A 46,510-nucleotide genomic window follows, 5' to 3' on the forward strand; every position below is an offset into this window, starting at 1 on the left:
TCAACCCCCGGTACGCCCGGCCCGGGGGGGTGCGGGTCTTCCGTGGTGATGCCGTCCTGCGCCGGGGAAGGTCTTCGGCGGGCCGTTCACCGACGCCGTGTCAGTAGGCCTTGCCCAGGTCGGCCTCGGCGTTGTCCTTGGTGTACGCGCTGTCCTGGATGACGACGTCCTGGGAGACCTTCCCGCCCTTGGTGAAGCTGTCGAGGGTCTGGAAGGCGAGCGGCCCGAAGCGCGGGTTGGACTCGATGACGCCGTCGATCCAGCCGTCGACGATGCCCTGGACCGCGTTGCGGGTGCCGTCGATCGTCACGATCTTCACCGCGCCCGGCTTCTTGCCCGCCCCCTTGAGGGCGTTGACCGCGCCGAGGCCCATCTCGTCGTTCTCGGCGTAGATCCCGGTGATGCCGGGCTTGGACTGGATGAGGTTCTCGGTGACCGACTGCCCCTTCTCCCGGGCGAATTCACCGGTCTGCTTGAAGACGATCCTGAGGCCCGGGGCCTTCTCCTTGATGCGGTCCTCGAAGCCCTTGGTGCGCTCGGTCGTCACGTTGTTGCCCGCGGCGCCGAGCAGGATGGCGATCTCGCCCTTGCCGCCGGTCGATTCGATCATCCGGTCCGCGGCCCGCCTGCCCTGCTCCACGAAGTCGGAGCCGATGAAGCTCACGTAGTCCTTGCAGGCGGTGGCGTTGATCTTGCGGTCGATGGTGATGATCGGGATGTGCTTGGCGGACGCCGAGCGCAGGACCGGTTCCCAGCCGTCGGAGTTGAGCGGTGCGATCACGAGGAGGTCGGCGCCCTTGGCGATGAGGTCCTGGACGTCGCTGATCTGCTTGGGGAACTGCGACTGGGCGTTGGCCGTCAGCAGTTTCACGCCCTGCTTGTCCGCCTCGGCCTTGATCGAGGCGGTCTCCGCGATCCGGAAGGGGTTGGCCTCCTTCTCGGACTGGGAGAAACCGACGGTGGCCGACTTCAGGTCGATCTTCTCGGCGCCGTAGGCGTCGATGGCACAGGTCGGTCCCGAGCCCGTCGACGGGGAGGCGACGACCTGGCCCCGGTCGCTCGCTCCGGCGGAGCCCGGGTCCTTGCCCGCGTTGTCGTCCTCGGACTTCGCGCATCCGGAGACGAGCGCGAGGCTCGCGACGAGGCCGGTGGCGAGGAGGGTTCTGGCAGGGGTGCGATGACGTGCTGCGAGCGGCTTCATGGAGTCCCCAAACGGCGCGGCCCCGGCGCTGAGAGCGCTCCCGGGGAAGATCGGCTCTTGCGGTCAACTCGGTGTACTCGTCGTCCCGGGAGGTTTTTACATCGTTGAAAGACGCCTGTAAAGCCCTCCGTCCGAAATCCCGTCAGCGCCGTCCCAGCGTGCTCTCGCGCTCGACCAGCCGGAAATCCGCGGTCAGTTCACGTCCGCCGGGCTCGGTCCGGCCCGACAGGCTGCGCAGCAGGGAGGCCACCGCCATGCGCGCGATGGCCTGCTTGTCCGGCGAGACCGTCGTCAGGGTGACCGCGCCGAACCGCCCCTCCTCGATGTCGTCGAAGCCCACCACCGCCACGTCCCACGGCACCCGCAGACCGCGCTCGTGCAGCACCCGCATGGCGCCGATCGCGACCAGGTCGTTGTACGCGAAGACGGCGTCCGGGCGCACCCCGGAGTCCAGCAGCCGGGCCATCGCCCGCGCGCCCTCGTCGCGGTCCCAGCCGCCGACCGGCACCACGAGCTCGTCGGGAGCCGGCACCCCGGCCTCCACCAACTCCGCGCGCCAGCCCGCCAGTCGAAGATGCGCGGGCCTGTTGGCCGAATCCGTTCGGGCCCCCAGGTAGGCGATCCGCGAGCGTCCGCGGCTCAGCAGGTGGCGGACCGCGCCACGCGCGGCCGACACGTTGTCGATCGCGATGTGGTCGTAGGGCGGTTCGTAACGCCGTTCGCCGAGCAGCACGAGGGGCACGTCGTCCGCGCGGGAGCGCAGGTCCTCGTCCTCCAGCTCCAGCGGACTGAGGATCAGACCGTCGATCACATTGGCCCGGAAACCCTGGCTCACCAGCACTTCCTGTTGCCGGTCGCCGCGCGTGTGGTCCAGCAGGACGGTGAACTCGTGCTCGGCGGCCGCGTCGATCACGGCTCCCGCCAGCTCCGCGAAGTACGGGTTGCCCAGCTCGGGGACGGCGAGGGCGATGATGCCCGTGCGTCCTTTGCGCAGGTGGCGCGCCGTGAGGTTCGGCCGGTAGCCCAGCTCGTCGATGGCTTCCTGGACCCGGGCCCGCATGGCCGGAGTGACGTGCGGATAGTTGTTCACGACGTTCGAAACCGTCTTGATCGAGACGCCGGCGCGCTCCGCGACGTCCTTCAGGCTGACCCGCAAGGGATCTCCTCTTCATCGATGTGCGCCTCTGTCACCAGGGTGTTCGTCATGGCCCTGGACAGAGGGCGGGACCCGTGCTGTGATGCCAACTCCCGTTGCTTCCAACGTTGTACAGACTGAAGCAACGAGCCGCCACCCTTCCTCGGCCAAGGAGGATCCGTGCGCAAGACCAGACTCCGAACCCCTGTGGCACTCCTGCTCGTCGCAGTTCTCGGCCTCGCGGGACTCGCCGCCGCCCCGGCCGTCGCGGCAGCCGACGACCCCGTGGAAGTCCACGGTCTGAAGGGCGAGTACTACACCCAGACCGCCCCCGGCGCCTTCGACTTCCACCAGCTCGAGGCCACCGGACTGGACGCCAACCTCGACTTCGACAACCTGGAGCCCCGGCTCTCCTTCGCCACCGGACGGTCGGACGACGTCAGTGTCCGCTGGACCGGCCGGATCGTCCCCGAGGAGACCGGCCCGCACACGTTCTCGATCATCGGGGACAACGGCTTCAGGCTGTGGATCGACGGACACCTCGCCATCGACCACTGGGTCGACGACTGGGACCGCGAACAGACCGCCCGGCCCATCGACCTGACCGCCGGACAGGCGTACGACATCAAGGTCGAGTACTTCGAGCACTTCGGCGGCTCCAACCTCCACCTGCGCTGGACCCCGCCCGGCGGCACCAAGGCGGCCGTCCCGCGGTCGGCACTCCGGCTGCCCGACGGATACGCCTACGACGGCGCCGTCGCCACCACGGTCCAGGCCGACGGCCGCAGCCTCCGCCTCGACTTCGCCCAGCCGCTCACCGCGCCCCCGGCCGGCCTCACCGACCACGTCGAAGCGGTCATCGGCGGTGCCAAGTGGCCCCTGACCACGGCGCGACTGGACCCGGCCGACCCCAAGTCCCTGATCCTGGGCCTGAAGGAACCCGTCGTCGGCAACAAGGCCGGCACGGCGAAGGGCACCGCCGACCTGCGCTACGACGGCCTGGGCGGCCTCTCCGCGAAGGATGGCAACGTTGTCAACCCCTTCTGGAGCAGCGGCCCCAACCGCTCCACCCATGAGCTGCGGACCAGGTGGGCCGACGACGTCGAGGCGGGCAAGGCCCGCACCGAGTACCCCCGGCCCCAGCTCGCCCGGGCCGACTGGCGCGATCTCAACGGCTCCTGGCAGTTCGCCCCGGCCGAGGCCGGCGAACAGCCCCCGGTCGGCAGGAAGCTCGCCGAGAAGATCCGCGTGCCCTACCCGGTGGAGTCCCAGCTCTCCGGCATCGAACGGCACGAGGACCGCATGTGGTACCGCCGCACCTTCACCGTTCCCGCCGACTGGAAGGTCGGCTCCGGCAGGCGCCTCCAGCTCAACTTCGGCGCCGTCGACTGGCGGGCCGAGGTCTACGTCAACGGCACCAAGGTCACCGAACACCAGGGCGGCTACGACAAGTTCGGCGTCGACATCACCGCCGCGCTCAAGCCCGGCCGCACCCAGGAACTGATCGTCGGCGTCTACGACCCGACCGACGCCCAGGGCGGCGAGAACCAGCCCGTCGGCAAGCAGCGGCTGGACCCCAGCGGCATCTGGTACACCCCGTCCTCCGGCATCTGGCAGACGGTGTGGATGGAGCCCGTGGCCTCCGACCACGTCGACTCGCTCAAGCTGACCCCCGACGTCGAGAACGGCCGGCTGACCGTCGAACCGAAGGGCGTCCGGGACGGAGTGCCGGTCACCGCGACCGCGTACGCCGGACACCGCAGGGTCGCCACGGTGAAGGGCCGCACCGGACAGCCCCTCGTCCTGAAGATCACCGACCCGCACCTCTGGTCACCGGACGACCCCTTCCTCTACGACCTGAAGGTGAGCGTCGGCGCCGACCGCGTCGGCAGCTACTTCGGCATGCGGTCGATCGCCGTGAAGCAGGTGAACGGAACCCCGCGCACCGTCCTCAACGGCAGCCCCGTCTTCATGATGGCCACGCTCGACCAGGGCTTCTGGCCCGACGGCCTGCACACCGCGCCCACCGACGAAGCCCTCGCCCACCGACGAAGCCCTCGCCCACGACCTGGAGCTGCACAAGCGGATGGGCTTCAACGCGGTCCGCAAACACATCAAGGTCGAACCCGACCGCTGGTTCTACTGGGCCGACCGGCTCGGCCTGATGGTCTGGCAGGACATGCCCGCCATGACCGCCGGGGTCAACCCCGATGCCGCGTCCCGCACCGAGTACGAGCGCGAGATGAAGCAGATGATCGACGAGCACATCAGCAGCCCGTCGGTGGTCATGTGGGTGACCTTCAACGAGGGCTGGGGCCAGTACGACGAGGCCCGCGTCGCCGACCAGGCCAAGGCGTGGGACCCGACACGCCTCGTCAACTCCATGTCCGGCATCAACCTCGGCACGGACGGCGGCACCGGCGACATCATCGACGAGCACGGCTACCCGAGCCCCGCGCTGCCGCCGCACCCGGACGGGAGACGGGCCCTGGTCAGCGGCGAGTACGGCGGCCTTGGACTCGCGGTGCCCGGACACGCCTGGTCCGTGCAGCAGTCGTACGTGGACGTCGACCCCTCCACGTACACCGACGACTACCTGGCCGAGCTCGCGGAGGTCCACAAGCTCGCCTGCAAGGGCGGCAACGGCGCCGTCTGCACCCAGATCTCGGACGTGGAAGGAGAACTGAACGGCCTGGTCACCTACGACCGCGCGGTGGTCAAGCCCGACGTGGCCCGGCTGAAGGCCGCCCACGACGCGCTGATCCACGACGCGTCACGGGCGACACCGGCCGGCTGCCCCTGACGACGAGGCGCCCGGCCCAGGCCTCCCCGCCGCTCCGAGCGCGCCTCGCCCCTGCCCCCTGAGGGGCCGTCGGCACGGTCCGTCCTCCCGCGAAGGGAGGGCGGACCGTGCCCGGTTCGCGGCGCACGGTCCTGTCCGGCGGCACGTCGGCCCGGATCGCGGCGGCCACGCCGTTACTGTCGGCGGCATGGACGGTGATCGCCGAGGGTGGCGCCAGTGCTTGCTCAGCGGAGCGGTGTTCGCCGTCTGCATGGCCGGCACCACGCTCCCGACCCCCCTCTACGGCCTCTACCGGGAGAAGTTCGGGTTCTCCGAGCTGACCGTCACCGTCGTGTACGCCGTGTACGCCTTCGGGGTCATGGGCGTACTGCTGCTCGCGGGCAACGCCTCGGACACGGTGGGGCGGCGTCCGGTGCTCCTGTGGGGCCTCGGCTTCGCGGCGGCGAGCGCCCTCTGCTTCCTGGCCGCCACCGGGCTGGGCTGGCTGTACGCGGGGCGGCTGATGTCGGGTCTGTCCGCCGGCCTGTTCACCGGTGCCGCCACCGCCTACGTGATGGAACTCGCGCCGCCGGGCGGCACCGCCCGGGCCACCTTCGTCGCGACGGCCGCCAACATGGGCGGACTCGGCTGCGGCCCGTTGCTCGCGGGCCTCCTCGCGCAGTACGCCCCCTGGCCGCTGTACCTGCCGTTCGCCGTCCACCTCGCCCTGGTGGCGCTCTCGGCCGCCGTGCTGCCGAGGCTCCCCGAGACCGTACGCGAACGCCGGCCGCTGAGCACCGTACGACCGCAACGGCCCGGCCTGCCCCCACAGGTGCGGCCGGTGTTCACCCCGCCCGCGATCGCCGCGTTCGTGGGGTTCGCCCTGTTCGGGGTGTTCACCTCCGTCAGCCCCGCGTTCCTCGCCGAGTCCCTGGACGTGACCGACCACGCCGTGAGCGGACTGGTCGTCGCGCTCGCCTTCTTCGCCTCGACCGCCGGACAGCTCGCCGTCGGCCGGGTCGGAGCCGGGCGCTCGCTGCCGCTCGGCTGCGCCGCGCTCCTCGCCGGCCTCGCGCTGCTCGCGGGCGCGCTGCGATGGGACCTCATGGTCCTGGTGGTGCTGAGCGCGGTCGTCGGCGGAGGCGGCCAGGGCCTGGCGTTCCGCGGAGCCCTCGCCACCGTGGCCCGGGCGTCCCCCGAGCAGCAGCGCGCGGCGGTGATCTCCACCCTGTTCGTGGTCGCCTACGCGGGCATCTCGGTGCCGGTGATCGGGGTCGGACTGCTGGTGGGCCCGATCGGACTGGAGGGCGCCGGGCTGGTGTTCATCGCCTGCATGGCCGTACTGGTCTCGGTCGCGGGCGTGTACCTGCTCCGGCGGCCGGTTCCGGCCGAGCGGTAGGAAGCCCGTGAGCCGTGGGAAGCCTTCGTCCGCGGGCTGTTCCGTCGGGGCGGCTCAGGACGGACGGCCTGCCGGTCCGCCTCGTCGATCCGCCACCGGACGGATCGGCGGACGGATCAGCGGCCCGGCGCGGACCGGGAGGTCCGACCCGCACGAGGGCTCCTGACGCGCGATCAGGCGTGCGGAGCGCCACCGTCCGCCGCCAGGCGTGTGAGCCACTCGCGCAGCAGGTGCTGCTCGGCGTCGCTCAGGACATCGGCGTCGTCGGGGAGGGCGGCGCGCAGCGCGCGGGCCGCCGCGGCGGGACCGGTCTCCGCGGCGGGCACCACCGGTTCGGCGCGGGTGACGGCGGCGACCATGGCCTCGCGGAGAGCGGTCAGCAGCGCCGGATCGCGGCGTTCCGCCGGGGTGGAGTGCCAGGTGGTGACCGTGCCTCGACCGGTGGCCTGGATGATCTGGGCGGCCAGCTCCTCGTCGACCCGCAGCCACCCCCCGGCCGCCAGTCGGCGCACCCGGCCGTGGAGGATCTCCAGGCCCGCGCGGTGCGCCATGTCCGCCCCCCGGCCGGTGGCCCTGTTCATCACCGCGAACAGCTCGGGGCGGGAGATCCCGAACTCCACCACCATGTCCCAGCCGCGGCGCAGCTCCTCCACCGGGTCCCGCGGGTCGGGGTCGAGCCGTGCGCGCTTGCTCTCCAGGAACTGCGCGTAGCCGTGCTCGGCGACGGCCTCCAGGAGCCCCTCCTTGTCGCCGAAGAGGCGGTAGATCGCCGGCGGCTGCATTCCGGCCGCGGCGGCGACCGCGCGGGTGCTCACCGCTTCCGGGCCGCCGCTCTCCAGCAGCTCGACGGCCGCCTCGACGATGCGGTGACGAGGGCTGTCGGTGGTGTCGCGCGTAACCATGAACCGATGATATCGAAGGTTTGATTCCATCGATATTCCAGTGTTACCGTCGAAATGATTCCACTGGAAACATCCTCGGGAGAACCCAATGATCATCGTGACCGGAGCCACCGGAAAGCTCGGCCGCCGCACCGTCGAACGCCTTCTGGAGCGCGTCCCCGCCGACCGCGTCGGCGTCAGCGTCCGCGACCCCCGCAAGGCGAAGGACCTCGCCGACCGCGGCGTCCGCGTCCGGCAGGGCAGCTTCGACGACCCCGCCTCGCTCGTGCACGCCTTCGAGGGTGCCGGGCAGGTGCTCCTCGTCTCCCTCGACCGCACGGGAGAGGAGTGCGTCGCCAGCCATCGCGCCGCCGTCGACGCCGCCGTGAAGGCCGGCGCCGGCCGCATCCTCTACACCAGCCAGATGGGCGCCGCCCACGACTCCCGCTTCCAGGCGTGCCGCGACCACGCCCGGACCGAGGACCTGCTGCGCGCCACCGGCCTGCCCTGGACCGCGCTGCGCAACGGCTTCTACGCGGCCAGCGCCCTGCAGTTCCTGGAGTCCGCCCGCCGCACCGGCGACATCGCCCTCCCCGCGGACGGTCCCGTCGCCTGGACCGGCCACGACGACCTCGCGGAGGCCACCGCGGCGATCCTCACCGAGGAGGGCCGCTTCGAGGGGCCCACCCCGCCGCTCACCGGCGCGGCGACGCTCGACTTCGGCGCCGTCGCCGAGATCGCCTCCCGGGCCACCGGACGGCCCTTCACCCGCACCGTCGTCCCCGACGACGTCTTCCGCGAGCAGGCACTGGCGCACGGCGCCCCGGCCCCGGTGGCCGACCTGATGCTGAGCATCTTCGCGGCGGCGCGGAACGGCGAGTTTGCCGCCGTCGACCCCACGCTGGCCGGGCTGATCGGGCGGGAGCCCGCCGCCTTCGGCGCCGTGCTGGAGCGCGCCTGGGCCGAATAGACCCTGATCCGGGTTGTCCGGCAGGCCCTAGTAGGGGCCGCCGCGGAAGAGCAGGCTGCCGTGGTGGCGCGGGCGGTCGCCGCGTTCGTGGGCCGCGTCGGAACGGTCCGCGGGGGCCGAGAGCCCCGCCAGGACCCTGAGGTCCGCCAGGCCGGCCAGTACCTCGTCACGACGTCCGGCGGATTTCATCCAGGCCGGCAGTCGCGCGAACATCGCCATCGTCGGGGAGGCGCGCCGTTCGCGCAGCCGTGCGCCCACGTAGGCGGCGAGGGCGTCGACGTGTTCCTCGTCGTAAGCCCACAGGATCCGTCCCGCGCAGCGGGTCTGAAGCCAGAGCGGCCGGCGGAAGAAGGGGTCCTCGGTGCCGCCGGGGACCGCGCCGACCAGGCCTCCACCCCGCTCCTCGGCGGTCCGGTCGGCGACGGCACCGCAGCCGGCGCAGGCGAGGCGGCGGGGCTGGAAGAGCAACTGGCCGAAGTGGTCCGGCGCGGCGATGCCCGGCCGGGGGACGACGAGCGCGCGGCCGCCGCACCCCGGGCAGACCACGAGCACCCGGCGGGTGAACCGGACGAGCCACGTGCCGTGGTCGCGGTGCCGGACCGGGGCGGGGCGCTCGGGCTCGGAGTCCATGACGCACACCCTGTCAGGCCCGGCCCGTTCCCGGCGACCGGATTCCCGGCACGGGACCCGCCGGGCGGATGCGTCGACGGCGGGCCGCCGTGGAGGAACCCCGAACCGGGAACGTCCACGTGACGCGGGCGAGTTGCGGATTTCACGGGCGCCCGGGCCACTGATTATGATCTTGGCCATGTCTGTGCAGAACGTGAACTCCGACAGAGCCCTTTCCCGCAAGCAGCGGCTTCAGGAGAAGCAGCGCCGCCAGTTGGCGGTGGTCGACACCGTGGACAAGGCCGAGGCCAAGGTCCGTAAGGCCGAGGTCGAGGTGGCCACGGCCGTCGCCGAGGCGGTGCAGGTGTTCGGCGGCGTGCAGGAGGCGTCGGAGGGGCTCGACATGCCGATCCAGACGGTTCAGCGTTTCCTCGGCATGGCCCGGGACGAAGCGGCCCGTGCCGCCGACGTCGCCGAGCCCGCCGCCGAGCCCGTCGGCGGGTCCTGAACCTGGTTCTGGTGGCGGGCCCTTGCGGCGGAGAACGCGGGGCCTGCCGCGGTGCGAGGGCGGCCGGTGGAAGACCTCCGTGGTGGGGCCGTGTCCCGACTCGTTGACCGCGTAAGCGCGTCGGCGGGCGCCCGGGTCCGTGCCGCGCCGGACGCGACCGGTCTCCACGGCGATGGGAGAATCGGGTCATGGCGACCGGTGCCGGTGATTTCGAGCTGACCATGGAAGAGCTGCGCGCAGTGGTGCGCTACGTGGTCGAGAGCGCCGAGGACGTCCTTCCGGTGTTCGAGGAGGCCGTCCCCGGTGATCTCCGGCCCCGCGCGGCCGTCGAAGCCGCCCGGGAGTTCGCGAACGGCGCGCGGAGGACCAACGCGCAGCGCGTCACCGCGCTGGACGCGCACCGGGCTGCGAAGGAAGCGCCCACCGAGACCGCACGCCTCGCCGCGCGCGCCGCCGGCGACGCCGCGGCCGCCGCGTATCTGCACCCCCTGGCGAAGGCCACGCAGGTGGGTCACATCCTGCGCGGGGCCGCATGTGCGGCGCGCGTGGCCGAGTTGAGCGCGGGCGACGATCCCGATGTCGGGGACAAGGCGATCGAGCAGGCTCGGCGACGTGCCACGCCGGTCCTGATCGATGTTCTCGGCCGGTATCCGCTCGCGCCGACGGGCAGGAGTCGCGTCGCCCGCCTCATGAGTGCCTTGGATGCTTCCCTGCGCGCATCGCGCTGAGGAATCCCCCGTCGGGACGTCCACTTCCCGTTACCGCACGCGATGGGGCGCTGCCACAGCCTTGAGCAACTCCGCCCGGGGGAACCGGCTCGACCGCGAGGGTGGCGGGCGCTACGCGACACGAGAGCGGTGACCATGGACAGGACACGGAACGACGCCCCGGCGATCCGCGCAAGGTGCCCGACGACCTCCTCTACGACCGGATCCTGCACGAGTTCCCCGGCTGGCTGTCGTCGGCTCGTGCCGCACAGGTCCTGTGACGAGTGCCGGGTCTCCGTGAGTCCGTGATCGCCGTCCGTCCGGAAACCTTCGACTTTGTGTCCCTCGGGATGCCGGCTGCCTGAATAATTCGGCATCCGAGCACAAAAGAAGATCGGTATCCGGCACGGAAGAAGAGGGGATCCGGTGACCCGTCGCACCAACGCGTCCTGCCTGGGCGTGGCCGTCAAGGGCTATCTGCTGCTGAACGTGTGGATGATCGTCGGCTACGTCCTGGCGTTACCGGTGACCCTGCCCGATCTGATGGCGTCGCAGGAACCGCCGCAGCAGGTGGAGGGCCCGGCGCAGTACGCGGTTCTGTATGGCATACCCGTCGCCGCGGCCGTGGGGGTGGCCCTGTTCGCGGGCCGTCGGCGGCCCTGTGCCCGGTGGGTCCTCCTCGCTCGTGCGGCGGCGGTGTTCGTGCTCGGCCAGATAGCCGCGCACTGGGCCGAGGACCGGTTCGACGCACCCACGTGGAGTGCGCGCGCGATGGCACAGTGCGGTGCCGCCGGCCTCACCGCGTACCTGTGTCTGGTTGCGGTGCGCTGGTGGGACAGGGGCGGTCTCAACTCGGGAGGCCGTCGCCCGGGTCCGGGGGAGATCTGGCACGCGGCGGTGCCGTTCCGGGAGACCGAGGGCAGCAAGGAACGCTACTGCGTGGTCATGAGGAGCCGGCTCCACCACGCCGAGGTCCTCAAGATCACCAGCCAGAACAAGGACGGCCGTGACGATCACATCCGTATCCCCAACGACGGCTGGGACTTCACCTCGGGCAAGGACCACTGGGTCGAGATCGGCCTCCAGCCGCTCAGAGTGCCCTACCAGGACTTCACCGACGGCCGTCCCAAGGGTCGTTGCCCCCGGCAGGTCTGGCGCCGGCTGCGTAACGAGCGTCCCGCGCCCACCGTGTCCGGCACCCCGACGGCGTGGTCCCGCGTCACCCAGTTCCTCGGATGACGCGGACCGTGGGGCACCGGCTAGGGGTGGAGGCTCGCCCCGCCCTCGACGCGGATGCCCGTCTCTTCTCCGGGCCGGAGCGGAAGCGGGCCCACCACGCGGATGCCGACGGGGGTGTCGTGGCCTTCGACGGCTACGGTGACCATGGCGTCGTGGCCGAAGTACGAGACGTCGGTGACCGTACCCCTGACCGTGCCCTCGGAGTCCGCATCGGTGAGGCGGAGTTGTTCCGGGCGGAGCAGGGCCGTGCCGGTGCGCAGACCTCCGGAGGGCTCGGCGAGGGGCACGGAGCCCAGAGCGGTCCGGACCGTGCCGTCGTCTTCGACGGTGGCGGGTAGCAGGACGGCGTCGCCGACGAAGCAGGCGATCCAGGGATCCGCGGGGTGCCGGTAGAGGTCCTGCGGGGTGGCGCACTGGGCGACCCGGCCGTCTTGTACGACGGCGACGAGGTCGGCCGTGGACAGGGCCTCCTGCTGGTCGTGGGTGACGAGGAGGGCCGTGGCGCCGGTTGCCCGCAGCGCGGACCGTACGTCCGCCCGCACCCCCGCACGCAGCGCGCTGTCGAGGGCGTTGAACGGCTCGTCGAGCAGCACGAGCCCGGGCCGCGGGGCCAGGGCGCGGGCCAGGGCGACGCGCTGTTGCTGGCCACCGGACAGCTCGTGCGGCATGCGGTCCCCGTATCCCGCGAGACCGACCAGTTCGAGCATCTCCCCGGTGATGTGCCGCCGTTCGGCCCGGTCGACGCCGGTCAGTCCGAAGGCGACGTTGCGGGCCACGCTCAGGTGCGGGAAGAGGGCGCCTTCCTGGGGCACGATGCCGATGCGGCGCCGCTCCGGGGGAAGGTGGACGCCGGGCCCGCTCAGGACCCTCTCGCCGAGGCGGACGGTGCCCGCGTCGGCGCGCAGGAACCCGGCGACGACCCGCAGCATGGTCGTCTTGCCGCAGCCGGACGGTCCGAGGACGGCGGCCAACGCACCTGCGGGGACGGTGAGTTCCAGTCCCCGCAGGACCGGCCCTCCGGCTCCGTAGGACTTGGTGAGCCCCTCGACGCGCAGTACGTTCGTGTCGTTCATGTCACTCGTGTCGTTCATGTCCGGTGCCTGCCCAGGAGGTAGGAGGGGACGGCGGCCAGCAGGATGAGCGCGCTGGCGTAGGGGGCGGCGGCCGCGAAGGATCCGGCGCCGGTCTCGGTCCACAGCCGGGTGGCGAGGGTGTCCATGCCGGTGGGGCGCAGGAGGAGGGTGGCGGGGAGTTCCTTCATGCAGACCACGAAGGTGAGCGCCGCCCCGGCGGCCACGCCGGGGGCGGCCAGCGGCACGGTGATCTCGCGCAGCACCTGCCACGGCCGTCGTCCGAGCGAGCGGGCCACGTCCTCAAGGACGGGCGGCGCCTGGAGCACGGCCGCGCGGGTGGCCGCCACCGCGACCGGCAGGAAGAGGACCGCGTACGCGCAGACCAGCAGCGGGAGTTGTTGGTACAGCGGGTACGCGTAGCGCACGGCGAAGAACACCAGGGCCAGGGCGACCGTGATGCCGGGCAGCGCGTGCCCCGCGTACGCCGCCTGCTCCAGCAGACGGGCGCCACGCCCCCGGTGCCGGGCCGCGATCACCCCGACCGGCAGGGCGAGGACCGTGGTGAGGGCGGCGCCCGCCGCCGCGACGCCGAGCGTCGCCCCGGCCGTTTCCACGAGCCCGCCGAGGTCCCAGGTGGCCGAGCTGCCGACGGCCAGCCAGTAGCCGAGGGTCGCCAGCGGGAAGGCGACGGACACGGCCACCACCGCCCCGCACCACAGCAGCGCGAGTGGCCGCCATCGGCCGAGGGCGACCGGGACCGCGGGGCGGGCGGTGCCCGTACCGGTCCTGGCATGCCCGGCTCGACCCCGTGTGCGGGCCTCGGCGGCCACCAGCGCGATGGTCATCACGACCAGCACGACGCTGAGCGCGGCGGCCGGGGTGCGGTCGAAGGAGGCGCGGTAGGAGGTGTGGATGGCCCGGGTGAAGGTGTCGTAGCGCATCAGTGACACCGCGCCGAAGTCGGAGAGCACGTACAGCGCGACGAGCAGCGCCCCGCCCGCGGCCGCCGGCCGCAGCTGAGGGAGCGTGACGCGGACGAAGGTCCGCAGCGGCCCGTGACCGAGGGAGCGCGCGGCTTCCTCCTGCGCCGGGTCGATGCCGCGCAGCGCGGCGGCGACCGGCAGATGGACGTACGGGAAGCTGACCAGCGTCAGCGCGAGGGCGGCACCGCCGAAGCCGGCGAGGTCCGGCTCGGCCGACAGCCAGGCGAACGCGGCCACGTAACTCGGCACGGCCAGCGGCAGGGTGGCCAGCACCGACCATACGCGGGCCCCGGGCAGGGCGGTGCGCACGGTCAGCCAGGCCAGCGAGACCCCCAGTACCAGGCACGCCGCGACGACCACGGCCGTCAGACCGAGGCTGCGGCCGAGGAGGTCGAGCGTCCGCTCGTCGGCGACGACCTCCCAGGCGAAGGCCGGGCCTCGTTCCAGCGCGCGGACGGCGAGGTAGCCGAGGGGCAGCAGGGCGAAGAGGGCGGCGACGCAGGCGGGGACCAACAGGACCAGGGGCGGTCTGCGATCGGGCGTACGGGCCTCGACCGGCTTACGGAGTGCCCTGACCCGCGTACGGGGAGAGCGAGCCGTCGGGTCCCCGCTCGCCTCGTGCACGCGCTCGCGCCCGGGCGGGGCCGGGGCTCCGGCCGGGCGCGAGGTGGAGGGTGGTGTGCGCACGGCGGTCAGACCAGCCCGACGTCCTGGAGCATGGCCAGCGTCTCCTGGAGGGACTCCAGCTTGCCCAGGTCGATGTCGGGTGACTCGAGCGAGTCGAACGGAGGCAGGCCCTCCACCGTGCTGGTGACGCCCGCGGACAGCGGGTACTCCTTCGTGGTGTCCGCGAAGTAGGTCTGTGCCTCCTTCGACAGCAGGTAGTCCACGGCCTTCTGGGCGGTCGCGTTCTGCCCGCCGTCCTTGAGGATGCCCGCGCCGGCGACGTTGATCAGCGCGCCGGGGTCCTTCCCGGGCAGGAAGTGCAGCTTGGAGTCGACCTTGTCCTCCCCCTTCTCGGCGACCCGCTCGTACCAGTAGTAGTGGTTGACCAGGCCGAGTTCGACCTCACCGGCCTCGACGGCGTCCAGGGTGGCGAGGTTGTGGGCGTACGTCTTGGTGCCGTTCGCCTTCAGGTCCTCCAGCCACTCGCGGGTCACGTCGTCGCCCTTGAGGACCCGCATGCCGGTGACGAACGCCTGGAAGGAGGCGTTGGTGGGCGCGAAGCCGACCTTGCCCTTCCACTCGGGCTTCACCACGTCGAAGACGCTGTCCGGGACCTCGGCCTCGGTGACCTCGTCCGGGTTGTAGGCGATCACGCGGACGCGTCCCGAGAGACCCACCCAGTCACCCTCGGAGCCCCGGTACGCCTTGTCGACCTTGTCGAGGGTGGTCGCGGGCAGCTTCTGCAGCATGCCCTCCCTGGACAGGGCGCCCAGCGCGCCGGCGTCCTGGGAGAAGAACAGCCCGGCCTTGGTGCGGTCGCCCTCCTCCAGGATCTGCGCGGCCAGTTCGGCGCTTTCGCCGTAGCGGACCTCGACCTTGGCGCCGACGGCCTTCTCCAGCTTGTCCAGGAGCGGCTTGACCAGCTTCTCGTTGCGGCCGGAGTAGATGACGAGGGAAGGGTCGCCGCCCTTGCCCGCGCTGTCCTTGCCGTCGGAGCCGCAGGCCGCGAGGGCGGGGAGCAGCAGGCCGGCTGCGACCAGCGCAGTGATCCGGCGAACCGAGGGGCGTCGCATGGTGTGTGCCTTCCTGCGGGGCCCGCGTTCACACCGCCGCCGGTCACGTCGGTGCGGAGCGAGGGGCGAAGCGATCCTGTGGCTTGATTGTGACTACGCTATGAATAAGGTAAACCTTACCTAACCGTCAAGAGTCATGTGCCACCAGCGGACGTTGCCGCAGAAAGGGCGCGCCCCGTGATCGACCTCTCCGGATATCTCCCGACATCTGTCGTCCCCGACTCACCTCTGGCACCGTGGCCGAAAATCGTTTCTTTCGCGCGCGGGCTCGCGGCGTACGGCGACCGCGTCGCGCTCGTCACGCCGGACGAAGAGCTGTCGTACCGCCGGCTGGCCGACCGGGTCGCCGCCGTCGCCGAACGCCTCGGGCCCGTACGGAGGCTGGTGCTGCTGGCAGGCGCCAACCGCACCGACGCGCTCGTCACCTACCTGGCCGCACTGTCCTGCGGCCACCCCGTCCTGCTCGTCCCCGGCGACAACGAGAACACGATCCGCTCGCTGACCGAGGCGTACGCCCCCGACGTCGTGGCTCGCCCGAACGCCGACGGGACGTGGGCCCTCGACGAACGGCACCCCGAGAGCGCCCACACCCTCCACCCGGACCTCGCCCTGCTGCTGAGCACCTCCGGCTCGACCGGCTCGCCCAAGCTGGTGCGGCTCTCCCACGGCAACCTCCAGGCCAACGCCGAGTCCATCGCCACCTACCTCGGCATCGACGAGACCGACCGCGCGGCCACCACGCTGCCCATGCACTACTGCTACGGCCTGTCCGTCATCCACAGCCACCTGCTGCGCGGCGCGGGCCTGATCCTCACCGAGCGGTCGGTGTCCGACGCCGCCTTCTGGGAGGAGTTCCGCGCCGCGCGGGGAACCTCACTCGCCGGGGTTCCGTACACCTTCAACCTGCTCGACCGGATCGGCTTCGAGCGGATGCGGCTGCCGCACCTGCGCCGCGTCACCCAGGCCGGGGGCCGACTGGTTCCCGAACGCGTCGCCCGGTACGCCGAGTTGGGCCGCAACTCGGGCTGGGAACTGTTCGTGATGTACGGCCAGACCGAGGCCACGGCCCGCATGGCCTACCTCCCGCCGCACCTAGCCGCCGAACGCCCCGAGGCCGTCGGCGTGCCGATACCGGGCGGCTCCTTCCGGCTGCGGCCGGTCGACGGCCACGGCCGGGACGTCGGTGAACTGGTCTACTCGGGGCCGAACGTGATGCTCGGATACGCCGAGAGCCCGGCCGACCTCGCCCTGGGCCGCGTCGTGCGGGAACTGCACACCGGGGACCTCGCCCGGCGCGCGTCCGACGGGCTGTACGAGATCGTGGGCCGCCGCAGCCGTTTCGTGAAGATCCTCGGACTGCGGATCGACCCGCAGCAAGTGGAGGTCCTTCTGGAGGGACGCGGGGTCACCGCGTACTGCGCGGGGGACGGGGAGGCGCTGGCGGTGGCCGCGCTCGGCGTCGCCGGCGAAGAGGAACGGATCCGGCGGCTGGTCGCGGAGGGATGCGGACTCCCGGCCCGCGCGGTACGGGTCCGGGTCCTCTCCGAACTCCCCCGCCTGGCCACGGGAAAGCCCGACCACGAGGCCGTGAGGCACCTGACGCGCACGGAGCAGGAGGAGACGACCGGTACCGGTGAGGATCTCCGCCGCCTCTTCGCGGAGATCCTCGACCGCGCCGACGCCACCGAGGACAGCAGCTTCGTCAGCCTGGGCGGCGACTCCCTGTGCTACGTCGAGATGTCGTTGCGCCTGGAGGAGGCGCTGGGTCACCTGCCCACGGACTGGCACACCAGGACCGTCCGCGAACTGAGGGCCCTGGCGGCACCCGTCGCGGAGAGGCCGGAGGGACGGGACGGGCCCGAGCCCGGGCCGGCTCCGGGACTCGTGCGGGCGCTGCGCTCCTGGACGGCCCCGCGGTCCTGGAGGACCCGCCGCACCCTGGAGACCGGCATCGCCCTGCGCGCCGTCGGGATCGTCCTCATCGTCGGCTCACACGTCCAGGTCTTCAGCATCAAGGGCTTCGCCCACATCCTCATCGGTGTCGCGGGCTACAACTTCGCCCGCTTCCAACTGACCGGTGCCGCACGCCGCGAGCGCGTACGGCACCTGTGGCGCAGCATCGCCCGCATCGCGGTACCGAGCATGGTGTGGATCACCGGCGCGGTGGTCCTGACCGACTTCTACGACCCGGCCAACGCCGTGTTGCTGAACACCCTGCTCTCCCAGGGGAACGACCGGTTCGACTGGGCGTACTGGTTCGTGGAGGCCCTGGTCTACTACCTGATCGTCCTCGCCGCGCTCATGGCCGTACCTTTCCTGGACCGGCTGGAACGGCGGTACGCCTTCGGCGTCCCCCTGGTTCTCACGGCCGTCGGCCTGGTCGGCCGCTACGACCTGTTGGGCCTGGCGTCCGCCCGCCCCCAACTGAGCCCTTCGGTGGTCTTCTGGCTGTTCGCGCTCGGGTGGGCGGCCGCGCGGGCGGGCACGGTGCGGCAACGGGCCCTGCTCACGGCCGTCCTGCTGCTGACCGTTCCCGGCCTGTTCCAGGACCAGTTCCTGCGCACCGCCCTCGTGATCGCCGGGCTGGGGCTGCTGATCTGGGTGCCGACCCTGCCCAGCGTCGGCCCGCTCAGCGCACTCGCGGGCGTCCTGGCGAGCAGTTCCCTCTACATCTACCTGACGCACTACCAGGTCTACCCCTACCTCCAGGAGGACTTCCCGCTCACCGCCCTGCTCGCCTCCCTCGTGCTGGGCGTCGCCTACGCGGTGGTCGTGACCCGGGCCGCGCGAACGGTCCGGTGGCTGTGACCGGCTGTCCCCGGCCACGAGCGGCCCGGCCGACTCGCGGGCTCGGCCGCGGCGGGCGGGCTCGGAGGCGGAAACGAGCAGGATCACTGCCAGGACGGGTACGAGTGCTAGCCGACGAGGGTTGTCTTCGGTCGCACCACGCAGAACTCGTTCCCCTCCGGATCGGTCAGTACGGTCCACGACTCCTCGCCGCTCTGCCCCACGTCCGCCCTGCGGGCCCCGAGTGCGAGGAGGCGCTCGATCTCCGCCTCCCGGTCCCCGGCCGCGGAGGTCAGATCGAGGTGCAGGCGGTTCTTGACGACCTTCTGGTCCGTGACCGGCATGAAGCAGATGCCCACCGGCGCCGTCTCGGCAGGCCCGATCACGACCTCCCGCTCCCGTTCGGAGAGGATCCGCCAGCCCAGCACCTCGGCCCAGAACCGGGCCAGTGAGGGGAGGTCGTGCGCGTCGATGACGATGTGGTGCAACGAAAGAGGCATGTCCGTCAATGTGCCTCTCGTTTCGCCCCGGCGGCAGTACCGGGAGGGCGCCGGGCGGCATTCGGTGGACGGACGGAACCCCTACTGTCCGCCGTTCTTGAAGTAGTGCCCCATGTCCAGGTCCTCGATCAGGCCCGGTCCGGTCGGGTTCCAGCCCAGCAGGTCGCGGGTCCGCTCGCTGGAGGCCGGGCTGTCGAGGCCGAAGAACCCCGACAGCCAGGTGAAGTGCTCGGCCGCCTCCTCGGCGGGGACCGAGCGGGTCGGCACGTCGAGGTGGCGGCCGATGACCTCGGCGACCGAACGGAGCGGCACGCCGTCCTCCGCACTCGCGTGCAGGACCGATCCCGCCGGAGCACCCTCCAGGGCGAGGCGGAAGAGACGGGCGGCGTCGGCGCGGTGCGTGGCCGACCAGCGCTGGGTGCCGTCGCCGATGTACCCGGAGACCCCCTTGTCGCGGGCGATGCCGATCAGGGTGGTCATGAACCCGTTGTCACCGTCGCCGTGCACGGTCGGGGGGAGCCGTACGACGGACGAGCGGACGTTCCGGTCGGCGAGGGAGAGGGCCACGTGGGCGGTGCCCATTCGGGTGCGCGGGCCGGCCGGCAGCGCGGCCAGTTCCTCCGGCGTCCTTCCGTCGTCCTCCGTGCTCGGGCGGCCCGTGGTCAGGCCGACCAGCCCCGACGCGATGAGCAGCGGCCGCCCGGAGCCCGCGAGCGACTCGCCGAGTGTCTCGACGGTACGGCGGTCCGCTTCGGCCGCCTCCTGGAAGTTGCCGGAGAACGCGAGCTCGTGCTTGAACGCGAGGTGGATCACGCCGTCCGAGTCCCCGGCCGCCTCGCGCAGGACGTCGAGGTCGTCGAGGGTGCCGGACACCGCGTCCACCCCGGCCTCGGTCAGGGCCGCGGCAGAGGCGTCCGAGCGGGCGAGCCCGACCACCTTGTGCCCCGCGCCGATGAGTTCGGGGACGAGTGCGGAGCCGATCCATCCGGATGCCCCGGTGACGAAAACGCGCATGAGAAAGCCTCCAGTCGGGTGGTCGCCCCCTGTCCGTGCCGTCACGGCACGGACAGGGGGCGACCGAGCCATGTCAGTGACTGTCATCAAACGTAACACCTGATGTCAGTGACTGTCGTCGAATCTCGCCGCCCGATGTCAGTAGCTGTCATCGAGTACGATTCCGGGCATGGGTCGATGGCAGCCGGACGCGCGCGGGCGCCTCGCACGGGCGGCACTGGAGCTCTACGTCGAGCGCGGCTACGACCGCACCTCGGTGGCGGAGATCGCCGAACGGGCGGGGCTGACGGAACGGACGTTCTTCCGGCACTACGCGGACAAGCGCGAGGTGCTGTTCGCGGGTTCGAGCGAGCTGCGGGAAGTGCTCGCGAACGCCGTCGCCGCGGCCCCCGAGTCCGCCACCCCGCTGGACGTCGTCGCGGTCGCCCTCGAAAGCGCCGCGGCCGTGCTGGAGGCACGCCAAGAACACGCCCGGCAGCGGCAGTCCGTCATCGACGCCAACTCCGAACTGCAGGAACGCGAGCTGATCAAACTCGCGTCACTGTCCACGGCGCTCGCTGACGCGCTGCGGCTGCGCGGTGTCGACGAGGCCTCCGCGGGGCTCGCCGCGGAGGTGGGGATCGCCGTCTTCAAGTTCGCCTTCCGGCGTTGGGTCGACCGGACCGAGGAGAAGGAACTCTCCCGGTTCATCCGGGAGTCGTTGGCCGGTCTGAGGGCCGTGACCGCGGACGCGTGACAGCGCGTCCCGGACGACCGGCCCCGAAGGGCCTGAAGCCACCGCCGACAGCGGGTGGTTCACCGTTCCGTCGTGCCGAACCGCGGACGGCTTCCCGGCCCGCGCGCCGAGCTCGCCGGGGGAGAACCGGGACCGCGGGCCGCTCCACCTCCTCCACCCGCAGCACATCGATCCCGCCGTACTCGTGGAACCGCACCGCCTTCATCGCGTGATCACCGTTCTTCCCGGTGCCGCGTCAGCCAAGGTTCGCCCCGTCGCGACGCCCGGCACTTCCCCAAGCTCTTCGAGCAGGGGGCACCCCCACTCGCCGCACCGGCCGAAAGCCCAAGTACGTCCAGTCCGTGTGAGCCCGCCGAAGCGGGCTCACACGCGGCGCGGTGGATCAGGCCTGGAATTCGGTGAGATCGATCGCGTGAACGGTCAGGGGATAGCCGTACACCGGGTGGGTCGTCGTCTTCTCCGGCTCCATGCCCAGCTTGCGAACGACGTTCAACGAGGCCTGGTTGTCCGGGCGATTGACACAGATCACCCGGTCGAGGCCGCGGTCCTGGAGGGCGAACTCCAGGGTGGCGTGGGCGGCTTCGGACGCGTAGCCCTGACCCCAGAACGGTGAGCCGAACCGCCAGCCGATCGCCACGGCGGGCATCACCTCGGGCAGGTGCTCGGGCACCGACAGCCCCGCGAAGCCCGCCAGTTCGCCCGAGGCCAGCAGCTCGACGGCGAAGACGCCGAAGCCCTCCTCGTCCCACTCGTCCTCCCACCGCTCCATCTCCTCGGCGGTGGCGTCCAGGTCGCGGACCGAACCGTCGTCGATCCAGCGCATGACCGCGGGGTCCGCGTTGATGTCCGCCATGGGGGCGAGGTCGTCGTCGTGCCAGCGGCGGAGCAGGAGGCGGGGCGTGCGGATCTCGGTCATGACACCCATCCTGCCTTACGGGCGGGGCACCGGGCGGCGGCCGCGCGCCCGGCGCACCCTTCCGCGGTCCCCGGGCCCGGGCGGGCCCTCGTTTCGGTCCCGCAGACCGGGGCAACCGGCCTTCATGGAAACCGACGACGGCACGGACGAAGTGGTCGAGACCCAGGGCGACGAGCATCACGTCGTCCTCAGCGCCGACACCGACGGAGACGGAAGGACCGACGTCTGGATGACCGACACCACGGGCGACGGCAAGGCCGACCTCTATCAGTTCGACACCACCGGTGACGGACGGATCGACCTGACGATGGTCGAACGGGGCGACGAGCCGGGCGTCGACCGGGTCGTCGTCGAGGGCGACGGCGGGCACCCGGTGGAGAGCTGAGTCCCCGTCACGACGCCCTGTCCCGCCGCGCCTACGGAGTGCCCGTACTCGTCAGAGGCCGTAGCGCGGCGGCGCCGAAGCGCAGGAGCGCGGACACGGGCGGCCCCACCCAGCGCGTCAGCTCGTCCGGCAGCGCGGGATCCAGCTCGATCGTCACCCGGACGTAGCGCGTGTGCAGCCGCGCGACCTTGGCCTGACGGGGCGCGGCGGCGTCCGGCTCCCGCCGCAGGGCGGCCCGGTAGGTGTTCCTGCGCTGGTTCACGTCGTGTCCTGACGCTCGACGAGTTCGTCCGCGAGATCCATGTACGCCGACTCCTTGACCTTCACGGGGCCGCCGAACGACTGGGAGTACAGGTCGAGTCGGGGGATGTGGGTGGACAGCACGTCGAAGCCGCGCTCCGTGAGCGCTTCGCGGGCGTCGGCGTCGGGACCGGTGCGCGTGGCGTCCGGACGGTTCGTACGGTTCAGCAGTACGGCGGAGCGGGCCGGCCGGGGCCGCAGGGACTGGACGTCGCCCATCTCGCGGTCGATCGGCGCCATGCGGTCCAGCTCGATGGGGGACGGGGTCACCGGCACGATCCACTCGTCCGCGTACCGCATGACGCTCCGCGCGATGTGGGCGTGGTCCTCCAGCTGCGGGGCGTCGAACACCACGGCCCGCCGGTCGCCGAGGAAGTCGTTCACGCGCCGGTGCACGTCGCCCACCGGCAGGGAGACCACGGGGAAGGGGAAGCCTCCCGCCAGTTCGCTCCACCGCAGCGCCGAGGACGCGGGGTCGCTGTCCACCAACAGGGGGGAGCGCCCCGACTCGTGCAGCGCGTGGGCCAACCACACCGCGCTCGTCGTCTTGCCCACTCCGGGTTTCAGGTTCACAAAGGCATAGCTCATCGACACAGGGAGCCACGCTAGTGACCGCGGGGGACCGGTGGTCGGCCGAGCGGCGGACACCGTCCCGTCGTTCACCCTGCCGCGCCCGTGAATCACCCCGATGGATCAACGCGGTGTGCCGGTGCACAGACCCGCACCGCGACCGCTGTGCGGCCGCCGCCCGAACACACCGCCGCCTGTACGCGGCCCGGCGTGCCTGATGCCATGCCCGGCATGTCTCCCGCAGCCTCTTCCGCACCTCCGGCGGCCTCCATGCCTTCCGTGACCCCCACGACTCCCGCGTCCCCGCCGGAGGGCCGCCGATGAGCGCCGCGGGCGACGGGGACTCGCTCGCCGTCGTGGTCTTCCTCGGCTTCGTCGCCGTGTCCATGCTGCTGTGCGGCCTGGCGGCCGCCGACCTGGACGACCCCGAGCACTTCTACGCGGGCGGCGGCGCGGCCTTCGGGCCGGTCGGCGGCGGACTGGCCATCGCCGGTGACTACATCTCCGCGGCCACCCTGCTCAGCACCACGGGCGCGGTCGCCCTCGACGGGGCGGACGGCATCCTGTTCGCCTGCGCCACCGTCGTCTCGCTCTGGCTGGTGATGCGGTTCCTGGGCGAACCCCTGCGCCGGAAAGGCGTGTTCACCCTGGGGGACTTCCTCGGCGACCGCCTCGGGGACCCCTCCGTACGCCGGGCCCTCGGCATCGCCTCCCTCGTCGTCCTCGCCCCGCTGCTCCTGGTGCAGCTCTCCACCGCCGGACGCGTCATGGCGGCCATGTTCGGGCTCCCGGAGGGCGCGCTCACCGGGTGCACCGTCGCCGGAGGGGCCCTGATGGTCTGCTACGCCGCGTTCGGCGGGATGCGCGGTGTCGGGTACGTACAGATCCTGAAGGTCGGTGTGGTGCTCAGCGCCGTGCTGCTGCTGGCCGGGTTCGTCCTCGCACGGTACGGCTGGTCGCCGCCCGCCCTCTTCGACGCCGCCCGGGAGCGCTCCGGAGCGGGCGCCGACTACGCGCGCCCCGGACTCCACTTCGGTCACTCCCTCGCCGGGCGCCTCGACCTGATCGGCTTCGAGACCACCCTCCTGGTCGGCGCCGCCTGTCTGCCGCACATCACCATGAGGCTGCACCCCGTGAAGGAGGCCCGCACCGCGCGGTGTGCCGTCGGCTGGGCGGTCGGACCGGTGGCCCTGGTGTGCGCCGGGGTGGTGGTGGCCGGTCTCGGCGCCTGCGCCCTGCTGGGCCGGGGTCCGGTGCGGGCCGCCGACCCCGGCGGCGCGACCGCCCTGCTGATGGTGACGGGCGCGCTCGACCCGGTCGCCGGGGGAGCCCGGCACAGCATGCTGTTCGCGATCGTCGCCTGCGCCGTCTTCGTGACCACCCTCGCGGCCGTCGCGGGCATCACGCTGGCGGCCGCGTCCAGTCTCGCCCGCGACTTCGGCGGGCGGTCCGCGCACGGGAGCCGTTCGCCCGCCGGGGAGATCCGCCGGGCACGGACGGGGATCGTCCTGGTCGGAGCGGTGGCCGTCCTCGTGTCGGCGGCTCTCGGGGACCGCGGCAGACTGACGCTGCTCTCCCTGTCGTTCACCGTCTCGGCATCGGTGCTCGCCCCGGTCCTGCTGTACGCGCTCTTCCTGCCCCGCCATTCCGCCACCGGGGTGCGCTGGACCGTCTACGGGACCCTTCCGCTCGTCGTGCTGCTGCTCGCGGGATCCCCCGCGGTGTCGGGCACGCCGTTCGCGGTCTTCCCGGACCACGACGTCCGCTGGTTCCCGCTCCAGACACCGGGGCTGATCACCGTTCCGGCCGGCTTTCTGCTCGGGCTGGTCGGCCGTACCCGCCCGCGTGCCCAGGCACCCAGGCCCTCCTGGCAGGACGACGGCTCGCCGTACGCGAGACGGGGATGAGCCCGGCGGAACCGCCGGGCTCACCCCCGTCCGCCGTGGGAACGGCCGCTCAGAGCGACGTCATGACGTGCTTGACGCGCGTGTAGTCCTCGAAGCCGTACGCGGACAGGTCCTTGCCGTAGCCGGACCGCTTGAACCCGCCGTGCGGCATCTCGGCGACGAGCGCCATGTGGGAGTTGATCCACACACAGCCGAAGTCGAGCCTCTTCGACATCCGCATCGCCCGCGCGTGGTCCTTCGTCCAGACCGAGGAGGCCAGCGCGTAGTCGACGCCGTTGGCGTACGCGACGGCCTGGTCCTCGTCCGTGAACGACTGCACGGTCATGACCGGGCCGAAGACCTCGTTCTGGACGATCTCGTCGTCCTGCCTCAGGCCCGAGACCACGGTCGGGGCGTAGAAGTAGCCCTTGTCGCCGACCCGGTGGCCGCCGGCCTCGATCCGGGCGTGCTCGGGCAGACGCTCGACGAAGCCGCTGACCTGGGCGAGCTGGTTGGCGTTGTTGAGCGGCCCGTACAGCACGTCCTCGTCGTCCGGCTGCCCGGTCTTCGTCTCGGCGGCGGCCTTGGCGAGCGCGGCGACGAACTCGTCGTGGACGGACTCGTGGACCAGGACGCGGGTGGCGGCCGTGCAGTCCTGGCCGGCGTTGAAGAAGCCGCCGACCACCAGGTCCTCGACCGCCTTCGTCAGGTCGGCGTCCTCGAAGACCACGGCCGGGGCCTTGCCGCCCAGCTCCAGGTGGACCCGCTTGACGTCCTTGGCAGCGCTCTGCGCGACCTGGATGCCCGCGCGCACCGAGCCGGTGATGGAGGCCATCGCCGGGGTCGGGTGCTCCACCATCAGCCGGCCCGTCTCGCGGTCGCCGCAGACGACGTTGAAGATCCCCTCGGGCAGTCCCAGCTCCTCCAGGACACCGCCGATGATCTCCGCGAGCAGCACGGTGGAGGCGGGGGTGGTGTCCGAGGGCTTGAGCACGACCGCGTTGCCCGCGGCGAGGGCCGGGGCGAACTTCCACACCGCCATCAGGAGGGGGTAGTTCCACGGAGCGACCTGGGCGCACACGCCGACGGGCTCGCGGCGGATGATCGAGGTCATCCCCTCCATGTACTCGCCGGCCGAGCGGCCCTCCAGCATCCGGGCCGCGCCCGCGAAGAAGCGGACCTGGTCGATCGCGGGGACGAGTTCCTCGCTGAGCGTGAGGTGCAGCGGCTTGCCGGTGTCGCGGCTCTCGGCGACGACCAGTTCCTCCGCGCGGGCCTCCATCGCGTCGGCGATCCTCAGCAGGGCGCGCTGCCGTACGGAGGGAGTCGTGTCGCGCCAGACGGGGAACGCCGCGGCGGCGGCCGCCATCGCCGCGTCGACGTCGGCCGCTCCCGAGAGCGGGGAGGTGGCGTAGACGTCACCCGTGGTGGGGTCCACCACGTCGAGCGTCCGGCCGTCGGCGGCATCCGCGAACGTGCCGTCGATGTAGTTGCGGAACGTGCTGCTCATGGGAGCGTCTCTCCTGGTCAGGCGGTGGTACGGGGCGACAGGTGCTCGTGGACGGCGAGCCAGGCGCCGTCCTCGGAGCGGGCGAAGACGATGGTCTCCCGCTCGTGCACCGTCTCCTCACCGGCGTTGGTGGCGACCTGGGTCTCCACGTCGTGGCTGAAGACGGCGGTGTCGCCGAAGGGCTGGACGAGCTGTGCGGACGAGGTGCAGCCGAGGATGCGGAAACCGTCCTGCTCCACCCACTGCCGCCACAGGGCGCGGTACTCGGCCGTGGAGTCCAGACGCCGCGGTGTGGTGTGGAAGACGAACGTCGCGTCCGGGGCGAAGGCGCCGAAGTAGTCGTCGAGGCGGCCCTCGGCGAAGGCGGCGACGAGCGCGTCCGCGGCGGCCCGGATCTCCTGCACGGTGGTGGTGCTCATGCACGGCTCCTGGTCAGGGGCGCCCGGTGGTCAGGACCGGGCGCCCGGTTCGTGAGGGTGGCGGGGTGGGTCAGACGGCCGCGGCGGGCTCGGCCGACTTCTCCTCGGTGCCACCGGTGATCGGTGCGATTTCGGCGTCGGACGCCCCGACGAAGCGGGGGCCGGCGGGCCCGTACACGGCACGCGGCTCGGGGAACAGGGCGAGCGCGGCGAGGTAGAGCACGACCGCCAGACCGAGGCCGACCGGCAGCGAGATGTCCGCTCCGTCGGCGAGGTCGCCCAGCGGGCCGACGAACTGGCCCGGCAGGTTGGTGAAGAGGAGGGCCACGACAGCGCTGACGAGCCAGGTGCCCATGCCGCGCCAGTTCCAGCCGTGCGCGAACCAGTAGCGGCCACCGCTCTGACGCCGGTTGAAGACCTGCAGTGCCTCGGCGTCGTACCAGCCGCGCCGGGTGACGTAGCCGAGCGCCATGACGACCATCCACGGCGCGGTGCAGGTGATGATCAGCGTGGCGAAGGTGGAGATGGACTGCGTGAGGTTGAGCGCGAAGCGGCCGAGGAAGATGAATCCGATGGACAGGACGCCGATGAAGAAGGTGGCCTGGACGCGGTTGAAGCGGGGGAAGACGCTGGCGAAGTCCAGCCCCGTTCCGTAGAGGGACGTCGTGCCGGTGGACAGGCCGCCGATCAGGGCGATCAGGCAGAGCGGCAGGAAGTACCAGCCGGGGGAGACCGCCAGCAGTCCGCCGACGTAGTTCGGGGCGGCCGGGTCGACGTACTTCGCGGCCTTCGTCGCGATGATCGACGCCGTGGCCAGGCCGAAGACGAAGGGCAGCAGGGTGGCGATCTGGGCGAGGAAGGCGGCGCCCATCACCCGGCGGCGCGGGGTGTCCGCGGGGATGTAGCGGGACCAGTCACCGAGGAACGCGCCGAAGGAGACCGGGTTGGAGAGCACGATCAGCGCGGCGCCGATGAACGACGGCCAGAACAGCGGGTCGGCACTCGAGGCGAAGGCGCCCGCGTATCCGGGGTCGAAGTCACCGGCGAAGGCGAAGGCGCCGAGCACGAAGAGGGCCGAGGCCGCCAGCACCGCGATCTTGTTGACCAGCAGCATGAAGCGGAAGCCGTAGATGCAGACGACGAGCACGAGGCCGCCGAAGATCGCGTACGCGATGCCGTAGGTGACGTCCGACTCGGGGACGCCGGCCAGCCGGTGCGCGCCGCCGACGAGCGCGTCTCCCGAGGACCACACCGAGATCGAGAAGAACGCGATGGCGGTCAGCAGGGAGAGGAAGGAGCCGACGACCCGGCCGTGCACGCCCAGGTGCGCGGAGGAGGAGACGGCGTTGTTCGTGCCGTTCGCCGGGCCGAACAGCGCCATCGGGGCCAGCAGCAGCGCACCCGCGACCAGGCCGAGGACGGTCGCCGCGAGCCCCTGCCAGAAGGAGAGGCCGAAGAGGATCGGGAAGGCGCCCAGCACACAGGTCGCGAAGGTGTTGGCGCCGCCGAAGGCGAGCCGGAACAAGTCGATCGGCCGGGCCGTGCGGTCCTCGTCCGGGATGCGTTCGACGCCGTATGTCTCGATTTCGGTGACCGAGGTCGTCACGGCCCCTCCCATCTATGTTTATCCACCATTCAAATGTCGGCCCCCACAGTGTGCGGCCCCCGGTGACCTGCGACAATGGTGGTCATCACAGATGCGTACGATGTCATTTGTGGCCAGCGACAAACTCACGATCCAGGACCTGCTCTCCTCCCCGGCGCTCCAGCTCTCGCTGAAGGCCGGCGGCGGTCTGGACCGGTCCGTCTCCTGGGCCCACGCCAGCGAGCTCGTCGATCCGACGCCCTGGCTCCTGGGAGCCGAGCTGATCATGACCGCCGGCCTCGCGATCCCCCGTACCGCCGAGGAACAGCGCGCCTACCTGGAGCGGCTGGACGACGCCGGGGCGTCCGGTCTCGCGCTCTCCGCGCAGCTGCACATGCCGCCGCTGCACGACGCGTTCTTCCGGGCCGCGGAGGAGCGGGGCTTCCCGGTCCTCGAGGTGCCGCTCGCCGTCCCCTTCATCGCCGTGGCCCAGGAGGTCGCGGCCTCGGCCCAGGAGGAGGCACGGCACCGGCTGGGCGCGCAGCTCCAGGTCTTCGGCGCGCTGCGCTGGCTGGTCACGGAGGACCTCGACACGCCGACGCTCCTGCGCAGGCTCGAAGGGCTGTCGGGCTACGACGTCTTCCTCTGCACGCCCCAGGGGCGCCCGCTCCTTCCCGGCGTCCCGGTGCCGGACCCCTCCGTCCTGCCCGTGTCCGTCGACGCCCCGCCGACGATCCCCGGCGGGTTCGTCCTCCCGGTGCCCGCCCCCGGCGGTCCCGCGGGCTTCCTCGTCGCGTACGAGCGCGAGGGCGCCCGGCCCGCGGGACTCGCCGTCGTCCAGCACATCGCCACCGTCGCGGCGCTGCGGCTGGCGATGGTGCGCAACGAGCGCGAGACGCTGCGCCGCGAGGGGGCGGAGACGTTCGCCGAACTGCTGCAGGAGGTGCTCGACCCGGAGGCGGCGCGCCGTCGGCTCGCCCGGCACGCGATCGAGGGCGACACCGTGCTGCTCGTCGTACGCCGCACCACCGACGAGGCGCTGCTGCGCTGTCTGGAGGACCGGCCCCATCTGCTGCTCACCCGGGGCGAGGACCGTTATGTCCTCGGGGCGCCGGACCTGGCGGCGGCGGTCGGTGAGCTGCCCGCCGTGGCGGCCGGGGCCAGCCGCCCCTTCCAGCCGGGGGCCGCGCTGAAGGTCGCGCAGCGCGAGGCCCTGTGGGCGGTGTCCAAGGCCGTCGAGTCGGGCCGCGCCGTCGTCCGCTACGGGGACGACGGGGCGGGCCGGTGGCTGCCCGAAGACCCCGCGGTCCTGGCGGCGCTGGTGGAGCACGTGCTCGGCGGCGTGCTGCGGTACGACGAGAGCCACGACTCGCGGCTGCTGGTCTCCGCCCGCACCTGGATGGAACGCGACCGCCGCACCGAGACGGCGGCCGCCGCCCTGCACATCCACCCCAACACCCTCGCCTACCGGCTGCGCCGCTTCGGTGCGCTCACCGGCCGTGACCTGACGTCGACGGCGGCCCTGGCCGAGGTCTGGCTGGCGGTCCAGGCGGCGGGGGCGCTGGGCCTGACCGACTGAGCGGGGCCGGGAGCACGTCGTCCGGTCCCCGGTCCCCGGTCCGTCTCCGGGGCCGCGGAGGCCGGGCGGCTGCCGGGTGTCGCGGGCCGGGCGGGCCCGCGGGGGTCACTCCTGTCGCCGCGCGGCGGCCTCGACCATGCGCCGGATGTCGGCGAGATCGGCCTCGAACTCGGCGGTGAGGTCGAGGGGCAGGTCCAGCCACGGTCCGAGTGCGCGGTGGCCGGGGAGTTCGCCGTCCGGGAGGAGACCGCGGCGGCCGCGTGGGTCGGGAGCGCCGGGAGCGAAGCGGCCCGCGGCCTCGGAGGCGGCGAATCCGATGACGAAGGTGCTGATCAGCCGTTCCAGCCGGGGCACCTGGGGTTCGGGAACCCCGGCCTCGATGAGCGCGGTGTAGACGATGTCCACCGCCCGCAGACCGTCCGGGGTGACGGCGGGCCGCGAGAAGAGCAGGTGCGCGGCCCAGGGGTGCTGCTGGGTCACCTTCCGGCAGGCGTGCGCGAGGGCGTCGAGCCGTTCCTGCCAGGTGTGGTCCTCCGCCGGCTCCGGCGGCAGCAGCGCGGCGAGCAGCCGTCCGACCATGCCGTCCAGCAGCGCCGCCTTGTCCTTGACGTGCCGGTACAGCGCCATCGGTGTCACACCGACGCGATCCGCCAGCGCGCGCATCGAGACGGCGTCGACGCCGTGCTCGTCGGCGATGGCCAGTGCCGCGTCCAGGATTTCTTCCCGCCTGCCACTCATGGGTGTACAGCGTAGACGTGTACGCCGTAGACGCATGCGCGGCGGACGTATACGGTGTAGACGTGTACGTCGTACACATCGAGAGGTGTCATGGAGGACGCATGCTGATCGCAGAGGGACTGGTGAAGCGCTACGGGCCGCGCGGCGCGCTCGACGGCTTCGACCTGACGGTCCCGGCCGGGGAGATCGTGGGCCTGATCGGTCACAACGGCGCGGGCAAGACGACGTTCGTCGAGGTCGTCTCCGGTCTCGTACGTCCCGACGCGGGCCGGATCACCGTCGCGGGGCTCGACGCCCTGCGCGACGGCCGGGCCGCGCGGCGCTCCCTCGGCGTGGCCCCGCAGGAACTCGCCCTGTACGGCAGCGCCACCGCCCGCGAGAACCTGCGGCTGTTCGCCGGGCTGGCGGGATTCCGAGGCCGGCGCGGGGACGCGGAGATCGACCGGGTCCTGAACGAGCTGCGCCTGTCGGACGTCGCGGAGCGGCCCGTCGCGGCCCTGTCCGGAGGTCAGCGCCGCCGGGTCCAGGCGGCCACCGCCATGGTCGGCTCACCGTCGCTCCTCCTGCTGGACGAGCCGACCGCCGGGGCCGATCCGGAAACCCGCGCGGCCCTGCTGGGCGCGGTCAGGGCCCGGGCCGAAGCGGGCGCGGCCGTCGTCTACACGACCCACTACCTGCCGGAACTCGTCGACCTCGACGCCACGCTGGCACTCGCGCGGGCCGGACGGATCATCGCGCGCGGCACGCAGGAAGAACTCACCCGGCACCTGCCCGGCGAACTCAGGGTCACCTTCGCCGACCCGGCCGAACCCGAACTGCGCCGGCCGACCACGGACCCTGGCGCCGATCTGGCGGCCCTGCTCGCGTCCGGTCGTACGCCCGTGTCCGTCGACGTACGCCGCCCCGGACTGGACGACCTCTACCGTTCCCTGGAGGCCGCGGCTCCCGCGATCGCCGCGACGCGCGCGGAGGTCCGTGATGCCGCGTGAGTCCGCCGCCCGCCTCCGGGTGCTGATACGTCACAACGTGCTGCTGATGGCGCGCGAACCCGGCCCGATCCTGAGCCGGATGACCCTTCCGCTCGTCTTCATCACGCTCCTGCGCCCGCTCTACACGGCCGGGCAGGGCGAGAGCGCCGGCACGGAACAAGCGGTCGTCGGCACGCTGGTCACCTTCTCGCTGCTCGCCCTCGGCATCTGCGGCAGCGCGATCCTGACCGAACGGCTCGGCCGTACCTGGGACCGGCTGCGCGGAACCGTCCTGCGTCCCGCCGAACTCTTCGCGGGCAAGGCCGTCCCGGTCTTCGCGGTCCTGCTCGCCCAGCAGTTCACCGTCGTGGGTTTCGCCGTGTGCGCCTTCGGCCTGTCCGTCCCGCACCCGTTCCTGCTGCTGGGCGTTCTGCTCAGCTGGAGCTGGGCGCTCCTCGGACTCGGCACGCTGCTCGGCGTGCTGGTCCGCAGCCCGGGTGAGCTCTCGGCCGCCTACGACATCGGCGGCATGCTGCTGAGCAGTGTCGGAGGCGCGCTCGTCCCGCTCGCCGCCCTGCCGGCCTGGGTCTCGGACGTGGCCCCGGCCTCGCCCGGCTACTGGGCCGCCCGCGGCATGCGCGCCGCTCTCGCCGGTGACGCGTACGCCGTGGCGGAGTCCTGCGGCACGCTCCTCGGCGTGGCGCTGGTCTGCGGCACCGCGGCCTCGGCCCGCCTGAGGGGCACGGCGGGCGGCTGGTGGCGCTCTAGTGCCACGTCCCTCTTTGGGCCCGGTCGTCGCTGATCCGCACCCGCTTCCCGCCGTGTCGACGGACGGCACCAGGGGCGGGTGCGCGGTGCCGGGACTCCGCGGACGGCGTGCGCGGGGGCTTCGCATATCGCGGACGTATCGAAAATCGCATACGCCACCGCAACCGGCCCCTCCCTTCACTGGGAGCATGAGCCACAACGCATCCCCGTCAGCACCCCGCCGCGTCATCAGGACCGTGCTCCTGAGCCTGGCGGTCCTCGGCATGGCCGGCGTCCTGTTCGGCATCCGGCGCATGCTCATGATGCCCGTCCCGAGATGCATGGCCGGGCACTGGCACGGCTGCTACGACACGTTCAACGGCGTGGTGCTCATGACGCTCGTCGCGGTGCCGCTCGCCGTGCTGGTGACGTGGGCCCTCGCGTACCGGCGGCACGCCGCCGGCGCCGGTTCGGCCTGGGCGTGGCGCAAGTCGCTGGCCGAGGTGGGCATGGTCCACGGGACGGTCCCGTTCCTGTGGCTGACCATGATGCCGGGCCTCTCGCCCGGCGTCGCTCCCCGCCGGGTGAGCCTGGTACCCCTGCGGGACCTGGTCATGATGGGGACGCTCGGGATCATCGGCAACCTGCTGGTCTTCGCCGCGCTGGGGTTCTTCGCACCCGTGCGGTTCGCGGCGCTCGCGTCCGTGCCGCGGATCCTCGCGCTCGGCGTGGGCTGCTCGGTCCTGGTCGAGGTCGCCCAGTACGTCCTGTGGCTGGACCGGGTGTCCAGCGTGGACGACGTACTGGTCAACGCCACCGGTGCCCTGCTGGCCGGGCTGGCCTCGCGCCGCTGGTGGCGCAGGAGGGCGCAGGAACCCTCGGACCGGCCCCGTCCCGCGCCGGTGCCGGTGGGCTGAACCGTGGGTCCGGTGGACGCACGCCGTCGCGATACGCCGGCGATACGGCGGGCTGCTTAGGCTTCGGACATGCGTGTACTGATCGTGGAGGACGAGCCCTACCTGGCCGAGGCCGTCCGTGACGGTCTGCGGCTGGAGGCGATCGCCGCCGACATCGCGGGCGACGGCGACTCCGCCCTGGAACTGCTCGGCGTCAACTCCTACGACCTCGCGGTCCTCGACCGTGACGTCCCCGGCCCCTCCGGTGACGAGGTCGCCCGGCGCATCGTCGCCTCCGGCAGCGGCATCCCGATCCTCATGCTCACCGCCGCCGACCGGATCGAGGACAAGGCGTCCGGCTTCGAGCTCGGCGCCGACGACTACCTCACCAAACCGTTCGAGCTGCGGGAACTCGTGATGCGGCTGCGGGCACTCGACCGCAGGCGCGCCCACGCCCGGCCGCCGGTCCGCGAGATCGCGGGCCTGCGGCTGGACCCGTTCCGCCGGGAGGTCTTCCGCGACGGACGGCACGTCGCGCTCACCCGGAAGCAGTTCGCCGTGCTGGAGGTACTCGTCGCGGCCGAGGGCGGGGTCATCAGCTCCGAAGAGCTGTTGGAGCGGGCCTGGGACGAGAACGCCAACCCCTTCACCAACGCCGTCCGCATCACCGTCTCCGCCCTGCGCAAACGACTCGGCGAACCGTGGGCCATCGCCACGGTGCCCGGCGTCGGCTACCGGATCGACACGGGCCCGGACACCTCCCGGTCCGACGGCACCCATGAATAGACGCCCGGGGCGCAGCGCCCGACTGAAGCTCACCCTCAGCTACGCTGGCTTCCTCTTCGTCGCCGGCACCCTCCTGTTGGCCGTGATGTGGGTGTTCGTGCTGCGCTGGCTGCCGACCGAGGACCCCAGGCTCATCCAGAAGACGTACGGCGCCGTGATCATCATGGGGCCCAACCGCTCCGACCTGCTGCGTGGCTTCGCCCCCGCCGCGGCCGTCGCGCTGGCCTTCCTCCTGGTGTTCGGCCTCCTCGGGGGATGGATCCTCGCCGGCCGCATGCTCTCGCCCCTCACCCGGATCACGGACGCGGTACGGACGGCCGGGAAGGGGTCGCTGTCCCACCGCATCCGGATGAAGGGCCGCCAGGACGAGTTCCGCGAACTCTCCGACGCCATCGACTCGATGCTCGAACAACTGGAGTCCCACGTCGCCGAGCAGCGGCGGTTCGCCGCGAACGCCTCGCACGAACTGCGCACCCCGCTGGCGATCTCGCGGACACTCCTGGACGTCGCCCGCAAGGACCCCACGCGCGACCCCGGCGAACTGATCGAGCGCCTGCACACCGTGAACACACGGGCGATCGACCTGACCGAGGCCCTGCTGCTGCTCAGCCGCAGCGACCGCGGGGACTTCCCCCGCGAGAGCGTCGACCTCTCCCTCGTCGCCGAGGAAGCCGCCGAGACACTGCTCCCCTTCGCCGAACAGCGCCGGATCACGCTCGACGTCACCGGCGGGGCGGCCAGAACCAGCGGTTCCGCGGAACTCCTGCTGCGGATGGTGACGAACCTCGTCCAGAACGCCGTCGTCCACAACCTCCCCGAGGGCGGCACCGTCACCGTCCACACCGAGGAGGACGGCGACACGAGCGTGCTGCGGGTCGAGAACACGGGAAGCCGGCTCTCACCGGAACTGGTGTCGACCCTCACCGAACCGTTCCAGCGGGGAACGGAACGCGTGCACACCGCCGAACACGCCGGCGTCGGCCTCGGCCTGGCCATCGTGGCCGGGGTCGTCCGCGCCCACGGCGGAACGCTCGACCTCTCCGCCCGCCCCGCCGGCGGCCTCCTCGTCACGGTCCGGCTGCCCGGCACGCCGTAGAACAGACTGACAATTCCCGTCCACCCGGCGAGAATGCCGGGGCGCGCGGATCACGCGGATCACGCGGCGTGACCGGCACGGTGCGTGCCGGTGGCGGCCGGGTGCCCTGTCACCGTCCGCGCACGGGATCGCGGACAACGGAACCTCGAGGGGGAACTCTGTCATGAGCGGTACGGAGAGCGGGAAGCACGAGGGATTCACGGCCGAGGAACGGGCCGCGATGAAGGACCACGCCAAGGAGCTGAAGAAGGAGGCCCGCCGCAGCTCGCGCGCGGACAAGGCGGCCGAGGCGGAACGGGACGTGCTCGCGAAGATCGCCGAGATGGGGGACTCCGACCGGATCATGGCCGAGCGCGTCCACGCCGTCGTCACGGCCGCCGCTCCGGTCCTCGCGCCGAAGCTCTGGTACGGCATGCCCGCCTACGCGCTGGACGGCAAGGTCGTCTGCTTCTTCCAGAGCGCGGAGAAGTTCAAGGCGCGTTACGCGACGCTCGGGTTCAGCGATCAGGCACAGCTGGACGAGGGCACGATGTGGGCCACCTCGTTCGCCCTGACCGGGCTGACGGCGGAGGCCGAGGACAGGATCGGCGCGCTCGTCAAGCAGGCGGTGAGCTGAGGCACCTCACGCCGGGCCCGGGGCGTGACGCCCCGGGCCCGTTCGCCTTCCGGTACGACGGTCCGACCGGACAGGCGCCTCGACCGTCTCGTCGGCCTTGGACTCCGACTCGCCTGCAGGGCAAGGGAGTCGATCCAGGCGTCGTCAGCGCCCCTTGCGTACCCGGGCCGCCGCGCGTGCCTCCGCGGCCTTGCGGGCGTCCGCCGCCTTGCGCGACTCCTTGGCGGGCCGCCCGGGACGTGTGCCGATGCCCCGGAAGGGCGCGTTGCCGGTGCTGGTCTTCGGCCCGGTCGGCGGGCGCCTGGCCCCGGTGATGGCGGTGAGCGCCGCCTCGCCCGAGCGCACCTGCGTGACGGTCGGCCGGATGCCGGCCTCGGACATCAGACGGTTCACCTCGCGCCGCTGGCCGGCGGTGACGAGGGTGACCACCTTCCCGGCCTCCCCGGCCCGCGCGGTGCGCCCGCCGCGGTGCAGGTAGTCCTTGGCGTCGGCGGGCGGGTCGACGTTGACGACGAGGTCGAGCGCGTCGACGTGGATGCCCCGGGCGGCGACGTTGGTGGCCACCAGCACGTCGATCTCACCGTTCTTGAACTGGGCGAGCGTGTGCGTGCGCTGCGGCTGCGACTTCCCGCTGTGCAGGGCGGAGGCACGGATGCCGCTGGCCCGCAGATGACGGGTGAACTGGTCCACGCCCGCCTTGGTGTCCAGGAACATCAGCACCCGGCCGTCCCGGGCGGCGATCTCGGTCGCCGTCGCGTACTTGTCGGCGCCGTGGATGTTCAGGACGTGGTGTTCCATCGTGGCGACCGAGCCCGCCACCTGGTCGACCGAGGCGAGGACAGGGTCGTGGAGGTGGTCCCGTACGAGCTGGTCGACGCCCCGGTCGAGCGTCGCCGAGAACAGCAGCCGCTGGCCGTCGGCGCGCACCTGCTCCATGAGATCCACGACCTGCGGCAGGAAGCCCAGGTCGCACATCTGGTCCGCCTCGTCCAGCACGGTGATCCGCACCTGGTCCAGGAAGCAGTCCCGGCGCGACACCAGGTCGGTCAGCCGCCCGGGCGTCGCGACGAGCACCTCGACGCCGGTCCGGAGCAGGGCCTGCTGCCGGTTGATCGACAGCCCTCCCACCACCGTCCCCAGCCGTACGCCCAAGGTCCGCGCGTACGGTTCCAGCGCGTCGTTCACCTGCTGCGCGAGCTCCCGGGTCGGCACCAGGACCAGCGCCAGCGGCCGCTTCGCCTCCGCCCGGCGGCCCGCGGTCCGGACGAGCAGGGCCAGTCCGAAGGCCAGAGTCTTGCCGGAACCGGTCCGCGCCCGGCCGAGGACGTCGTGTCCGGCCAGCGCGTTCGGCAGCGTCGCGGCCTGGATCGGGAAGGGCTCGGTCACCCCGAGCGCCGTCATCCTGGCCACCAGTTCCGCCGGCAGTCCGAGGGCGTCGAACGACGCGGCGGGCGGCAGACCCGTCGAGCGGGACGGCGGTGCCGTGACCTCGCCCTGCGGCACCGGCCGGTCCTCGCCGGCGTCGGGGAGTCCAGGAGCCGGCGGCTTCGCGTTCATGGGGAACCTTCCTCGGTCTGACGCCCGGAACGCCCCGGGGCCCGTGCCACTCGGCACGGGCCCCGGCGACTTCGAAGCGTGCTCCCCATTTTACCAGCGGGCACACGGGCGCCGGGCCGGGCCGTCCGCCCGGCGACCCCGATGTGACCCTCTTCCTTGCCAACGGAGCCCCTGTATGGGAAGCATCACCGGAACGAGTCTCCGAAGAACTGTTATTCGAAGTTCCGCGGGCGGTCTCCCATGCAACGGCAGCATCGTTCGGAGTCGAGGACAGGGAAGTTTTCATGAGGAGACAGCACGAGGTGGATCCGGCGGCACTGGTGACCGCCGCCCGGACGGGCGACTCGGCGGCCCAGGACGCCCTGGTGAGCGCTTATCTCCCCTTGGTCTACAACGTCGTCGGGCGCGCGCTGAACGGCTCGGTCGACGTGGACGACGTCGTGCAGAACACCATGCTCCGCGCCCTCGACGGCCTGGACGGCCTGCGTACGCCGGAGAGCTTCCGTTCCTGGCTCGTGGCGATCGCGATGAACCAGGTCCGGGCGCACTGGCGGGACCGGCAGCTCGCCCCGGACGGTGTGGAGGAGGCGGAGGACCTCGCGGACCCCGGCGCCGACTTCGTGGACCTGACCATGGTGCGGCTCCAGCTCTCCGGCCAGCGCCGGGAGACCGCGCTGGCGACCCGCTGGCTCGAACCCGACGACCGGGGCGTGCTCTCCCTGTGGTGGCTGGAGTGCGCCGGTGAGGTGACCCGGGCCGAGGTGGCCGAGGCACTGGAAGTGTCGCCGCAGCACGCGGCGGTCCAGGTGCAGCGGATGAAGGCGCAGCTGGAGACGGCCCGTGTGGTGGTGCGGGCGCTCGCCGCCCGACCGCCCTGCGAGGAACTGCGGACCGTCCTCGCCTCCTGGGACGGCCGGCCCTCGGCGCTGTGGCGCAAGCGGATAGCCCGGCACGCCCGCGACTGCGTCCGCTGCTCCGGTCTGTGGAGCGGACTGATGCCCGCCGAGGGACTGCTGGCCGGTCTGGCGCTGGTCGCCGTGTCGCCGGGGCTGGCCGCGGCGCTGAGCGAGGCGACCGGTGGGATGGCGGCCACGGGCTCGGCGTCCGCCGGTCACGGCGACGCGGGCCCGTCGGGCGCCGGGCACCGGGCGCCGGGTGGAAGGGCGGCCTCGCGCGGCGAGGTCCGGCGCCGCCGGCGCGTACGGCGCCGGGTGCTGGGCGGTGCCCTGGCCGCGGCCTGCGTGGCGGGCGGCGGCTTCTGGTACCTGGACACGGCTCCCGGGACACGTACCGACGAAGCCGCTCCCTCGCGGACCGCGGACGCCCCCGTCAAGGATCTCGCGGCCTCCGACGCCTCCCGCGTCCCCTCCTCGGCGTCGGCCACCCCCACGGCATCCGCCTCGCCCTCGGCCTCCGCGTCCAAGAAGGCGAAGGCGAAGGCCTCCAAGACTCCCCGTGCCGCCGAGCCGAGCAGGTCGGCCACCCCCTCCTCGGCCGCGCCGACCCGGCGGGCGTCCGGTCTGGCCCAGGCGCAGTCGGCCCCGGCGGGCACCGTGGCGCAGGTGGTCGCGCTGGTGAACAAGGAGCGGGCGGCCGTCGGCTGCGGCCCCCTCACGGAGGACCCGCAGCTGGAGGACGCGGCCCAGGCCCACTCCGAGGACATGGCCGCCCGTGACTTCTTCGAGCACACCAACCCCGACGGCGTCGACCCCGGCCAGCGCATCACCGCCGCCGGTTACCGCTGGTCCACGTACGGCGAGAACATAGCCGAGGGCCAGCAGACCCCGCAGGCGGTGATGGAGTCCTGGATGAACAGCCCGGGGCACCGCGCGAACATACTCAACTGTTCGTTCAAGAACATCGGGGTGGGTGTCCACAAGGGGTCGGGCGGTCCGTGGTGGACGCAGGACTTCGGGGCGAAGCTGTGATGCCGGGCGCTCCTTTCCCGGCGGGAGGAGCGCCGGGCGTGGGTGCCGTTGCGGACGTACCGAAGGGCCGGACGCGCCTCAGCTGACGTGCCAGCCGGGTTCGAGGCGGTCGAGGAGTGCGCGGAAGGCCTCGTCCGCCCGCTCCTGACCGCCCTCGGTGAGGGAGGCGACGACCAGACCGAAGGTCGCGTCGACCAGGAGGGCGGCCTCCGCCCGGGCCCGGGCCCGCGTCATGCCGAGGTTCCCGAAGGCCGAGGCGAGCAGGTCCGTCCACTCGGTCAGCAGGTCACTCAGGACGGGGCCGTACCGGTCGGGGTCGATCAGGCTGGCGATCATGATCTCGAGGTAGAGGGGGAGGGCCGGGCGCAGGTCGGGGGCGCCGAACCGCCGCCAGGTCTCCTCCATGAAACGGCGGAGTCCCGCCGCGTCCCGCGGGGAGTCCGGGGAGGCGAGCGTCTCCCGGGCGAGCAGGAGGGGACGTCTCTCGTCCAGGGCGAGCGCCTCGGCGACCATGGCCTCCTTGGTCCCGAAGTAGTACAGGAGCATGCGGTCGCTGGTGCCCAGGGCCCGGGCGAGAGGGCGCAGGGACAGCCCGGCGAGGCCGTTGCGCACCAGGTACGCACGGACCCGGTCGGTCAGATCACGCCGTTTGGCCTGGTCGGAGGGTCGTGGCATGCGGGCTCCCAGCGGTTCCGGTGCGGCCGGGGTAAGGCCGGGATGTGGTCGTGTGACACCAGACACATTCCATATGTCCCGTTATGTACTCTTGGAAAAGATTTTTACCGTAGCGACCGCTACATACATATTTGTTATCGTGACGGTCGTTACGTGAACGCGTGACCTGACGCATGTCCGGACCGGTCCTCGACGGGTCCGTGCCGCTTCGGCGGTGTGGTCGCCAGCAGTGCGGAAAGGACTGATTCCCATGGCCCCGGGGGCCATCGACCTCGTGGCGGCATCCCGCCGGGGGCGCTTCACCCGGCTCGACCGCCGGCCCGAGGAATCGGGGCGCGAGGGGGCCACGAGACGCGATCAGCAGAACGGGGCATCCGTGGAAGCAGCACCCACGTCGTGGCTCGCCCGGAACCGGGCCCTCTGGGCGCGTGCGCTGCAGCCCGTACGTCCTCTCGACGCGCCCCGTGCCCGGGTCACCCCCTGGGAAGCCTCCTGGCCCCTGTCGCGGGAGCTGACCTCCGCCCGCCGGGCCCGCCGTCTGGTGACGGCGCAACTGGGCGAGTGGAACCTGGAGGAACTGGCCGACACCGCGGAGCTGCTGGTCAGCGAGCTGGTCACCAACGCCCTGCGCCATACGCGCGGCCCGCTGCGGCTCAACCTGTCCCTGCGTGAGGACCGTCTGGTGTGCGAGGTCGAGGACACGGAGCCCCTCGGTCCCGTACGGCGCGAGGCCGACGCCGACTCCGAGGGCGGCCGCGGCACCGAGCTGCTCGACCTGCTCGCCGAGAGCTGGGGCAGCACCTGCACACCCACCGGCAAGACCATGTGGTTCGAGGTCCCGGTCCAGGCGCCGTCGTAGTACCAGCCGCGGTACCAGTGGAACCCCACCCGTGTCAGGGCTCCCGACCGAGCGGCCCTCCCGGGCTCAGGGCCGGCGCTCCGTCGCCGTCACGTGGGCGGACAGGAAGTCGAGGAGGGCGGCGTTGAACAGTTCGGGCCGTTCCGCGCCGGGGAGGTGGCCGGCGCCCTCGACGACGGTCAGGACCGCGTGCGGGACGAGTTCACGGATGGCCTCCGCGTCGGCGACCGGTGTGTAGACGTCGTCGGCGCCCACGACGATCAGCACGGGGGACCGTACGGCGGCGAGCGTGTCCCGGTAGTCGGGGCGCTCGGCCCGTCCGCGCAGGGCCGCCGCGGCACCGCGGGGATCGGTGGCGCGCATCATCCCCATGACGTTCCGGGCGACGTCGGGCAGCGCGGTGACGTTGTACCCGGCGAGCATCTTGCCGATGACCTCGTCCGCGTAGCCGTTCATCCCCTCCGCGAGGAGACGGTCGGCCAGCCGGTTGCGGAAGGCCCTGCCCTCGTCCGTCTCGGCCGGGGCGGAGGTGTCCGACAGGACGAGCGCGCGGACCCGGTGGGCGTGGGAGCGCTGCACCTCCATGGCGATCTGCCCGCCCATCGAGACGCCGCCCACCACCGCCCGGTCGATGTCCAGGTGGTCCAGGAGCGCGACGAGGTCGTCGGCGAAGTCGGAGAGGTACACGGGACCGGCTTCCGCCGGGCTGTCGCCGTAGCCGCGAAGGTCCGGGGTGATGACACGGTGTCCGGCCGCGACGAGCGCCTCGGTCTGGGGAGCCCACAGGGTCCGGTTGAAGGGGTGCCCGTGGACCAGCAGGACGGGCAGCCCGTCCGGGGATCCGGTGTCGTCGTAGTGGAGCGTCGTACCGCGTAAGTCGATGGAGGCCATGCGGGCACCCTAGTCCCAAGATCGTTCCAGGGGGCCGGAAGCGTCGCACGGGTTGTGCGGAGACGCCGACGGCCCGGCGCGAGCGCGAGGTCGGTCGCGTCGGCCGGGCCGTCGGCGGGTGCGGGAGGGGCTACTCCGCCTCGTACCGGGTTCCGTAGGAGTCGCCGGCGCCCGTGTCGCCGTACTGGGCGCGCCCGTCGGCGGGCCACTGCTGCGCCGTCGACGACCAGTGGTCGGCCTGCGGGGCGCTGTGGGCCATCGGAGCAGGGGAGTCCTGGATGCCCGCCACCTGCACCGGCATGGTGTTTCCATGTGCGACGACCTTGGAGCGTCCGTCGGCCGGCTTGCCCCGGCCGCTGTCGCCGAGCATCAGCACCGGGTCGAACATGACGACGGCCGCGGCGAGGATGAGGAAGATGACCGGGCCGAGGAGCATCGGCAGCAGGAGCGAGGAGCCCTCCTGGCCGCTGATGGCCGAGGTCGAGTGGATGCTGTTGTGGAGATGGACGTCCACGGCGGCCATGCCCGTGTAGTGCATGCCGGTGACGGCCAGGCCCATGACGAGGCTGGCACCCAGCGTGCGGAGGAAGCCCTGCACGGAGACGGCGGCCCACAGCGCGGCGGTCGCGGCCACGAGGGCGATGACCACGGACAGGGTCACGGTGAACGCGTTGTAGCCGAGCTCTCCGTTGAGCTGCATGGCGAACATGCCGAGGTAGTGCATGGTCGCGACGCCGAGGCCGGTGATGGAGCCGCCCACGGTGAGGGCCGCGCGGGTGGCACCGCGGTGCCCGACGATGAAGACGCCCGCGGAGACCACCACGATCGCCACGGCGAGGCTGAGCAGGGTCAGCGGGAGGTCGTAGGTGATGGGCGTCTCCGCCACGGAGAAGCCGGTCATGGCGATGAAGTGCATCGTCCAGATCCCGCAGCCCAGGGAGCTGGCCCCCAGGGCGAGCCAGCCCAGCCTCCACCCGGGCTCGTGGTGCACCGTCCGCACCACACAGCGCAGCCCCAACGCCGAGCCCACACAGGCCATGACGTAGGCGGCCACCGGTGTGACCAGCCCGTAGCTGAAGCCGTTGATCGTGCCGTTCATCCGCTCCCTAACGCTTTACCGCTGACATACGAAGGACATTGAGCCCTTTCCCTGGTAGCGATAGCAAATTCTCAAGCCGTTGTCGGTTGAATCTTGCGCGATCGTTATCGATCTCGTACGGGCGCCCGCGCGCGGGTGGTTACGAGGTGTTCGGTGTCCCCGTCGCGTCCCGGATGTCCTGCCGGGAATTTCGACCTGGTCCTTCGGCCTTGTGCAGTGCGGTGCCACGTCGTCGTGAGGACGGGGCGGACGGACCGGAGGCGGCCTGTGAGACGGTGCCTGTACGGGTCCGACGAGGACTAGGGAGAAGGGGTGCGTGCGATGAGCCGGAACGAGGAGAAGGCGCTGCTGGCCGGCGGCTGCTTCTGGGGCGTGCAGGAACTGATCAGGACGTTCCCGGGTGTCCTGGACACGCGGGTGGGGTACAGCGGCGGTGACGTGGCCGATGCGACGTACCGCAACCACGGCACGCATGCCGAGGCGATCGAGATCACGTTCGATCCCACGAAGACCGACTACCGGACGATCCTGGAGTACTTCTTCCAGATCCACGACCCTTCGACGAAGAACCGGCAGGGCAACGACATCGGTCTCAGCTACCGGTCCGCCATCTTCTATGTCGACGACGAGCAGAAGCGGGTCGCCGAGGACACCATCGCGGACGTCGACGCCTCCGGACTGTGGCCCGGGAAGGTCGTGACCGAGGTCGCGCCGGCCGGCCCGTTCTGGGAGGCGGAGCCGGAGCACCAGGACTACCTGCAGCGCTACCCCGACGGTTACACCTGCCACTTCGTCCGGCCGAACTGGCGGCTGCCGAGGCGCGCGGAATCCTGAGCGGGGTCCCGAGCGGAATCCCGAGCGAGGTCTGACGGCCCGCGGCCCGGTCCGGCCGCGGGCCGTCGGGCTGTCGGGCCGCGCCCCGGGGCCGAGTGAGCGGCCTCGGGCACCGGAACCGTCCGCCGTCCGAATCGCCCCGGCGGACGAAGCGGATGAACAACCCCGGCGGATCAGACGTACTTCCTGGGTGAACCGCCCCGGCGGATCAAGGCGTACCCCTTCCGTTCGGGCCCGGCCACCCGTGCTCGGTGTGCACCGTGCCGGTCGGCCCGGTCCGGGAGCGCCGATCCGGACGGTGAACCGTCGAGTCACCTCCATAGCGTCGCCGCGTGCGGGAGGCAAGCTGGGCTCACTCGAAGGTGTGGTGCCGTACGGCAGATAGGATTGCGGTCCTCGAAAGGCGTAGTGTCATATGCCTGTTGCCCAGGGCAGGCGGGCAACTCGCATACGGGGGCCAGGGGAGAGGACGGCATCACGAGATGACGAGCACCGACTGGAGTGATCGAGGACTGTGCCGCAAGGCCGATCCTGACGACCTGTTCGTCGAGGGCGCGGCACAGAACCGGGCCAAAATGCTGTGCGTCGGCTGCCCCGTGCTCACCGAGTGCCTCGCCTACGCGCTGGACCAGCGCATCGAGCACGGTGTCTGGGGAGGCATGACCGAGCGTGAGCGCCGCGCGCTGCTGCGCCGCCGGCCGACGGTCACTTCCTGGCTGAACCTCCTGGAGACGGCCCGGATGGAACACGAACGCTCCCAGGCCACCGTGGCGACCGCCGCCAGGGCGAGCTGACCTCCGCCCGTATCCGTGTCCCTTGTGCGGTGCGACCTCTGGTCTCTGAGGCATGCACGGATTCCGGGGGCATGACCGGCGCCCCGCTCGTCGTGGAGGAGCGGGGTCTGCCGCGTGCCGGGTCGCGCCGGTGGGCGTGACGGGCGCCGATCTGGTGGTGTTCGCCACCCCTCTGACGGGCCGGCAGCGTCAGGCGCCGGCAGTGATGTTCGGCCGCCCCGCGGTCGATCTCTCCGAGATCGACCCCGCCGGCCGAGGCCGCATCGCGTGATCCGTGCGGCAGCCCGATCGCACGGCCGCTTCCGCGTGGACGGCGAGCGAGTTCTCCGCTGCCCGATGAACTCCCGCCGCACCGGCTCACGGTGGAGACTTCCGTACGAAAAGAGGCCGGAGACGCCTCGAAGAGACAGAACGCCGAAATGGGCCAAGTGCGCGGAGGACGCCACGCGTACGTTTTTTCCGGCCGCCCTGATCGATCGAATCAAGCCAGTTGTGCGGTCCGGCATTGTGCGCAAGGGCTTGAACTGTCACCGTCATGGCCGGAATAGCAGCCCGATCATGACTTTCGAAAACCTCAACTCCGTTGCCATGTAGGAATGTTGGCCCACAACCGTGCCGACCTGGCCGAAATGCCGAATTCTCCCATTACCGGACGCGGGCCCGAGGTAAACGTCTGCCGGGCGGGCGACACCTTCCACGAACGACACATCACGGCAGTGTGCGGTTTCGGCTCGGACGATCTCCGACGGTAATCCGCATATCCAGCGAAGGAGACGTTTCGCGGTCATGAAGACGAGTTCATTTCGCGTGCACGACGACAGAACGCCCACCGGGCATCGAGGCGCCACAAGCGCGAGACCGGGTTGGAGAGCCAGGACCGGGGTGTTCGCCGCGACGACGGCGCTCCTCTCGGCCGGCACCCTGATCGGCGCCGGTCCCGCCTCGGCGGCGCCCGCGGCGATCAGGCTGACGTCCTCCTCCTGTCCCGGTGTGATCCAGCAGGGCCAGACGAGCGGCTGTGTCACGGAGTTGCAGAACCTGCTCAACGCCCACGGCGCGGGTCTGGCGGTGGACGGCGTCTTCGGGCCGAACACCCGCTACGCGGTGCGCGAGTACCAGTCCTCCACCGCGATCGCCGTGGACGGGCTGGTCGGCCCCCAGACCAAGGCCAAGCTGTACGCGACCGGCGGCTCGGCCCCGGCGCCGGTCAACCTCACCTCCTCGTCGTGTCCGGCGAACGTCGTCCAGGGCGACAAGGGCGGCTGCGTCACGGAACTGCAGCGACTGCTCCGCCACTTCGGCCACTCGATCGACGTGGACGGCGATTTCGGCCCGGCGACGTACGGCGCGGTCCGCAGCTTCCAGTCCGCGCACGGCCTGTCGGTCGACGGCCAGGTCGGCCCGAACACCAAGCGGGAGCTCTACGACACCGACGAGTCCGTCTCCACCGCGCTGGACCTGCGCTCGGCCTCCTGCCCCGCGAACATCGTGGAGGGCCAGAGCGGCGGCTGTGTCGCGACGCTCCAGGCCCTCCTGAACGGCAAGGGGCAGCACCTGGACGTGGACGGCGAGTTCGGCCCCCTGACCCTGGCCGCCGTGAGGTCGTTCCAGTCCTCGGCGGGACTGAGCGTGGACGGGCAAGTGGGTCCGAACACCAAGGCCGCCCTGTACGCGAACATCAGCTCGGGCGGCGGCAGCGGCGCACCGGCCCCGATCAACCTGAACTCCGGCTCGTGCCCCGCGAACATCGTGAAGGGCCAGCGCAGCGGCTGTGTCACCGAGTTGCAGAGCCTGCTCAACCACCACGGCGCGGATCTCGCCGTCGACGGCGAGTTCGGGCCGCTGACCGACAGCGCGGTGCGGGACTTCCAGGCCGAGAAGGGGCTGTCGGTCGACGGGCAGGTGGGCCCGAACACCAAGGCCGCCCTGTACGGCGCCGTCACCCCGCCCCCCTCGACCCCGCCCGGCGGCGGGTACGGCAAGCTCCTCGACGTGGCCGCGGCCGAGGTCGGCACGGTCGAGGGCAGCGCCCGGGCGAACAGCTACGGATCGTCCGTGGGCCTGTCGCTGTCCACCCGCAACTACGCCTGGTGCGCGGCCTTCGTGAGCTGGGTGGCCAAGCAGACCGGGGCCAGTTCCTACCGCAACTCGTACGTCGTGGGCTGGGTCAAGCAGGCGCGGGCCGGCAACTACCACCTCTCCGTGACGACGAACCCGCAGCCGGGCGACATCGTGGCCTTCGACTGGAACGGGGGCAACAACTACAACGGGGGACAGGCGCACATAGGCATCGTGCGCACGGTGAGCGGCGGCTCCGGCTTCACCACGGTCGAAGGCAACACCGGTAACCCCAACGGCGGGTCGGACGGCGTCTACGTCAAGTCCCGCAGCACGAACAGCGGATACGACGTGACGTTCATCCGGGTGCGCTGACCGCGGACCGGCCGACCGGAACCGTCGCCCGGCTCCGGGCTTCCCGCTAGGCTCAGGTCCGTACCTGTGGTCAGCGGGAAGGGCGAAGCGCCCGTGATGCGGCCGTCGTGCCCGTCATGAGCGTCGGCCGTCCCGTTCGGAGCAGGCGGTGTGACCCGTCCGTGGCGGCGGCGTCCGGAC

The 46,510-nt window shown here is 71.8% G+C and carries 43 protein-coding genes and 1 pseudogene; 24 read left to right on the forward strand and 20 right to left on the reverse strand.

Annotated features, from left to right (window positions below; genetic code table 11):
• Positions 1-100: 100 nt before the first annotated feature.
• On the reverse strand, positions 101-1,201 hold the full coding sequence (locus tag ACFW6B_RS31965; RefSeq protein ID WP_386601528.1) for an ABC transporter substrate-binding protein: 1,101 nt from the start codon (positions 1,199-1,201) through the stop codon (positions 101-103).
• Positions 1,202-1,343: 142 nt separating this feature from the next.
• Positions 1,344-2,357 carry a LacI family DNA-binding transcriptional regulator gene (locus tag ACFW6B_RS31970; RefSeq protein ID WP_386601530.1) on the reverse strand — a complete coding sequence of 338 codons (1,014 nt, stop codon included), beginning with the start codon at positions 2,355-2,357 and terminating at the stop codon, positions 1,344-1,346.
• Positions 2,358-2,516: 159 nt separating this feature from the next.
• Here ACFW6B_RS31970 and ACFW6B_RS31975 point away from each other — a divergent pair.
• Positions 2,517-5,139 (forward strand): annotated as a pseudogene (locus ACFW6B_RS31975) (PA14 domain-containing protein).
• A 187-nt stretch (positions 5,140-5,326) separates the two neighbouring features.
• Complete coding sequence (locus tag ACFW6B_RS31980) at positions 5,327-6,517, forward strand: MFS transporter (RefSeq protein ID WP_386601532.1); 1,191 nt, start codon at positions 5,327-5,329, stop codon at positions 6,515-6,517.
• A 173-nt stretch (positions 6,518-6,690) separates the two neighbouring features.
• Here the strand turns inward: ACFW6B_RS31980 and ACFW6B_RS31985 are convergent, their stop codons facing one another.
• The gene (locus ACFW6B_RS31985; protein ID WP_386601534.1) at positions 6,691-7,419 is read right to left on the reverse strand and encodes a TetR/AcrR family transcriptional regulator; all 729 of its coding nucleotides are present in this window, start codon (positions 7,417-7,419) and stop codon (positions 6,691-6,693) included.
• An 88-nt stretch (positions 7,420-7,507) separates the two neighbouring features.
• Between ACFW6B_RS31985 and ACFW6B_RS31990 the strand changes: the two genes are divergently transcribed.
• Positions 7,508-8,368 carry an SDR family oxidoreductase gene (locus ACFW6B_RS31990; RefSeq protein ID WP_386601537.1) on the forward strand — a complete coding sequence of 287 codons (861 nt, stop codon included), beginning with the start codon at positions 7,508-7,510 and terminating at the stop codon, positions 8,366-8,368.
• 27 nt (positions 8,369-8,395) lie between these two features.
• Here the strand turns inward: ACFW6B_RS31990 and ACFW6B_RS31995 are convergent, their stop codons facing one another.
• On the reverse strand, positions 8,396-8,998 hold the full coding sequence (locus ACFW6B_RS31995; protein ID WP_386601539.1) for a hypothetical protein: 603 nt from the start codon (positions 8,996-8,998) through the stop codon (positions 8,396-8,398).
• Positions 8,999-9,176: 178 nt separating this feature from the next.
• Between ACFW6B_RS31995 and ACFW6B_RS32000 the strand changes: the two genes are divergently transcribed.
• From ACFW6B_RS32000 to ACFW6B_RS32015, 4 genes are all read left to right on the forward strand, one after another.
• Positions 9,177-9,485: a hypothetical protein gene (locus ACFW6B_RS32000; protein WP_386601541.1), complete on the forward strand. Its 309-nt coding sequence runs from the start codon at positions 9,177-9,179 to the stop codon at positions 9,483-9,485.
• Positions 9,486-9,673: 188 nt separating this feature from the next.
• Complete coding sequence (locus tag ACFW6B_RS32005) at positions 9,674-10,213, forward strand: putative immunity protein (protein ID WP_386601543.1); 540 nt, start codon at positions 9,674-9,676, stop codon at positions 10,211-10,213.
• A gap of 101 nt (positions 10,214-10,314) precedes the next feature.
• A complete protein-coding gene (locus ACFW6B_RS32010; RefSeq protein WP_386601545.1) occupies positions 10,315-10,473 on the forward strand; it encodes a hypothetical protein in 159 nt (52 codons plus the stop codon).
• Positions 10,474-10,618: 145 nt separating this feature from the next.
• Positions 10,619-11,431, forward strand: a complete 813-nt coding sequence (locus ACFW6B_RS32015) for a hypothetical protein (RefSeq protein WP_386601547.1) — start codon at positions 10,619-10,621, stop codon at positions 11,429-11,431.
• Positions 11,432-11,451: 20 nt separating this feature from the next.
• On the opposite strand, the gene ACFW6B_RS32020 is transcribed toward ACFW6B_RS32015, so the two are convergent.
• The 3 genes from ACFW6B_RS32020 to ACFW6B_RS32030 are packed head-to-tail and all read right to left on the reverse strand — an operon-like array spanning position 11,452 to position 15,226.
• Positions 11,452-12,522, reverse strand: coding sequence for an ABC transporter ATP-binding protein (locus ACFW6B_RS32020; protein ID WP_386601549.1), 1,071 nt, complete (start codon positions 12,520-12,522; stop codon positions 11,452-11,454).
• Positions 12,519-14,174: an ABC transporter permease gene (locus ACFW6B_RS32025; protein WP_386601551.1), complete on the reverse strand. Its 1,656-nt coding sequence runs from the start codon at positions 14,172-14,174 to the stop codon at positions 12,519-12,521. Before ACFW6B_RS32025 ends, ACFW6B_RS32020 begins: the two co-directional genes overlap by 4 nt.
• Before the next feature lie 5 nt (positions 14,175-14,179).
• The gene (locus ACFW6B_RS32030; RefSeq protein WP_386601552.1) at positions 14,180-15,226 is read right to left on the reverse strand and encodes an iron ABC transporter substrate-binding protein; all 1,047 of its coding nucleotides are present in this window, start codon (positions 15,224-15,226) and stop codon (positions 14,180-14,182) included.
• 177 nt (positions 15,227-15,403) lie between these two features.
• Between ACFW6B_RS32030 and ACFW6B_RS32035 the strand changes: the two genes are divergently transcribed.
• Positions 15,404-18,034 carry an AMP-binding protein gene (locus tag ACFW6B_RS32035; protein ID WP_386601554.1) on the forward strand — a complete coding sequence of 877 codons (2,631 nt, stop codon included), beginning with the start codon at positions 15,404-15,406 and terminating at the stop codon, positions 18,032-18,034.
• 107 nt (positions 18,035-18,141) lie between these two features.
• Here the strand turns inward: ACFW6B_RS32035 and ACFW6B_RS32040 are convergent, their stop codons facing one another.
• Both ACFW6B_RS32040 and ACFW6B_RS32045 read right to left on the reverse strand, forming a co-directional pair.
• Positions 18,142-18,513, reverse strand: coding sequence for a VOC family protein (locus ACFW6B_RS32040; protein ID WP_386601556.1), 372 nt, complete (start codon positions 18,511-18,513; stop codon positions 18,142-18,144).
• 81 nt (positions 18,514-18,594) lie between these two features.
• On the reverse strand, positions 18,595-19,527 hold the full coding sequence (locus ACFW6B_RS32045) for an SDR family oxidoreductase (protein WP_386601558.1): 933 nt from the start codon (positions 19,525-19,527) through the stop codon (positions 18,595-18,597).
• A 169-nt stretch (positions 19,528-19,696) separates the two neighbouring features.
• On the opposite strand from ACFW6B_RS32045, the gene ACFW6B_RS32050 reads away from it, so the two are divergent.
• The gene (locus tag ACFW6B_RS32050; RefSeq protein WP_386601560.1) at positions 19,697-20,263 is read left to right on the forward strand and encodes a TetR/AcrR family transcriptional regulator; all 567 of its coding nucleotides are present in this window, start codon (positions 19,697-19,699) and stop codon (positions 20,261-20,263) included.
• 382 nt (positions 20,264-20,645) lie between these two features.
• Here the strand turns inward: ACFW6B_RS32050 and ACFW6B_RS32055 are convergent, their stop codons facing one another.
• Positions 20,646-21,179 carry a GNAT family N-acetyltransferase gene (locus ACFW6B_RS32055; protein ID WP_386601561.1) on the reverse strand — a complete coding sequence of 178 codons (534 nt, stop codon included), beginning with the start codon at positions 21,177-21,179 and terminating at the stop codon, positions 20,646-20,648.
• Between the two features lie 124 nt (positions 21,180-21,303).
• On the opposite strand from ACFW6B_RS32055, the gene ACFW6B_RS32060 reads away from it, so the two are divergent.
• A complete protein-coding gene (locus ACFW6B_RS32060) occupies positions 21,304-21,564 on the forward strand; it encodes a hypothetical protein (RefSeq protein WP_386601563.1) in 261 nt (86 codons plus the stop codon).
• 31 nt (positions 21,565-21,595) lie between these two features.
• Here the strand turns inward: ACFW6B_RS32060 and ACFW6B_RS32065 are convergent, their stop codons facing one another.
• Positions 21,596-21,826 carry a hypothetical protein gene (locus tag ACFW6B_RS32065; protein ID WP_386601565.1) on the reverse strand — a complete coding sequence of 77 codons (231 nt, stop codon included), beginning with the start codon at positions 21,824-21,826 and terminating at the stop codon, positions 21,596-21,598.
• Positions 21,823-22,452, reverse strand: a complete 630-nt coding sequence (locus tag ACFW6B_RS32070) for an AAA family ATPase (RefSeq protein ID WP_386601567.1) — start codon at positions 22,450-22,452, stop codon at positions 21,823-21,825. Before ACFW6B_RS32070 ends, ACFW6B_RS32065 begins: the two co-directional genes overlap by 4 nt.
• Positions 22,453-22,754: 302 nt before the next feature.
• On the opposite strand from ACFW6B_RS32070, the gene ACFW6B_RS32075 reads away from it, so the two are divergent.
• Positions 22,755-24,341: a cation acetate symporter gene (locus ACFW6B_RS32075; RefSeq protein ID WP_386601569.1), complete on the forward strand. Its 1,587-nt coding sequence runs from the start codon at positions 22,755-22,757 to the stop codon at positions 24,339-24,341.
• Positions 24,342-24,390: 49 nt separating this feature from the next.
• Here the strand turns inward: ACFW6B_RS32075 and ACFW6B_RS32080 are convergent, their stop codons facing one another.
• From ACFW6B_RS32080 to ACFW6B_RS32090, 3 genes are all read right to left on the reverse strand, one after another.
• Positions 24,391-25,830 (reverse strand): gamma-aminobutyraldehyde dehydrogenase, encoded by a 1,440-nt coding sequence (locus tag ACFW6B_RS32080; RefSeq protein ID WP_386601570.1) that lies wholly within the window; start codon positions 25,828-25,830, stop codon positions 24,391-24,393.
• 17 nt (positions 25,831-25,847) lie between these two features.
• Positions 25,848-26,249 carry a YybH family protein gene (locus ACFW6B_RS32085; RefSeq protein WP_386601571.1) on the reverse strand — a complete coding sequence of 134 codons (402 nt, stop codon included), beginning with the start codon at positions 26,247-26,249 and terminating at the stop codon, positions 25,848-25,850.
• 70 nt (positions 26,250-26,319) lie between these two features.
• A complete protein-coding gene (locus ACFW6B_RS32090; RefSeq protein WP_386601573.1) occupies positions 26,320-27,855 on the reverse strand; it encodes a purine-cytosine permease family protein in 1,536 nt (511 codons plus the stop codon).
• A gap of 100 nt (positions 27,856-27,955) precedes the next feature.
• Between ACFW6B_RS32090 and ACFW6B_RS32095 the strand changes: the two genes are divergently transcribed.
• Positions 27,956-29,413 (forward strand): PucR family transcriptional regulator, encoded by a 1,458-nt coding sequence (locus tag ACFW6B_RS32095; RefSeq protein WP_386601616.1) that lies wholly within the window; start codon positions 27,956-27,958, stop codon positions 29,411-29,413.
• Positions 29,414-29,518: 105 nt separating this feature from the next.
• Here the strand turns inward: ACFW6B_RS32095 and ACFW6B_RS32100 are convergent, their stop codons facing one another.
• Entirely contained in the window at positions 29,519-30,151 is a 633-nt protein-coding gene (locus ACFW6B_RS32100; protein WP_386601575.1) for a TetR/AcrR family transcriptional regulator, read from the reverse strand.
• A 101-nt stretch (positions 30,152-30,252) separates the two neighbouring features.
• Here ACFW6B_RS32100 and ACFW6B_RS32105 point away from each other — a divergent pair, with 101 nt between their 5' ends.
• The 6 genes from ACFW6B_RS32105 (at position 30,253) to ACFW6B_RS32130 (ending at position 35,260) form a co-directional block, all read left to right on the forward strand.
• Positions 30,253-31,140, forward strand: coding sequence for an ABC transporter ATP-binding protein (locus tag ACFW6B_RS32105; protein WP_386601577.1), 888 nt, complete (start codon positions 30,253-30,255; stop codon positions 31,138-31,140).
• On the forward strand, positions 31,130-31,921 hold the full coding sequence (locus ACFW6B_RS32110) for an ABC transporter permease (protein WP_386601579.1): 792 nt from the start codon (positions 31,130-31,132) through the stop codon (positions 31,919-31,921). Before ACFW6B_RS32105 ends, ACFW6B_RS32110 begins: the two co-directional genes overlap by 11 nt.
• A gap of 154 nt (positions 31,922-32,075) precedes the next feature.
• Positions 32,076-32,783 (forward strand): VanZ family protein, encoded by a 708-nt coding sequence (locus ACFW6B_RS32115; RefSeq protein WP_386601581.1) that lies wholly within the window; start codon positions 32,076-32,078, stop codon positions 32,781-32,783.
• 69 nt (positions 32,784-32,852) lie between these two features.
• Positions 32,853-33,548 (forward strand): response regulator transcription factor, encoded by a 696-nt coding sequence (locus ACFW6B_RS32120; RefSeq protein WP_386601583.1) that lies wholly within the window; start codon positions 32,853-32,855, stop codon positions 33,546-33,548.
• On the forward strand, positions 33,541-34,644 hold the full coding sequence (locus ACFW6B_RS32125; protein WP_386601585.1) for a sensor histidine kinase: 1,104 nt from the start codon (positions 33,541-33,543) through the stop codon (positions 34,642-34,644). The genes ACFW6B_RS32120 and ACFW6B_RS32125 overlap by 8 nt, the downstream gene beginning before the upstream one ends.
• 163 nt (positions 34,645-34,807) lie before the next feature.
• On the forward strand, positions 34,808-35,260 hold the full coding sequence (locus ACFW6B_RS32130) for an iron chaperone (protein ID WP_386601587.1): 453 nt from the start codon (positions 34,808-34,810) through the stop codon (positions 35,258-35,260).
• A gap of 144 nt (positions 35,261-35,404) precedes the next feature.
• Here the strand turns inward: ACFW6B_RS32130 and ACFW6B_RS32135 are convergent, their stop codons facing one another.
• Entirely contained in the window at positions 35,405-36,817 is a 1,413-nt protein-coding gene (locus ACFW6B_RS32135; protein WP_386601589.1) for a DEAD/DEAH box helicase, read from the reverse strand.
• 284 nt (positions 36,818-37,101) lie between these two features.
• Between ACFW6B_RS32135 and ACFW6B_RS32140 the strand changes: the two genes are divergently transcribed.
• Positions 37,102-38,745, forward strand: coding sequence for a sigma-70 family RNA polymerase sigma factor (locus ACFW6B_RS32140; protein WP_386601591.1), 1,644 nt, complete (start codon positions 37,102-37,104; stop codon positions 38,743-38,745).
• Positions 38,746-38,823: 78 nt separating this feature from the next.
• Here the strand turns inward: ACFW6B_RS32140 and ACFW6B_RS32145 are convergent, their stop codons facing one another.
• Complete coding sequence (locus tag ACFW6B_RS32145; protein WP_386601593.1) at positions 38,824-39,420, reverse strand: TetR/AcrR family transcriptional regulator; 597 nt, start codon at positions 39,418-39,420, stop codon at positions 38,824-38,826.
• 250 nt (positions 39,421-39,670) lie between these two features.
• Between ACFW6B_RS32145 and ACFW6B_RS32150 the strand changes: the two genes are divergently transcribed.
• Positions 39,671-40,279 carry an ATP-binding protein gene (locus tag ACFW6B_RS32150; RefSeq protein WP_386601595.1) on the forward strand — a complete coding sequence of 203 codons (609 nt, stop codon included), beginning with the start codon at positions 39,671-39,673 and terminating at the stop codon, positions 40,277-40,279.
• Between the two features lie 66 nt (positions 40,280-40,345).
• On the opposite strand, the gene ACFW6B_RS32155 is transcribed toward ACFW6B_RS32150, so the two are convergent.
• Positions 40,346-41,170, reverse strand: coding sequence for an alpha/beta fold hydrolase (locus ACFW6B_RS32155; RefSeq protein WP_386601597.1), 825 nt, complete (start codon positions 41,168-41,170; stop codon positions 40,346-40,348).
• A gap of 130 nt (positions 41,171-41,300) precedes the next feature.
• Entirely contained in the window at positions 41,301-42,269 is a 969-nt protein-coding gene (locus ACFW6B_RS32160) for an MHYT domain-containing protein (RefSeq protein WP_386601599.1), read from the reverse strand.
• A gap of 321 nt (positions 42,270-42,590) precedes the next feature.
• Here ACFW6B_RS32160 and msrA point away from each other — a divergent pair, with 321 nt between their 5' ends.
• The 4 genes from msrA (at position 42,591) to ACFW6B_RS32180 (ending at position 46,330) form a co-directional block, all read left to right on the forward strand.
• Entirely contained in the window at positions 42,591-43,103 is a 513-nt protein-coding gene (gene msrA / locus ACFW6B_RS32165; RefSeq protein WP_386601601.1) for a peptide-methionine (S)-S-oxide reductase MsrA, read from the forward strand.
• 482 nt (positions 43,104-43,585) lie between these two features.
• Positions 43,586-43,897: a WhiB family transcriptional regulator gene (locus ACFW6B_RS32170; protein ID WP_386601603.1), complete on the forward strand. Its 312-nt coding sequence runs from the start codon at positions 43,586-43,588 to the stop codon at positions 43,895-43,897.
• A gap of 130 nt (positions 43,898-44,027) precedes the next feature.
• A complete protein-coding gene (locus ACFW6B_RS32175; RefSeq protein WP_386601605.1) occupies positions 44,028-44,168 on the forward strand; it encodes a hypothetical protein in 141 nt (46 codons plus the stop codon).
• Between the two features lie 611 nt (positions 44,169-44,779).
• Positions 44,780-46,330, forward strand: a complete 1,551-nt coding sequence (locus ACFW6B_RS32180; RefSeq protein ID WP_386601606.1) for a peptidoglycan-binding protein — start codon at positions 44,780-44,782, stop codon at positions 46,328-46,330.
• Positions 46,331-46,510: the final 180 nt, after the last annotated feature.

Origin of the sequence: Streptomyces sp. NPDC058751, from assembly GCF_042746485.1 — a bacterium.
Lineage (GTDB): Bacteria > Actinomycetota > Actinomycetes > Streptomycetales > Streptomycetaceae > Streptomyces.

Excerpts from the sequence above, each read along its gene's own strand:
- ACFW6B_RS32045 (WP_386601558.1), bottom strand. The coding sequence starts at position 19,527 with ATGCGCGTTTTCGTCACCGGGGCATCCGGATGGATCGGCTCCGCACTC.
- ACFW6B_RS31990 (WP_386601537.1), top strand. The coding sequence starts at position 7,508 with ATGATCATCGTGACCGGAGCCACCGGAAAGCTCGGCCGCCGCACCGTC.
- ACFW6B_RS32120 (WP_386601583.1), top strand. The coding sequence starts at position 32,853 with ATGCGTGTACTGATCGTGGAGGACGAGCCCTACCTGGCCGAGGCCGTC.
- ACFW6B_RS32070 (WP_386601567.1), bottom strand. The coding sequence starts at position 22,452 with ATGAGCTATGCCTTTGTGAACCTGAAACCCGGAGTGGGCAAGACGACG.
- ACFW6B_RS32105 (WP_386601577.1), top strand. The coding sequence starts at position 30,253 with ATGCTGATCGCAGAGGGACTGGTGAAGCGCTACGGGCCGCGCGGCGCG.
- ACFW6B_RS32155 (WP_386601597.1), bottom strand. The coding sequence starts at position 41,170 with ATGGCCTCCATCGACTTACGCGGTACGACGCTCCACTACGACGACACC.
- ACFW6B_RS32145 (WP_386601593.1), bottom strand. The coding sequence starts at position 39,420 with ATGCCACGACCCTCCGACCAGGCCAAACGGCGTGATCTGACCGACCGG.
- ACFW6B_RS32060 (WP_386601563.1), top strand. The coding sequence starts at position 21,304 with ATGGAAACCGACGACGGCACGGACGAAGTGGTCGAGACCCAGGGCGAC.
- ACFW6B_RS31985 (WP_386601534.1), bottom strand. The coding sequence starts at position 7,419 with ATGGTTACGCGCGACACCACCGACAGCCCTCGTCACCGCATCGTCGAG.
- ACFW6B_RS32170 (WP_386601603.1), top strand. The coding sequence starts at position 43,586 with ATGACGAGCACCGACTGGAGTGATCGAGGACTGTGCCGCAAGGCCGAT.
- ACFW6B_RS32135 (WP_386601589.1), bottom strand. The coding sequence starts at position 36,817 with ATGAACGCGAAGCCGCCGGCTCCTGGACTCCCCGACGCCGGCGAGGAC.
- ACFW6B_RS32125 (WP_386601585.1), top strand. The coding sequence starts at position 33,541 with ATGAATAGACGCCCGGGGCGCAGCGCCCGACTGAAGCTCACCCTCAGC.
- ACFW6B_RS32150 (WP_386601595.1), top strand. The coding sequence starts at position 39,671 with ATGGCCCCGGGGGCCATCGACCTCGTGGCGGCATCCCGCCGGGGGCGC.
- ACFW6B_RS32080 (WP_386601570.1), bottom strand. The coding sequence starts at position 25,830 with ATGAGCAGCACGTTCCGCAACTACATCGACGGCACGTTCGCGGATGCC.
- ACFW6B_RS32030 (WP_386601552.1), bottom strand. The coding sequence starts at position 15,226 with ATGCGACGCCCCTCGGTTCGCCGGATCACTGCGCTGGTCGCAGCCGGC.
- ACFW6B_RS32005 (WP_386601543.1), top strand. The coding sequence starts at position 9,674 with ATGGCGACCGGTGCCGGTGATTTCGAGCTGACCATGGAAGAGCTGCGC.
- ACFW6B_RS31995 (WP_386601539.1), bottom strand. The coding sequence starts at position 8,998 with ATGGACTCCGAGCCCGAGCGCCCCGCCCCGGTCCGGCACCGCGACCAC.
- ACFW6B_RS32140 (WP_386601591.1), top strand. The coding sequence starts at position 37,102 with ATGAGGAGACAGCACGAGGTGGATCCGGCGGCACTGGTGACCGCCGCC.
- ACFW6B_RS32050 (WP_386601560.1), top strand. The coding sequence starts at position 19,697 with ATGGGTCGATGGCAGCCGGACGCGCGCGGGCGCCTCGCACGGGCGGCA.
- ACFW6B_RS32110 (WP_386601579.1), top strand. The coding sequence starts at position 31,130 with ATGCCGCGTGAGTCCGCCGCCCGCCTCCGGGTGCTGATACGTCACAAC.
- ACFW6B_RS32100 (WP_386601575.1), bottom strand. The coding sequence starts at position 30,151 with ATGAGTGGCAGGCGGGAAGAAATCCTGGACGCGGCACTGGCCATCGCC.
- ACFW6B_RS32130 (WP_386601587.1), top strand. The coding sequence starts at position 34,808 with ATGAGCGGTACGGAGAGCGGGAAGCACGAGGGATTCACGGCCGAGGAA.
- ACFW6B_RS32040 (WP_386601556.1), bottom strand. The coding sequence starts at position 18,513 with ATGCCTCTTTCGTTGCACCACATCGTCATCGACGCGCACGACCTCCCC.
- ACFW6B_RS32115 (WP_386601581.1), top strand. The coding sequence starts at position 32,076 with ATGAGCCACAACGCATCCCCGTCAGCACCCCGCCGCGTCATCAGGACC.
- ACFW6B_RS32055 (WP_386601561.1), bottom strand. The coding sequence starts at position 21,179 with ATGACCGAGATCCGCACGCCCCGCCTCCTGCTCCGCCGCTGGCACGAC.
- ACFW6B_RS32020 (WP_386601549.1), bottom strand. The coding sequence starts at position 12,522 with ATGAACGACACGAGTGACATGAACGACACGAACGTACTGCGCGTCGAG.
- msrA (WP_386601601.1), top strand. The coding sequence starts at position 42,591 with ATGAGCCGGAACGAGGAGAAGGCGCTGCTGGCCGGCGGCTGCTTCTGG.
- ACFW6B_RS31980 (WP_386601532.1), top strand. The coding sequence starts at position 5,327 with ATGGACGGTGATCGCCGAGGGTGGCGCCAGTGCTTGCTCAGCGGAGCG.
- ACFW6B_RS32075 (WP_386601569.1), top strand. The coding sequence starts at position 22,755 with ATGAGCGCCGCGGGCGACGGGGACTCGCTCGCCGTCGTGGTCTTCCTC.
- ACFW6B_RS32095 (WP_386601616.1), top strand. The coding sequence starts at position 27,956 with ATGTCATTTGTGGCCAGCGACAAACTCACGATCCAGGACCTGCTCTCC.
- ACFW6B_RS32000 (WP_386601541.1), top strand. The coding sequence starts at position 9,177 with ATGTCTGTGCAGAACGTGAACTCCGACAGAGCCCTTTCCCGCAAGCAG.
- ACFW6B_RS31965 (WP_386601528.1), bottom strand. The coding sequence starts at position 1,201 with ATGAAGCCGCTCGCAGCACGTCATCGCACCCCTGCCAGAACCCTCCTC.
- ACFW6B_RS32160 (WP_386601599.1), bottom strand. The coding sequence starts at position 42,269 with ATGAACGGCACGATCAACGGCTTCAGCTACGGGCTGGTCACACCGGTG.
- ACFW6B_RS32085 (WP_386601571.1), bottom strand. The coding sequence starts at position 26,249 with ATGAGCACCACCACCGTGCAGGAGATCCGGGCCGCCGCGGACGCGCTC.